50 protein-coding genes and 1 pseudogene (1 of these 51 only partly in view) are annotated in these 57,671 nt (G+C 41.3%); 31 read left to right on the top strand and 20 right to left on the bottom strand.

Features of this window, described 5'->3' with window-relative positions; genetic code table 11:
* The first annotated feature begins 218 nt into the window (after positions 1-218).
* The 3 genes from MHB41_RS18345 to MHB41_RS18335 are packed head-to-tail and all read left to right on the top strand — an operon-like array spanning position 219 to position 4,428.
* Complete coding sequence (locus MHB41_RS18345; RefSeq protein ID WP_034281422.1) at positions 219-2,078, top strand: beta-glucoside-specific PTS transporter subunit IIABC; 1,860 nt, start codon at positions 219-221, stop codon at positions 2,076-2,078.
* A gap of 4 nt (positions 2,079-2,082) precedes the next feature.
* Entirely contained in the window at positions 2,083-3,549 is a 1,467-nt protein-coding gene (locus tag MHB41_RS18340; protein WP_061110311.1) for a glycoside hydrolase family 1 protein, read from the top strand.
* 30 nt (positions 3,550-3,579) lie between these two features.
* Positions 3,580-4,428 (top strand): PRD domain-containing protein, encoded by an 849-nt coding sequence (locus MHB41_RS18335; RefSeq protein ID WP_034281420.1) that lies wholly within the window; start codon positions 3,580-3,582, stop codon positions 4,426-4,428.
* Positions 4,429-4,525: 97 nt separating this feature from the next.
* Here the strand turns inward: MHB41_RS18335 and MHB41_RS18330 are convergent, their stop codons facing one another.
* From MHB41_RS18330 to MHB41_RS18310, 5 genes are all read right to left on the bottom strand, one after another.
* Positions 4,526-5,704 (bottom strand): Rap family tetratricopeptide repeat protein, encoded by a 1,179-nt coding sequence (locus MHB41_RS18330; protein ID WP_101676617.1) that lies wholly within the window; start codon positions 5,702-5,704, stop codon positions 4,526-4,528.
* 665 nt (positions 5,705-6,369) lie between these two features.
* Entirely contained in the window at positions 6,370-7,131 is a 762-nt protein-coding gene (locus MHB41_RS18325) for an ABC transporter ATP-binding protein (protein WP_034281417.1), read from the bottom strand.
* Positions 7,132-7,144: 13 nt separating this feature from the next.
* Positions 7,145-9,472, bottom strand: a complete 2,328-nt coding sequence (locus MHB41_RS18320) for an ABC transporter permease (protein ID WP_268481252.1) — start codon at positions 9,470-9,472, stop codon at positions 7,145-7,147.
* Positions 9,469-10,722: an MFS transporter gene (locus MHB41_RS18315; protein WP_268456230.1), complete on the bottom strand. Its 1,254-nt coding sequence runs from the start codon at positions 10,720-10,722 to the stop codon at positions 9,469-9,471. Before MHB41_RS18315 ends, MHB41_RS18320 begins: the two co-directional genes overlap by 4 nt.
* A 69-nt stretch (positions 10,723-10,791) precedes the next feature.
* Entirely contained in the window at positions 10,792-11,442 is a 651-nt protein-coding gene (locus MHB41_RS18310) for a TetR/AcrR family transcriptional regulator (protein WP_061110305.1), read from the bottom strand.
* 160 nt (positions 11,443-11,602) lie between these two features.
* Here MHB41_RS18310 and MHB41_RS18305 point away from each other — a divergent pair, with 160 nt between their 5' ends.
* The 8 genes from MHB41_RS18305 to MHB41_RS18270 all read left to right on the top strand — a co-directional run bounded on the left by MHB41_RS18305 (position 11,603) and on the right by MHB41_RS18270 (position 19,063).
* On the top strand, positions 11,603-12,715 hold the full coding sequence (locus MHB41_RS18305; protein ID WP_268456229.1) for a sugar diacid recognition domain-containing protein: 1,113 nt from the start codon (positions 11,603-11,605) through the stop codon (positions 12,713-12,715).
* A gap of 118 nt (positions 12,716-12,833) precedes the next feature.
* A complete protein-coding gene (locus tag MHB41_RS18300) occupies positions 12,834-14,105 on the top strand; it encodes a GntP family permease (RefSeq protein ID WP_081125160.1) in 1,272 nt (423 codons plus the stop codon).
* Between the two features lie 29 nt (positions 14,106-14,134).
* Positions 14,135-15,274 carry a glycerate kinase gene (locus MHB41_RS18295; protein WP_340899652.1) on the top strand — a complete coding sequence of 380 codons (1,140 nt, stop codon included), beginning with the start codon at positions 14,135-14,137 and terminating at the stop codon, positions 15,272-15,274.
* A 93-nt stretch (positions 15,275-15,367) separates the two neighbouring features.
* A complete protein-coding gene (locus MHB41_RS18290; RefSeq protein WP_034281410.1) occupies positions 15,368-15,706 on the top strand; it encodes a zinc ribbon domain-containing protein YjdM in 339 nt (112 codons plus the stop codon).
* Between the two features lie 262 nt (positions 15,707-15,968).
* Positions 15,969-16,238 carry a hypothetical protein gene (locus tag MHB41_RS18285; RefSeq protein WP_254001501.1) on the top strand — a complete coding sequence of 90 codons (270 nt, stop codon included), beginning with the start codon at positions 15,969-15,971 and terminating at the stop codon, positions 16,236-16,238.
* Between the two features lie 495 nt (positions 16,239-16,733).
* A complete protein-coding gene (locus tag MHB41_RS18280) occupies positions 16,734-17,663 on the top strand; it encodes an ABC transporter ATP-binding protein (protein ID WP_034281408.1) in 930 nt (309 codons plus the stop codon).
* Positions 17,660-18,610: an ABC transporter permease gene (locus MHB41_RS18275; protein ID WP_254001500.1), complete on the top strand. Its 951-nt coding sequence runs from the start codon at positions 17,660-17,662 to the stop codon at positions 18,608-18,610. Before MHB41_RS18280 ends, MHB41_RS18275 begins: the two co-directional genes overlap by 4 nt.
* 24 nt (positions 18,611-18,634) lie before the next feature.
* On the top strand, positions 18,635-19,063 hold the full coding sequence (locus MHB41_RS18270) for a DUF4064 domain-containing protein (protein WP_034281406.1): 429 nt from the start codon (positions 18,635-18,637) through the stop codon (positions 19,061-19,063).
* A 41-nt stretch (positions 19,064-19,104) separates the two neighbouring features.
* Here MHB41_RS18270 and MHB41_RS18265 read toward each other — a convergent pair whose 3' ends face one another.
* The 7 genes from MHB41_RS18265 to MHB41_RS18235 all read right to left on the bottom strand — a co-directional run bounded on the left by MHB41_RS18265 (position 19,105) and on the right by MHB41_RS18235 (position 28,689).
* Complete coding sequence (locus tag MHB41_RS18265; RefSeq protein ID WP_024427570.1) at positions 19,105-20,433, bottom strand: citrate:proton symporter; 1,329 nt, start codon at positions 20,431-20,433, stop codon at positions 19,105-19,107.
* 283 nt (positions 20,434-20,716) lie between these two features.
* Positions 20,717-22,783 (bottom strand): beta-galactosidase, encoded by a 2,067-nt coding sequence (locus MHB41_RS18260; RefSeq protein WP_268481250.1) that lies wholly within the window; start codon positions 22,781-22,783, stop codon positions 20,717-20,719.
* A gap of 23 nt (positions 22,784-22,806) precedes the next feature.
* Positions 22,807-24,015 (bottom strand): glycosyl hydrolase 53 family protein, encoded by a 1,209-nt coding sequence (locus MHB41_RS18255; RefSeq protein ID WP_268481248.1) that lies wholly within the window; start codon positions 24,013-24,015, stop codon positions 22,807-22,809.
* An 11-nt stretch (positions 24,016-24,026) separates the two neighbouring features.
* Positions 24,027-24,869, bottom strand: coding sequence for a sugar ABC transporter permease (locus MHB41_RS18250; protein ID WP_024423962.1), 843 nt, complete (start codon positions 24,867-24,869; stop codon positions 24,027-24,029).
* Between the two features lies 1 nt (position 24,870).
* Positions 24,871-26,088: a sugar ABC transporter permease gene (locus MHB41_RS18245; protein WP_285854721.1), complete on the bottom strand. Its 1,218-nt coding sequence runs from the start codon at positions 26,086-26,088 to the stop codon at positions 24,871-24,873.
* Between the two features lie 167 nt (positions 26,089-26,255).
* Entirely contained in the window at positions 26,256-27,521 is a 1,266-nt protein-coding gene (locus tag MHB41_RS18240; RefSeq protein WP_268481247.1) for an extracellular solute-binding protein, read from the bottom strand.
* 172 nt (positions 27,522-27,693) lie between these two features.
* On the bottom strand, positions 27,694-28,689 hold the full coding sequence (locus tag MHB41_RS18235; RefSeq protein ID WP_044334886.1) for a LacI family DNA-binding transcriptional regulator: 996 nt from the start codon (positions 28,687-28,689) through the stop codon (positions 27,694-27,696).
* A 172-nt stretch (positions 28,690-28,861) separates the two neighbouring features.
* Between MHB41_RS18235 and MHB41_RS18230 the strand changes: the two genes are divergently transcribed.
* Positions 28,862-29,761, top strand: coding sequence for a LysR family transcriptional regulator (locus MHB41_RS18230; RefSeq protein WP_034281399.1), 900 nt, complete (start codon positions 28,862-28,864; stop codon positions 29,759-29,761).
* A 15-nt stretch (positions 29,762-29,776) separates the two neighbouring features.
* On the opposite strand, the gene MHB41_RS18225 is transcribed toward MHB41_RS18230, so the two are convergent.
* The 3 genes from MHB41_RS18225 to MHB41_RS18215 all read right to left on the bottom strand — a co-directional run bounded on the left by MHB41_RS18225 (position 29,777) and on the right by MHB41_RS18215 (position 33,443).
* Positions 29,777-31,453, bottom strand: a complete 1,677-nt coding sequence (locus MHB41_RS18225) for a hypothetical protein (protein WP_268481246.1) — start codon at positions 31,451-31,453, stop codon at positions 29,777-29,779.
* 82 nt (positions 31,454-31,535) lie between these two features.
* Entirely contained in the window at positions 31,536-31,946 is a 411-nt protein-coding gene (locus MHB41_RS18220; RefSeq protein WP_061110298.1) for a hypothetical protein, read from the bottom strand.
* Between the two features lie 12 nt (positions 31,947-31,958).
* Positions 31,959-33,443, bottom strand: coding sequence for a lipase (locus tag MHB41_RS18215; protein WP_326847871.1), 1,485 nt, complete (start codon positions 33,441-33,443; stop codon positions 31,959-31,961).
* Positions 33,444-33,577: 134 nt separating this feature from the next.
* Here MHB41_RS18215 and MHB41_RS18210 point away from each other — a divergent pair, with 134 nt between their 5' ends.
* The 8 genes and pseudogenes from MHB41_RS18210 (at position 33,578) to MHB41_RS18175 (ending at position 41,446) form a co-directional block, all read left to right on the top strand.
* Positions 33,578-34,084: a DUF1433 domain-containing protein gene (locus tag MHB41_RS18210; RefSeq protein WP_070326284.1), complete on the top strand. Its 507-nt coding sequence runs from the start codon at positions 33,578-33,580 to the stop codon at positions 34,082-34,084.
* 82 nt (positions 34,085-34,166) lie between these two features.
* Positions 34,167-34,643 carry a DUF1433 domain-containing protein gene (locus tag MHB41_RS18205; protein WP_070326210.1) on the top strand — a complete coding sequence of 159 codons (477 nt, stop codon included), beginning with the start codon at positions 34,167-34,169 and terminating at the stop codon, positions 34,641-34,643.
* A 58-nt stretch (positions 34,644-34,701) separates the two neighbouring features.
* Positions 34,702-35,186: pseudogene (locus MHB41_RS18200) on the top strand (DUF1433 domain-containing protein).
* Between the two features lie 91 nt (positions 35,187-35,277).
* The gene (locus tag MHB41_RS18195; RefSeq protein WP_268481244.1) at positions 35,278-36,213 is read left to right on the top strand and encodes a nucleoside hydrolase; all 936 of its coding nucleotides are present in this window, start codon (positions 35,278-35,280) and stop codon (positions 36,211-36,213) included.
* A 93-nt stretch (positions 36,214-36,306) separates the two neighbouring features.
* Positions 36,307-37,164, top strand: a complete 858-nt coding sequence (locus MHB41_RS18190) for a MurR/RpiR family transcriptional regulator (protein ID WP_120207986.1) — start codon at positions 36,307-36,309, stop codon at positions 37,162-37,164.
* Between the two features lie 185 nt (positions 37,165-37,349).
* Positions 37,350-38,894: a gluconokinase gene (gene gntK / locus MHB41_RS18185; RefSeq protein ID WP_024423954.1), complete on the top strand. Its 1,545-nt coding sequence runs from the start codon at positions 37,350-37,352 to the stop codon at positions 38,892-38,894.
* A gap of 24 nt (positions 38,895-38,918) precedes the next feature.
* On the top strand, positions 38,919-40,247 hold the full coding sequence (locus MHB41_RS18180; protein WP_034281397.1) for a GntP family permease: 1,329 nt from the start codon (positions 38,919-38,921) through the stop codon (positions 40,245-40,247).
* A gap of 215 nt (positions 40,248-40,462) precedes the next feature.
* Positions 40,463-41,446, top strand: a complete 984-nt coding sequence (locus tag MHB41_RS18175) for a hypothetical protein (protein ID WP_254001497.1) — start codon at positions 40,463-40,465, stop codon at positions 41,444-41,446.
* 31 nt (positions 41,447-41,477) lie between these two features.
* On the opposite strand, the gene MHB41_RS18170 is transcribed toward MHB41_RS18175, so the two are convergent.
* Complete coding sequence (locus MHB41_RS18170) at positions 41,478-42,815, bottom strand: amino acid permease (protein WP_065214981.1); 1,338 nt, start codon at positions 42,813-42,815, stop codon at positions 41,478-41,480.
* Between the two features lie 314 nt (positions 42,816-43,129).
* Here MHB41_RS18170 and MHB41_RS18165 point away from each other — a divergent pair, with 314 nt between their 5' ends.
* Complete coding sequence (locus tag MHB41_RS18165; RefSeq protein WP_041118306.1) at positions 43,130-44,644, top strand: PAS domain-containing protein; 1,515 nt, start codon at positions 43,130-43,132, stop codon at positions 44,642-44,644.
* 40 nt (positions 44,645-44,684) lie between these two features.
* Here the strand turns inward: MHB41_RS18165 and MHB41_RS18160 are convergent, their stop codons facing one another.
* Both MHB41_RS18160 and MHB41_RS18155 read right to left on the bottom strand, forming a co-directional pair.
* On the bottom strand, positions 44,685-45,668 hold the full coding sequence (locus MHB41_RS18160) for a Gfo/Idh/MocA family oxidoreductase (protein ID WP_098677073.1): 984 nt from the start codon (positions 45,666-45,668) through the stop codon (positions 44,685-44,687).
* A gap of 129 nt (positions 45,669-45,797) precedes the next feature.
* The gene (locus tag MHB41_RS18155; protein ID WP_024423948.1) at positions 45,798-46,157 is read right to left on the bottom strand and encodes a MerR family transcriptional regulator; all 360 of its coding nucleotides are present in this window, start codon (positions 46,155-46,157) and stop codon (positions 45,798-45,800) included.
* Positions 46,158-46,458: 301 nt separating this feature from the next.
* Here MHB41_RS18155 and yidA point away from each other — a divergent pair, with 301 nt between their 5' ends.
* Positions 46,459-47,271, top strand: a complete 813-nt coding sequence (gene yidA, locus MHB41_RS18150; protein ID WP_046312710.1) for a sugar-phosphatase — start codon at positions 46,459-46,461, stop codon at positions 47,269-47,271.
* Positions 47,272-47,306: 35 nt separating this feature from the next.
* On the opposite strand, the gene MHB41_RS18145 is transcribed toward yidA, so the two are convergent.
* A complete protein-coding gene (locus MHB41_RS18145; RefSeq protein WP_098677075.1) occupies positions 47,307-48,314 on the bottom strand; it encodes a helix-turn-helix transcriptional regulator in 1,008 nt (335 codons plus the stop codon).
* Positions 48,315-48,443: 129 nt separating this feature from the next.
* On the opposite strand from MHB41_RS18145, the gene MHB41_RS18140 reads away from it, so the two are divergent.
* Together MHB41_RS18140 and MHB41_RS18135 are read left to right on the top strand one after the other, a co-directional pair.
* Positions 48,444-49,151, top strand: a complete 708-nt coding sequence (locus tag MHB41_RS18140; protein WP_098677076.1) for a class I SAM-dependent methyltransferase — start codon at positions 48,444-48,446, stop codon at positions 49,149-49,151.
* Entirely contained in the window at positions 49,148-50,245 is a 1,098-nt protein-coding gene (locus tag MHB41_RS18135; RefSeq protein WP_098677077.1) for a saccharopine dehydrogenase NADP-binding domain-containing protein, read from the top strand. The genes MHB41_RS18140 and MHB41_RS18135 overlap by 4 nt, the downstream gene beginning before the upstream one ends.
* 27 nt (positions 50,246-50,272) lie before the next feature.
* Here MHB41_RS18135 and MHB41_RS18130 read toward each other — a convergent pair whose 3' ends face one another.
* The gene (locus MHB41_RS18130; protein ID WP_081125306.1) at positions 50,273-52,096 is read right to left on the bottom strand and encodes an acyltransferase family protein; all 1,824 of its coding nucleotides are present in this window, start codon (positions 52,094-52,096) and stop codon (positions 50,273-50,275) included.
* A gap of 225 nt (positions 52,097-52,321) precedes the next feature.
* On the opposite strand from MHB41_RS18130, the gene MHB41_RS18125 reads away from it, so the two are divergent.
* The 7 genes from MHB41_RS18125 to MHB41_RS18095 all read left to right on the top strand — a co-directional run.
* On the top strand, positions 52,322-53,185 hold the full coding sequence (locus MHB41_RS18125) for a S8 family peptidase (RefSeq protein WP_176544447.1): 864 nt from the start codon (positions 52,322-52,324) through the stop codon (positions 53,183-53,185).
* Between the two features lie 56 nt (positions 53,186-53,241).
* The gene (locus MHB41_RS18120; protein ID WP_140352791.1) at positions 53,242-54,033 is read left to right on the top strand and encodes an SAR2788 family putative toxin; all 792 of its coding nucleotides are present in this window, start codon (positions 53,242-53,244) and stop codon (positions 54,031-54,033) included.
* Between the two features lie 25 nt (positions 54,034-54,058).
* A complete protein-coding gene (locus tag MHB41_RS18115) occupies positions 54,059-54,520 on the top strand; it encodes a stage III sporulation protein AH (RefSeq protein ID WP_098677079.1) in 462 nt (153 codons plus the stop codon).
* A 117-nt stretch (positions 54,521-54,637) separates the two neighbouring features.
* On the top strand, positions 54,638-55,513 hold the full coding sequence (locus MHB41_RS18110; RefSeq protein ID WP_340899674.1) for an aldose 1-epimerase family protein: 876 nt from the start codon (positions 54,638-54,640) through the stop codon (positions 55,511-55,513).
* 59 nt (positions 55,514-55,572) lie between these two features.
* The gene (locus tag MHB41_RS18105) at positions 55,573-56,517 is read left to right on the top strand and encodes a sugar-binding transcriptional regulator (RefSeq protein ID WP_041118292.1); all 945 of its coding nucleotides are present in this window, start codon (positions 55,573-55,575) and stop codon (positions 56,515-56,517) included.
* An 84-nt stretch (positions 56,518-56,601) separates the two neighbouring features.
* The gene (gene deoC / locus MHB41_RS18100) at positions 56,602-57,273 is read left to right on the top strand and encodes a deoxyribose-phosphate aldolase (RefSeq protein ID WP_034281386.1); all 672 of its coding nucleotides are present in this window, start codon (positions 56,602-56,604) and stop codon (positions 57,271-57,273) included.
* A gap of 166 nt (positions 57,274-57,439) precedes the next feature.
* Positions 57,440-57,671: the 5' end (the start) of a NupC/NupG family nucleoside CNT transporter gene (locus tag MHB41_RS18095; RefSeq protein WP_041118288.1), read on the top strand. It continues 950 nt past the right edge of the window; 232 of the gene's 1,182 nt are visible here — the first part of the coding sequence; its start codon is at positions 57,440-57,442; the stop codon falls past the right edge of the window.

The raw sequence follows: 57,671 nt of genomic DNA, 5'->3' as shown, positions 1-57,671 counted from the left end.
ATTTGGGTCTATAGACCTTAATAATTTTTAGAAAAATAAATGTTGACGCTTTCATATAATCAATATATACTAAAAACAAATCCAATATGAATAAATTAGACATGTGACTGGTCATGCAGGCAGGATCTAAAAACGATGAATTTCTTTTATTTGTCGTTTTAGGTCCTTTTTTTATTGCCAAAATATAGGTCTCGTGTATGAGAAAAGGGGGAGAAAAAATGGATTACACACAAGTTGCCAAAGACGTTTTACAGCATATAGGCGGCAAAGAAAACATTGCGCACCTTGAGCACTGTTCAACAAGACTTCGCTTCACGCTAATTGATCAGAAAAAAGCAGATGTACCAGCACTAGAAAAAACACCCGGTGTCATAGCTGTCAGAATGTCAGGACAATGCCAAGTGGTGATTGGGAATGACGTCATTGAAGTGTATCAAAAGGTAACAAGTTTAATAGGCAGCAGCTCATCAAGCCAAGACGTGCCATCCAATCAGCCAAAAGAAAAGAGAAAAGCAGGCACAGTCCTGTTAGATTTTATTGTCGGTGTCTTCCAGCCTCTTGTACCAGCTATCGCAGGCGGAGGAATTTTAAAATCATTTCTTCTCCTTTTCTCTTTATTAGGCTGGATGGATGCAAAGGGACAAACCTATCAAATACTGAACATGGTAGGTGATGCACCACTTTACTTTCTGCCTTTATTAGTTGCTGTAACGACGGCGAATAAACTAAAAGTAAACCCACTGGTCGCATTATCAGCAGTCGGTGCGCTCCTTCTGCCGAACATGACAGCAATGCTTACAGAAGGTGCACAATTACTGTCATTCGATGTAAAAAATATAGCTTATGCGTATCAAGTGTTTCCGGCAATCCTTTCTGTATTGCTTTACGCGCAAATGGAAAAATTCTTTACGCGGTTTTCACCAAAACCAATTCGGATTTTCTTCGTTCCGATGATGTCATTGGTCATTACTGTACCAGTTACGTTACTTCTGTTAGGACCGATTGGTTTTACAGCGGGGCAAGGCTTTTCATCTATTATTCTTGCGATGTTTAATACGGTAGGCTGGGTAGCTGTCGCAATTTTAGCAGCGGTCCTCCCATTCATGGTTGCTTCAGGCATGCACAAAGCAATGGTCCCTTATGCAGTCACAACGATGGGAACCCTTGGGAAAGAAGCGCTTTATTTACCGGCATCACTTGCGCATAATATTGCGGAAAGTGGAGCGTGTTTTGCTGTGGCACTACGCACAAAAGACAAGGTACTCAGATCAACAGCCATTTCGGCAGGGATTTCAGCCTTTTTTGGTATCACAGAGCCGGCGTTATATGGTGTGACACTTCAAAATAAGCGAGTCCTTGGAAGTGTTATGATTGGTTCGTTTGTTGGCGGAATTTTCATTGGTTTAGTTGGAATACAAGCCTTTGTGCTTGTTGGCCCAGGATTAGCAAGCATGTCGATGTTTATATCAGATGAACTTCCGCGAAATCTGATGTTTGCTATCATTGGAGCAGTCATTTCATTTATTGTCGCATTTATCGCTGCTTTTGTATTAGGTAAAGATCGAACAGTAGAAGAAAAGACAAAGGACCAAGCTGCATTTGCTGAACAAATTGGAGCAGGAGAAACTTTCAAAAGCCCTGTGATTGGTCAAATGATCTCTCTATCTGAAGTAAAAGATGATATTTTTTCTTCAAAGGTCATGGGGGACGGAATTGCCATTGTACCTTCAAAAGGAGCACTTTATGCACCAGTAGATGGTGAGGTGACCTTGCTGTTCGAAACAAACCATGCGCTTGGTATGAAAACGGACCAAGGGGTTGAAGTATTATTCCACATCGGCATTGACACTGTTCAGTTGGAAGGACAGTATTTCTATCCAAAAGTGCAGGCAGGAGATCGTGTTCAAGCAGGTGATTTATTGATTGAATTTGATCTAGAAAAAATCATGGAAGCAGGATATGATCCAGTAACACTTGCTGTAATCACAAATACAGATCAATATGATATTAAGGTACAGCCATTACAAGAGGTCAATCGTCAAGATACATTGATGGTTGTTACACAATTAGGAGGCTAATCATATGACAAAAATCAAAGGTTTTCCAAAAGGATTTTTATGGGGCGGTGCCATTGCGGCTAACCAGGCAGAAGGCGCCTGGAATATAGATGGAAAGGGACCGTCTGTTGCAGATATTGCAATGTACCGTTCCAACTTGAGTGTAGAAGATTATGAAGGTCATCTTGCTGTTACCACTGAAAATATAGATCGTGCAATGAAAGATCCAGACGATAAAAAATATCCAAAACGCAGAGGTATCGATTTCTATCATCACTATAAAGAGGATTTGGCTCTCTTTGCAGAAATGGGATTTCAAACACTTCGGATTTCTATTGCATGGAGTCGTATCTTCCCTACTGGAGAAGAAGCGGAACCGAATGAAAAAGGGCTGCAATTTTATGATCGTGTCTTTGCAGAAATGAAAAAACACAACATAGAACCGATCGTGACTCTCTCTCATTATGAAATGCCTTTAGCGCTTAGTGTGAAATATAATGGCTGGGTTGAAAGAAAAGTCGTTGATCTCTTTGTGAAGTTCGCCAATGTATGTTTTGAACGATATAAACATGATGTGAAATATTGGCTCACCTTTAATGAAATTGATAGTATTCACCGCCACTCTTTCATTACAGCAGGAATTATTCCTGATCGCTGCCCAGAAGGAAAAGTGGAAGAAACGGTGTACCAAGCACTTCATCATCAATTTGTCGCATCTGCTCTCGTAACAGCAGATTGCCATCGCATCATCCCAGGCAGCCAGGTAGGATGTATGCTGACAAAATTGACAACGTATCCGCATACGTGCCACCCGAATGATGTGGAACAAGCTTTGAAACAAAACTTAGAAAACTATTTCTATGCAGATGTTCAGGTGTTTGGCGAGTATCCGCCACTGATCAAGCGCATGCTTGAGAGAAAAGATATTCATATTCAAATGGAAGCAGATGACCTTACCATTTTAAAAGAAAACACAGTAGATTTTATCTCATTTAGCTACTATATGTCTTTAACGGAGTCAGCCCAAGAAGGATTAGAAGAGACAGAAGGGAACACAATTCGCGGGGTTAAAAACCCTTATCTTCCTTCAACTGACTGGGGCTGGCAAATTGATCCGGTTGGTCTGAAAATTTCTTTGATCGAATTGTATGATCGTTATCAAAAACCTCTTATCATTGTCGAGAACGGCATGGGTGCAAAGGATGTAGTTGAAAGTGATGGCTCTATCCATGACGACTATCGTATTAACTATTTTAAAGAGCATTTCCGTCAAATGAGAGAAGCGATTGAAGAAGGCGTCGATCTCTTTGGATATACGAGCTGGGGCTCGATTGATATTATTAGTGCAGGTACATCACAAATGTCAAAACGCTATGGCTTCATTCACGTCGATCAAGATGATGACGGGAACGGGACATTAAAACGATCTCGAAAAGATTCATTTTATTGGTACCAAAAAGTCATTGAGACAAATGGTGAATCGCTTGATTGAACACCACAATCATGAAAACAGGTGATGACGATGTTTAAAATCAAAAAAGTTTTAAACTCGAGTGTGGTCCTGGCTGAAGATCAGAACCAACAGGAGATGGTATTGTTCGGCCGAGGAATTGGCTATGGACAGAAACCAGGTCAAATGATAGAAGAGAAAAAAGCGGACCAAGTCTTTATGTCAGTTGATAACATGAGAGCAAAAGAATTTCTTCAACTGTTAGATTCAATGCCTCAGGAGTTTATCGATTTAACTCAGCACATCGTCCAATACGCAGAAAAACGTTTAAACTCAACTTTAAATTCAGGTGTTTATTTTACCTTAATGGATCATTTGAATTTTGCAGTGGAACGTCATAAAAAGAATATTAATATTACGAATCGCGTGTATTGGGAAATCAAAAACTACTATACGGAAGAATTTGAAGTAGGGAATTACGCACTTGAGTTAGTCAATGACACATTGGGCATACAATTACCAAAAGAAGAAGCTGCTAATATCGCCTTTCACTTAATTAATGCATTAGGTGAAAAATCCGATTCGAAAGATGGTATGAAATATGCCAAGATGATCGGGAGTATTGTCAATCTTGTGCGCTATACATTGAATATGAAAATGGATCAAGAGAATATTCATTACAGCCGGTTCATTACACATGTGAAATTCTTTGTAGAAAGATTTTATGCTGATAAATTATTATCAGATCAAGAAAATGAGTTGTTTGAACAAATTGCACACTTATATCCTCAAGCGATGGATGTTGCTTTTAAGATCAAAGACTATATTAAACAGGTGCATAGTATCGTCATTCCTAATGATGAGCTTACTTATCTTGCGGTACATATACACCGCCTCATATCTTATCAGCAACTAAAATAAATGTTGAACCACTTGCCTTGATGAGGCGAGTGGTTCTTTGTATGACCAATGTTTATATTAAGTTCCGATAGGTCGTTCTGTTGTATCAGGATTTTCATCATTTAATGAATTGAAAGCCCCTGTTTGTCCTAAAACAACGATGGTCAAAGCGATAATCAATAAACTCATTTTTTTCATTAGAATTCCCCCAGTCAATGATAGGATGTTTCATGCGATCAGCTTCCTTTAAGAAGAGATAGGCTTGATGAATTGCTCCCAGCTCTTCAAAGTGTTTTGCAGCTAATGCACTTAATTCACAGGCTCCTTCAGCATCCTTTAATTTTTTAAGAATGCTGATTTCATCGAAACAGGCTTGAGCTTTTTGAGCCATATCTTCAGTGAAATATAGATGGTAAAGCAAATTCATTTTTGCTGTATAGATGGGACACTTCTCTGATTCATGTTTTTGATTCACCAATTCGAAGTAATAGAGAGCTTGTGTCCTTTCATCGATAGAAAGCAGCTCTTTCATTAACATGTACATGGAGTGATGAAAGTAACACGAAGAGAGATAGTCTTCATCACTAAGAGCCTTTTCTAGGGCATCGATACATTTTTTTGATTCGCCAGCTTCGGCGTACAAAATGCTGATATTATGATAAAGCTGTGATGTTAGAAAATGATCGTTGAGACTGTCTGCGATGTGTAATGCTTTTTTGTAGTAGTCTTCTGCTCTTATAAAGTCACCAATGTCCATATAATTAGCAGCGGCGATGACAAAGGCTGCAGCTAGTCTTCTCTCATATCCTTCATGACTTTTGAAAATATCAATAGCATTCTGAATGTAGTGTAGAGAAATCAGGCTTTGACGAAGCAGCATATATAAGTTGGCGATTTTCGTATGGAATTCTGCTACTTCTATTTCGTCAGGAATGTGTTGTAGTTTTTTCTCGGCAATTTTAAACAGTCCAATGGCTGATGCATAGTCTCTTTTATATGAAGCGTAAAGGGCTTTGTATAGGTAAAAATAGTATTCAATTAAGTCGTTTGTTTTAGAGGGGCAATCTGGTTCTGTCTGTTCCTTCAGTTTTGTACCTCTTCGTTCATATAACATGAGCTTATACTTGCCTTCTAGCAATGAGTAATAGGTCAAGACCTCCTGATTCTCTTCCATTTTTTGAAGTAATTCTTTTAATTCTGTATACATTGCTTTTGCAATGTGTACATCATGCTTGCGAATTGCAATTCTCCAATCATTTAATCGATTCCCCACCTGTTCAGCAGAAATGATAGCCATGGAAATTTCACCTCTTTAAGATCCTTTCACCTGTTTCATAAAAAACGATATCACAATTTTTGGAAAAATATAATCGTTTCTGTGAAGTGATTGACAAGAGGTAATAAAAGGGACCTAAGGTCATGTGATGTACGATATTGTAAGGGTAATTGCTTGTTAGCACAAATGAATAAAATCTCTTTTTGGAAGTCTAAAAAAGGAATATATACAATGGATTTTATGATAATGAACGAAAATATCACTCGTATATTTGGAATAAAGAGGTTTTAGCTATTTCAGAGGGAAAATGGAAGGTCGATCTAGGAAAGAAAATCATGTATGATGTTGCTAGATCTTGAGATAAGAAACTGATAGTTTCAGCCAAAAGTAAGTATTAAACACAAACTTAGACCTTTAGAAAGGATGTTGAAATGAAAAAAAGATTTCCAAGTTTAAATAGACAAATCACAGTCATTATCGCGACTCTGTTACTTGTTTTAGTGACTGTTTATATGTCAAAGAGATACTTTTATAGCAAAGAAATTGAGCTGCTGACAGAATCTTGTCAACAAGCTGGCGGCAAAATCATCTTAGAAACAAATAGTTTGTCTATGGATTACTCGTTTGAGTGCCAAAAAAAATAGAACAGGCAGTTTCCTGCCTGTTTGTTCAAATTTGTTCTCAAATTAAAAACCTAAATCTTGCAGCCATTGATTTAATCTCATTTCTCGGTTCTCGGCAGTTGAGTGATCATATCTTCCTAGTTGTAAACTGGCTACAATTTCCCCGTCATTCATAAACATAATTCTTTCAGAACGAAGAGCCACCTTGGGGTCATGTGTGACAAGCAGCAGTGTTGCTCCTTCAGCGTGGATTCTTGAAAAAATATTCATCACTTCTTTTGTTGTACTGGAATTAAGAGCACCTGTTGGTTCATCAGCGAAAAGTATGTCTGGTTCATTCATGAGCGCTCGGCAGATAGCGGCTCTTTGAAGCTGTCCTCCCGATACTTCTGTCAAATATCTATTTGCCAAATGATCAATATCGAGTTTTTTCATTAAATATTGAGCTCGTTCATTCAATTCTTGTCTTGGCTTTTTCTTTGCTAAATAAGCTGCAGCTATGATGTTGTCAAATAAATTAAGATTTTTTAATAAGTGGCTGTGCTGAAAGACAAACCCCATCTCTGTTAAGCGCAGAGCAGTTAACTGTTTGTCTGTCATTTCTGATAGTGATCGGCCTTTATATTCGATCTCTCCTGTTGAAGCTGTTTCTATGCCGCTAAGCTGATAAAGTAATGATGTTTTCCCGCATCCAGAAGGTCCCATAATGGTCACGAATTCCCCATGCTTTATCGATAAATGAATATCCTTAAGAATGGTTTGTTTTTGTCCTTTTAATGAATTGATATGCAAAGACAATCGCTTCGTTTCAATCAAGTGTTCCATGTGAAACATCTCCTTATAAAAGTGTTTGCCTTGTCGTTTGACTAGAAAAAAACGTCTTCAATAACCAGGTGGTCAAAGCTAAATTGACAATAAATAGTGTAACGGGGTACACAACTGACACCCATTGTGGTGACAGCCACTGGAGGCTCGACGCCCCTAATGTTGCTCCTCCTATACTCATCAAAGCAGGACCAATGGTATTGACCGCGATTGTTCCAATAAAGGCGCCAAAAGAAAGAACAGCGATAAAACTCGTTATATATTGTACTGTTATATCTGTTATAGAAAATCCAATTGTTCTTAGCATGTGGTTTCGGCTTAAATCTTTCGCCTTTAACATGTGCAGAAACATGAATAGCATTAAGCTGGCGGTTCCAAAGGCAGCTAATGCAGAAAAAAATGCAATAACTTTTACAATAGCTGCTGTGCTGCCGATCGTTTGATGAACGTATTCTTTCATATCTGTCACTTTTGCAGGAGATACCTTCTTTTCAAATACTTTCTTTTTCTCTGCGATATTTACTCCTGGTTTTAGTTGGATTTGAACGGTTTGCCAAAGAGCTGTTTGAGGAAATGGCTGTGATATTGCTTTTGCTGTTTTGCCTCCATTGGTCACGTCCTGATAAATACCTGTTACCGTTCTTTGGATTTCATGCCCATTAGTTACGAGAGTGATTCTTTCTCCTATCTTTTTCTGAAGTGAATCTGCATTTAATACGGATAAGGCAATTTCTTCATTCTTTAAAGGCTGTCGTCCTTGTAAATAGTTGAGGGGAAATGCTGAGAGCTCACCTGTTTCTAAGTAGAGCGTTTCTAATGTGTTCTCCTTTGATTTCACCTGAAGAGAAGTAGTTTTATAGATGGCTGCTGTTTGTATGCTCTGATCTTCACGAATCATTGATTCTATTTCGTTTGTATTTTTCGCTAGATGATTCCCTTGGCGTATATCCATTCGAAGGTCACTTTTACCAGAGCCAAGGTATGTGATGAAATCCGGTGATTGTAAGGTATGCCATAGCTGAATAGGCATGAGCATTAAAAATGGACAGAGTGCAATAATACAAGAAATCGTTGTGTACAGCTTCTTTCGTGATATCAGATCTTTTAAACCCAGCCAAATATTGATTGGTATGAACCTGCTTTTCTTGAGGTGCATAGGTATTTTTTTCTTATGATTCGGTGAATTGATAACGCCTTGAAGTGCTTGAGCAGCTGATATTTGACCAAACTTTCTTAGGACAGCATAGCTGCAAGAGATGACGATCATTGCCGTCGCAATAGAAACAAAAAGCGGGATTAACCAATGAGCAAAAGAAGGCTGATTCCCCATGTAACGGTGGATATTGGTTGTAAACATATCACCAAATATAAGCGTTAACACATATCCTGCTATACACCCTGCACAAGCAAGCACGGCATACTTTCCAACGTATAATTGCTTGATTTTTGTTAAAGGGATCCCAAGCACCTTCAGTATGCCAATTTCACGTTCATCCTCTTCTATTGAAGCCGTCATAGCAAGATGGAGTGAGAGAAGGGCTATACTGATGAGCAGCAGGCAAACAAGCAGGAGAATGGCAATGACCATTCCATCTGTCAATGCATTCAGCATACGCAGTAAAGGTAGTGTGACAGATGGACCTTGTTGTGGCAGTTGTGATGATTGATAGATGGCTTGAAAGGTATCTGTCTGAGCGACATCATGTAGTAAAAATTCGATTAAGTACTCTTTGTGATGAAACACTTGATTTATTGCATCCCAATCCTCGTTATGAAGAAGAAATCTTTTTGAACTGACAAGACTGGGGTTCATTTGTGCATCTCGCAAGAACGCTTTGATGCGAAAGGTGAATTGATTAGCTCCTTTCTCAATCAGTAACGTTTCACCTATGTTGAGCTGATACTTTTGTTGAAAATAAATTGGGACAGCCACTTCTCCTTTATTGACAGTGAGCTTTTCGTTTTGTTCATTTAAAAGAAAATCAAAGTTGCGATTTTGCTTCACAAATAAATGATCCATCACACCTGCTTTGGCAGGCTCATGTCCGAACCTGATGTTTGCATGTTCAATTGGTATCATTGGGACGATTTGATGGGCTTTTACCATGGACTGCTTGCTTGAAAATGCTTCAATGTCTTTTTCATTTATGCCGCCGTCATGCATTTGGACAAAGTCTGGCGCTTTGGCAGAATGGAGCATGTTAGAAATGGAACCATTCAGCTGTACGATCATTTGAGCTGCACTTGTTGCGAGAAATGAAGTCATCATGATGCAAATGGTTAAGCCGATTGAAATAAGACGGTGACGGGTTAAGTCTTTCTTTATAAACGCTAATCTCATGAGGCTGATTCTCCTTCATGCTGAAGCATATTTTTTGTTAAGCAGGCTAGTGCAAACATGAAAGTACTGACGATGAGCACCGTCACATACATGGTGGCTGAAAACGTATTGAACAAGAATCCATACATCATTTGGCCAAGCGGAGCAGCACATTGAGAAACCATTGTCAGATTGGCCATCACTTTTCCCAACTGATGATTTGGTGTTTTCTTTTGAACATGTGAAATCACAACGATTGAGATCATAGTCAGCAGCATAGCAATTGGAAGGCATCCTGCTAAAAAGAGAAAATAAGCTGGATAAGTGCCAAATTGAAGAGCTGTTTTGGATGTTGAGAACGCCACAGGCAGCAAGATGACTGCGATGACAAGAAGCCAGCGATATAAAGTAGGAATGCGCCATCGCTTCGCTACAAGTCCAACTAGCAGAGCCCCTGCGATGACAGCGAACTCAATCAAGCCCATGCCTATTCCATACATGATGTCACTGCTCTTCATTGTGACCCTTAAAATGATTGGTCCCCCAACAATAAAAAATGGTGTAAGGATGAAATTTAACATTGCGGCAAGCAGCATGGCCCTTTTTAAAAATGGCCGTCTGCCAATATAAGGAAATCCTTGTTTCATATCTTTTATGAGCACTTTGCCCATAGACTCTGTCAGCGGACTAGGGGAGAAGGAAATGTTTAACCTTAAAAGCATGCAGGCTGATAGAAAAAATACGATGGCACTTGCACCGATGATGGATTGGCTTCCAATCATTCCGTATAGAACTCCTCCGATAATAGGTGCGAGAACACCTGAAAGTGCCTGAACGCCATTGACAATGCCGTTTGCTTGTTCTAATTGCTCTTGTTTCACTAGCTGTGGAATGCTGGACATGACAGCGGGAGCATAGAACGTACTCATCACGCCAAGCAGTATCATGACAGCTCCGATCATATAGAGTGAATCATTTCCCGAAAATAACCAAAAATAAAAGGCAAGAATCATCATGCCGGTGAGGACATCAAATAAAATCATTAAGTTCCTTCTGTTAAACCGGTCAGCGATTGCACCAGCTAACGGGGAGAGAAGGAGCGGGATATTGGATAAAGCGAAAAGTAAGGCATATAAATCAACTCGGTGCGTCATATCCAGTACGTGTAAAGATAGAACAAACCGAATGAGAGAAGATCCGAAAACGGAAATAATCTGTCCGAGAACGAGGTAGATAAAGTGGGATGACCCTCTTTTGGATAACAAAGACATGAATATCACACTCCTTTTAGACCGACCGTCAGTCTATAATGTATGCAGGATTGGTATTGAAGTGACCAATCACTGATTATTTTCATCCAGCTCTCCAGATAATCGCTTGAGCAGGAAGGAAAAACTTCCCTTTTTTGCATGCAATGAGGATTCGAGTATTTCGATAAAAGCTAAAGCGCGTTGTAGACTTTCTTCGGCTGTCCATTGAAAAAGGCCTTCATCAAATATGACCTGCGCAGAAGCAAGAAGGAATTCAACCGTCTCTTGCGGATACTTCGTTTTGAATGTCCCTTCCTCTACACCTTGCTGAATAACATCTGCCAACACTGGTGATAGTTCTTTAATGGCTTTGATTAAGCTTTTTTGATGCATTTCTGCATTAGAAGGCTGATGGAACTGATCGATCATGCCCTGTTTATGGCTTCCTTGCTGAGGTGATTGCGCCATGATGATACGAAATAGTTTGTCAACGACTGGAAGGTCTGGGTCAGCTGCAATCCGCTTTGCCACGATGATATCTTCTTTGATGATCCTGTCAATAATGGCATCCATTACTTCTTCTTTGGATGCAAAGTAGTAGTAAAAGGTGCCTTTTGCAATGCCAACGGCTTTTAATATGTCAATAATTGTTGTTTTCTGATAGCCTTTGGTTGAAAAAAGCGCTTCTGCTGCGTTTAATATGTCATTTTTACGTTCCTCAGGATGTTTAACGGTTCTCATAAAGCCATCCTTTCTTTTAACTAGACTGTCGGTCGGTCCTTGAATTGATTAAACACTTTTCAGGGTGTCTTTGTCAATGGCTGGTTTTTAAACACTTTGCATTTATTGTTCAAAGACACTATGATACATTGAATGAAAAAACCTTCAGGGGAGATGGAAAATGCAATTTTTGACCAGTGAATTGGCTCAAGAAATGGTTGAACGTACGATGCATATTTTACATAAAAACATCAATGTGATGAATGCAGATGGTGTCATTATTGGTTCTGGTGAACGAAACAGGATTGGCCAGAAACATGATGGTGCACGACTTGTGCTGACAAGCGGGAATAGTGTGGAAATTGACCAGGAGACCTCTTTGCGCTTAGAAGGAGTGAGACCCGGGATTAACTTGCCTATTTGCTTCCATGAACAAGTAGTTGGTGTGATTGGGATTACTGGTGAGCCAGAGGACATTCGGCATCATGCCGAGCTGGTGAAGATGGCAGCTGAACTGGTGTTAGAGCAATCTTTTCTGCTTGAGCGGGTTCAATGGCGTCATCGAATAGAAAGTGAAATTGTCAATCAGTTGATTTCATATTCTGATGCTGGGGATCATCAGCTGAAAAATCGAGCTGCTTGGCTGGGGATGGATTTAGACAAGCGCCGAATGGCTATTGTTTTTCAGCCAGTTCCCTCCTCAGAGGATGCTGTTCATAAATTGATGCATGCGATTCAATATGATAAGAAGGCAGATGATTTACTTGGCATGACCTTTTGTCATGAATTGATTCTTTTAAGTCAGCCCATACCTGACCATCGAGTAAAGCAGGTGGCAGGTCATCTGCAAAGAACAATGCAAAGAGCAGTTGGAGGCCAAGTGTTAGTGGGGATAGGGACTGTCGCTGACGACATCAGCCAGCTGCCCATTTCTTTTCAGCATGCGAGAGATGCCCTGAGGTTAGGAAGGGCTCTTGATCCGGAGGAAAGTATGTATTTCTTTGAGTCTTATCAGCTGGAAAGCTTATTCATGATGGCGGGAATTGCTGAAAAGAACAGTCGATGGACTGACTTTTACAAGCCTTTGACACAAGAAGCAGAGCTCGCCCATACATTAAGGGTTTACATTGAAGAGGGCGGTGATTTGCAAAGAATTGTTGATCGTTTATTTATTCATCGAAATACATTGCGTTATCGTTTAGACAAAATTCAAGGATTGACCGGAAAAGACCCTCGTCATGTAAAACAGTTAATCGAGCTTTATATGGCGCAGCTAATGACTCAATTTTCTTGATTGTGCAAATGCACAATTCGGTAGAGTGGTCAGTTAAAAAAGTTCATCCAGATTCACAACACAATCCCTTTGGGTAAACGCTTACAATTGGAGAAAGATATTTTTAGGGGGATTGAGAATGGGTGGAGATGTGACGGTAAGTACTCTGGGAGCCATGGCGGCGCTTGTGATCGCGATTGTTCTCATTCTAAAAAAAGTATCACCTGCTTATGGCATGCTGGCAGGTGCATTTATAGGCGGATTGGTTGGCGGTGTAGACATTGTTCAGACCGTCAACGTTATGATGGAAGGTGCTAAGGACATGATTCCGGCTGTCCTTAGAATTATGGCCGCAGGTGTACTGGCTGGTGTTCTCATTGAATCAGGTGCAGCGTTATCTATCGCTGAGGCCATCGTGAGAAGGCTTGGTGAGGCGAGGGCACTATTAGCACTCGCTCTTGCAACGATGATTTTAACAACAGTAGGCGTTTTTGTAGATGTTGCGGTTATTACGGTAGCGCCAATCGCACTTGCTATTGCCAAACGCGCAAAGCTCTCAAAAACGGGAATTCTCCTTGCTATGATTGGAGGAGGGAAGGCAGGAAATATCATGTCCCCGAATCCGAATGCTATTGCCGCTTCAGACGCTTTTGGTGTACCTCTGACTTCAATGATGGCTGCAGGAATCATTCCGGCTGTGTTCGGGTTGGCGGTTACATATGTATTAGCTAAAAAGCTTGCAAACAAAGGGACACCCGTTCTTGAAGAGGAAACTGGGCAAAATAAAGTTCAAATACCTGCCTTTTTTCAAGCACTGGCTGGTCCGCTGGTTACCATTTTATTGTTGGCTTTAAGACCGCTTTTTCAAATCAATATAGACCCAATGATCGCCTTACCGATTGGAGGGATTGTAGGTGCTCTTTTCATGAAAAAAGGGAAATTTCTCAATGATTATGCGATGTCGGGGCTCCATAAAATGTCAGGTGTCGCGATCATGTTATTAGGGACAGGTACACTAGCAGGAATCGTATCGAATTCTTCCTTAAAAGATGTGTTTATTCAAGCACTGGATGCATCGGGTTTACCTCCATATTTACTTGCTCCAACTTCAGGGATATTTATGTCAGCCGCGACCGCTTCGACAACAGCAGGAACAGCGGTCGCGAGTGGTGTGTTTAGCGGAACGCTGATTGGGCTTGGTGTATCTGCTCTTTCAGGGGCAGCCATGATTCATGCTGGCGCAACAGTGCTTGACCATATGCCGCACGGGAGCTTTTTCCATGCAACAGCAGGAAGTGTTCAAATGGATATCAAAGAGCGTTTGAAGCTCATGCCTTTTGAATCGTTAATCGGTTTGACGTTAACTGTTGTATCAACCATTATTTTTGGCGTTTTCCAGCTGTTTGGCTGAGGACATGACAAGAAAAGAGGGGCTTTAGGATGAAAATTGTGATCGCACCAGATTCATTTAAAGAAAGTTTATCTGCTTATGAGACAGCATGTGCCATTGAACGAGGATTTCGTTCTGTTTTGCCAAACGCAGAGTATATCAAACTGCCAATGGCAGATGGAGGAGAGGGGACCGTTCAATCGTTGGTTGATGCGACGGGCGGACACATTGTTCATCAAGTGGTCACGGGCCCGCTTGGTGAGCCAGTGAATGCTTTTTTTGGCATGTTAGGAGACGGTCAGACTGCTGTCATAGAGATGGCTGCAGCCTCTGGTTTACATCTTGTACCCCGAGAAAAACGTAATCCGTTATGGACGACATCGAGAGGAACGGGTGAATTAATACTTGCAGCGCTCGATATAGGAGCGAAGCATGTGATCATTGGGCTTGGAGGAAGTGCAACAAATGATGGCGGTGTTGGGATGATGCAAGGATTAGGTGCAGCTTTCCTTGATAACACAGGACATTCCCTGACGTCAGGCGGCGGGGCACTTCATCAATTAGCTTCAATTGATTTATCTGGACTCGATCCAAGACTGCAATCCGTCCGTCTGGAGGCGGCTTGTGATGTGGATAATCCTTTAACGGGTGAGAGAGGAGCGTCTGCTGTTTTCGGTCCTCAAAAGGGAGCAGATGAAGAAATGGTTCAAGTGTTAGACAAGAATCTGGCTCAATTTGCACAAGTAGCTGAAAAGCAGTTCAATATCTCTTTTGGAGATGCAGCAGGGGCAGGAGCGGCAGGAGGGCTTGGTGCGAGTTTATTAGGCTTTTTACAAGCCGATTTGCAAAGAGGAATCGATATTGTGCTGAAGGCTGTTCATTTTGATGACGTCATCAAGGAGGCAGACCTTGTCATTACGGGAGAAGGCCGAATTGACCGGCAGACCATTTTTGGAAAAACACCAATCGGCGTAGCCAAAGCAGCGAAGCAGTATCATCTGCCTGTGATTGGCATCGCAGGCTCTCTTGCAAAAGACAGTGCAGTCGTACACGATCATGGAATTGATGCACTGTTTAGTATCGTTCCAGGTATTACCTCTCTTTCTGAGGCGATACAAGATGCGAATCTTCATGTAGAGAGAACGGCTCGGAATATCGCGGCAGCGTTAGAAATTGGAAGAAATAAGTAAACGATGAAAAATGTTTCCTTTTCTATCACATTCCTTCTATAAGAAATGTGGTAAAATCGATATAAATGATGTAGAAAGTTGGAGGAAACAAAAATGTCTAATCTACCGAATTGTCCTTCGTGCAGCTCACCTTATACATACGAGGACGGCAGTTTGCTGATTTGTCCTGAATGTGCGCATGAATGGTCACTTGAACAAGAACAAGCGGCAGAGGAACAGCTTGTGGTCAAAGATGCGAATGGGAACCTGTTAAGTGATGGGGACACGGTCTCTGTCATTAAAGACCTAAAAGTAAAAGGTTCATCATCCGTTTTGAAAATAGGAACGAAGGTCAAAGGCATTCGTTTAGTTGAAGGCGATCATAACATTGATTGTAAAATTCCTAGCTTCGGCGCAATGAAATTAAAATCAGAGTTTGTGAAGAAGATATAAACAAAAAAAGCTATACTATTAGAACTTGCCGATGAAGGCTAAATCTGAGCAAGAAATAAGTATAAGAATGTTATAGTTGTACAAAAAACACCTAAATTGTTAAAGGAAACATATCCCTTAATAAATTAGGTGTTTTATATTTTTATACAGTTTTTAAAATGATGAGGAACTATTCAAAGGAATATCCGTATACATTATTGGAATAATTTAAGCTTATCATTTCATAAATTAATTGAGTCCAAAAAATAAATGGGAGATAAAAATGGAGTTTGGATATTTTAAGAAGCCTGTAATCAAAAAAACGACCAAATGTATACCAATTATTAATAAAGATGGTGTTAACATTGGATTTATAAAAAGATTTTATACAAATAAAGTGGAAAAGTTGATTGATTACATATTTGATGAGTTTTATGTGAATGTTGAGGTAATGGATTCGAATTCTAATATGGTTGTAACAGCTATTGAAAATAAATCCCTCCAATCCATGTTTCGTTCAAACTGGGTGATAGAATGTAAAGATAAAAGATAAAGGAAAGTTAATATTAGAAGATAGAACTAAAATCAAAATAAATCCAATGATGAAATTAGTAATAGATGATACTACATATTATCTAAAGAAGGGTTTTGCAAATAATCGTGTAAGATTAGAAAGCTCAGAGCAGACGATAGCTGAAATTACATACGATAAAATAATACCTCCTGCAACAGTGAGTATTGAAAAAACAGGGGGACTTATCTTTACATCTTATTGCATGCCTCTATTATATATTTATGTTACGAGAGTAAGGCGGGAGCGCATTTTGAATCCCACAGTCTTTAAGTAATATAGAATTAGAGTTTTTTAAATCATTACCTTAACTCTACCTTAAAAAAGGCAGATGATTCGCTAAATTTCGGCTAATCCCCTTCACAACTTTTGGGCATTGCTGTACCATATGGAAGTGTTCTTCTATTTTTGACGGATCATGGAGTTTATCAGGAAATAGAATGATAGATGATACTTAGACACAGAAGGAGAGGTAACGTGACGAACGTTTTAGAACTGCATAATGTATCTAGGCATATTCACGGGAAAAAGATTGTTCAAGACTTGAGCTTTTCTGTCCAAGCGGGCGAAGTCTTTGGCTTCTTAGGACCAAATGGTGCAGGGAAAACAACAACCATTCGTATGATGGTCGGTCTTTCTCCCATTACATCTGGTGACATTCTGATTAATGGTCATAGTATTCAAACCTCCTATCAGCATGCCATCCAACATGTCGGTGCGATTATTGAAAATCCAGAAATGTATAATCATTTAACGGCAAGACAAAATCTTGTTCACTTTGCCAGGATGAATGGGAAAGTGGATGAAGCGCGAATTGATGAGCTGTTAGAGCTAGTCAGCTTACAGCATGTGAAACATAAACGTGTGCGTACATTTTCATTAGGGATGAAACAGCGATTGGGCATTGCGCAGGCACTCATACATAGACCGAAACTGCTAATCTTAGATGAGCCGACCAATGGACTTGATCCTGAGGGAATTCGAATGATACGAGATTACTTGAGAAGGCTTGCGAAGGAAGAAGGGCTTGCTGTAATTGTTTCAAGTCACCTCATGTCAGAGATGGAATTGATGTGTGATCGCTTTGCAATTATCCAAACAGGAAAGCTGATTGCGATTGAGGATCAGCGTGCTGAGACGAAGCAGGATGATTTGGTTAATTATCGAATGAAGGTGGCAGCAGGGGAGCTTGAAGAAGCACAGAAGCTCATTGGTGCATTTGAGGAAGGCGTCACTGTAAGAGAAGAGGAGCAGTACTTATTTTTCTCTATGCCAGAACAAAAAATGCCAGAATTAATCCGTCATTTGAGCAGCGCGTCTATTCATTTGTACGAGATCAAAATTGAAAAACAAACCTTAGAAGATAAGTTCTTAAGCTTAACAGGTAAAAAGGAGGCAGACGTATGATTCGCCTCATTCAAAACGAGTGGATGAAAATCAGTTATCGTGTTGGAACTTGGATTATGGTTGGGCTTCTTGTATTAGGTATGGTTGCCACGCTGATCTTTGTAGTGAAAACAAATGACAAAGATCAAGCTTCAGGTGATTGGAAAACCCAGCTAGAAATGATGAATAAGGAAAACAAGAAGGAGCTCAAAGAGACAGAGAATGGTTTCTTTAAAAGAGAGCTTGAAAAAGAGATCACTATTAATGATTATCGAATCAAGCATAACTTGCCGCCGGCTGATCAGTTTAGCGACAGTGTATGGGACTATGTGAAAACAAACGCCAATTTACTTCAGCTAGTCGGTGTGTTTGTGATCATTATTGCTTCCACCATTGTATCGGCTGAATACAAGCATGGTACAATTAAATTATTATTGATTCGTCCACCATCAAGGCTAAAGATCCTAATATCTAAATATATTACGGTGCAGCTGTATGCTCTTTTACTTGTTGTGGTGCTATTTATCTTGTCATTCATATTGGGTGCTATTTTCTTTGGACTTAACACTGATTATGTGAATTTGGTGTATCAAAATGGTGAAGTGATTGAACGTTCACAGTTTGCCAATATGGTCTATTATTATCTCGCTCATTGTGCAATGTTTGTCGTTTTGGGAACCCTTTCGTTCGCCATTTCTACAGTGTTTAGAAGTGAGGCTATCTCCATTGCCATTAGTGTGTTAGCGTATATTGTGGGTGGATCAGTCACAGGTATTTTAATGCTCTTCTTTGATTGGTCAAAATATCTGTTATTTGCAAACGATCCATCCCAATACTTTATGGAACAGGTTACTGTTATCGAAGGTATGTCCCTAGGATTCTCACTAATCGTCCTAGTCATCTATTGGGCTATTTTCTTAGCCATTGCCTTAATCGTCTTTCAAAAGCGAGAAGTGAAAACAGGTTAATTTAACTTTTTAGGAGGTTTACACATGATTAAACGTAAAGGTGAAAAAATTATGGGGATTATTAGTATTGTCCTCAATGCCATTGGTGTCGGGTTTGGGGCATTAATCCTTTCTGTGGGTCCATCATTTTATGATGAAATCAATGAAGTGTTAAAAGAGGAAGGGGAAACATTGCCGATTGAAACACTTCAAGCTTCTGTCAATGCATTTGGTACTCAGTTTATGGTCGTTTCCGCAATTGCGGCTGTGCTGTCGATTGTAGGTGTGATTTTCTTGAAAACTGACCGTCGTGCCGTGCTTTCAGGTATTCTTTTCTTGGTTTCTGCTGTGACTCTTTTAATTGGAACAGTTGGCCTTGCATTCGCTCCAATGGTTCTATTGTTTATCATTGGATTAATGTCTCTTATTAGAAAGCCGAATTCAGACATTCACACAAGTGAATATCCTTCATAATGAAAGAAAAGACATGCGCATATCCGCGCATGTCTTTCTTTTTAAATGATGCCAATCAGCATCGCCACAAACAGAAGGATAATACTGAATCCCCACATCCAAAAGAAGGAGTAGCGGATGTGTTTCCCCATATCAACCCCTGCAAGACCTACCGCGAGCCAAACAGCGGGAGCAAGCGGGCTGACAAAGGTTCCGATGATGTTCCCAATCATCATGGCATATGCCGCAGAAGTGCCTGGTACGCCAACTTCAGATGTAATGGATTCAACAATTGGCAGAAGGGCGTAATAATAGGCGTCTGTACTTGTCAGCATATCAAGCGGTACTCCAAGCATACCGACAATAATATGTAAAAACGGCAGCAAGAAGGCTGGTAAAATGTGAATACTGTCAACAGCAATGGCTTTCAGCATCCCTGTGCCTTCAAGAATTCCTAAAAATGACCCTGCGGAGAAAATGACAGCCGCCATCATCAGCGCACTAGGTGCGTGGGCCTTGATCCTTTCCATTTGTAGATTCACATTCGGAAAGTTAATCAACAGTGCAAGTGACAGGCCAATCATAAACATAAAACTAGCAGGCATCACGTTCAATACGAGAAGTACCACAACACACAAAAACAGAACAAGGTTCACCCAAATGAGATGATAACGCTTTAAAGAGGCGTCTCCCGTTTCACTAATAGACTGAATGGCACGATCCCAATCTGCACCTTCTAGTTGAACCGCAGCTATTTCATTTGCAGCAATTTTCACCCGAATTCGCTTTTCTTCCCTCTTTCCTAAAATGAATGCCATTCCTAACACGAGCACAACGCCAATGAGCTGAATTGGTATGAGTGGCACCCAAAGCTCAGAGGGGTCCATATTCAGGACACTGGCTGCCCGTCCAGTCGGTCCGGCCCATGGAATCATATTGGTTAATCCGGCGCTTGTCCCGATTAATAACAGCAGTAAATAAGGGCTCATATGTAATTTTTTATAAAGTGGAAGCAGTGCAGGTACAGTTAATAAAAAGGTCGTAGCCCCTGCTCCGTCTAAGTGTGCGATCACCCCAATCAAAGCAGTTCCCATTGCAACTGTGACAACATTTCCTTTTGTCAGCTTGATTAAAGTTTTTATTACAGGTTCAAAGAACCCTGTATCTTGCAAAATGCCAAAAAATAAAATGGCGAAGATAAACATGGTCGCCACCGGCAATACTTTGATAATCCCTTCCTCAAAGAAGGTTTGAATGTCATTGATCCCAAATCCCGCAATGAGTGCCCCTATTAAAGGCACCATGACCATGGCGACAATTGGACTTGCTTTCCCCCAAATCAGCAGCACAACAATCGTTAAAATAATCATCAATCCAACAAACGTTAACATAAGCCCCTCCCCCTACAAATAAACCGTTTACATTTGTCTATACTTTTCATCCAATGCATTCCCACAGCTGCATTGAAAAAAAAGGGTATCAAATTTATGAGTATGAAGCAACCGCTTTCATACCTATACAATGGTAAAAAAGGATGGAGAGACCAGTCGTGTCGCGGCATCAAATATTGTAAAAAAATTTAGATAAAAATAACGATTAAAGTTCACAATGATTAATATGGGTATTTAGACTTATTAAATCAAAAAGCGCCCAATAAATGGACGCTTCTTTCAACTATTTTTTCAAGATGACATACTCGTAAGGATCAAGTTGAAGCTGCTCAGACACTTGCTGTCCAGTCAGCATATTCTCATAACTTGCCTCTGAATCTAGTGACATGTTCTGCTGCTCTTCTGTGAAATTCATCAAAAACACATAGTCCTGCGTACCGTCTGTTCGTTTTTGTACACTGACTCCTTCTGGAATTGCAGTGGATAGGACGGGCTGTATGCCAATTCCTGCGATAAGGTCTTCGTAAAACTCATCATAAAAAGCCTGCTCATTTTCTGAGGCCATATAGTATGCTTTCCCTCTTTCTAATGAACGGACAGTCAGGGCCGGCTGTCCTTCGTAGCAGCCATTCTCAAAATGCCCTAGCACAGAGGCCGTCTCAGGGTGTATGGATTCGCAGTATTGTCCGACATGATACGTGCGTCCATTCCCTGTGGTCATTAACACATGTTCATCAGGCATCAATGTGTTGATTTCCTCTGCCCAGATGCCAAGTACATGGCGGAGAGGACCAGGGAAACCGCCGAGGAAACAGAGATCATTTTCATCGACTATGCCGCTCCAGTAAGTCGCGATAAAAATGCCGCCCTCTTTGACAAAGGCTTCAATTTTTTCTGCAACGCCTGGTTTGATCATGTAGAGCATTGGCCCAATGAGCACACGATAGGATGAGAAATCTTTTTCCATTCCGACAATGTCAACAGGGATGCCTTTTTTCCAAAAGCTTCGATAGTGAGTTTGACAAGCCTCTACATAGCGTTTGTTTGTGTTATTTAAGCCTTGCGCATCATCAATGGCCCAGTGATTTTCCCAATCATAAATGATGGCGACCTCTGGCTGAACGGATGTGCCCGCAATTGGGCCCAGCTGCTCCAGTTGTTTCCCTAGATCAGCTACCTCTTGAAACACGCGCGTATGTTCATGACCAGAATGATCGACAACGGCACCGTGGAATTTCTCAGAGGCGCCTCGGCCTTGCCGCCACTGGAAATAAAGCACGGAGTCTGATCCGTGAGCAATTGCCTGCATGGCAGAAAGGTGTGCCATGCCTTTATGTTTGACCTTGTTCACTTCATGCCAGTTTACAAGGCTAGGCGTACTCTCCATGACGAGAAACGGCTGTCCGTCCTTTAAGGAACGATACAAATCATGTACAAAGGCAACGTTTGATGCTAATTCGGCCGTTGTTTCTCTGCCGCTATGCCAAGCAGGATAGCTATCCCATGAGATCACATCGACCTCTTTTGCAAATTGATGATAATCCAGCCCAAGGAATGGACGCATATGCGGATAGTCGCCCATAAAGTTCGTGGTTACTGGAATATGAGGCGTCAATTCCCGCAGCGGCTTAATTTCATTTTGATAAAAATTGATCGTTTGTGCTGTGACAAAGCGCTTCCAATCCAGGTTCATGCCGTGAATCATGTGCTCCCCATGCGGTGCAGGTGACTCGATTTGTGACCAATCACTATACGTATGGCTCCAAAATCCTGTCCACCATGCTTGATTCAAAGCCTCAAGATCATGATTGTATTTGTCCTTCAAATAGTCTCGAAATGCTTCCTGGCACAGGTCGCAATGACACTCGCCGCCGTACTCATTCGAAATGTGCCACATGATCAGTGCGGGATGATCCTTGTAGCGTTCCGCCAGCAGCCGGTTGAGTGCGTTCGTTTTTTCTCGATAAACCGGAGAGGTGAAGCAATGATTGTGGCGCAGTCCATGTAAGTTACGCTGACGATTCGCTTCGACGCGCAATACTTCTGGATATGTTTGTGACAGCCAAGCAGGTCTTGCTCCGCTTGGCGTTGCGAGAATGGCGTGTGCCCCCTGCGCTGCTAAGCGGTCCATGATGTCATCCAGCCATGCAAAGTCATACTGACCTTCTTTTGGCTCTAGCTTACTCCATGCGAAAATGTTGATGGAGAATGTTTGACAGTGTGCAAGCTTCATTAATCGAAAATCTTCGTCTATGATCTCTGGCATATGGAGCCATTGATCTGGATTGTAATCGCCACCATGCAAAAAGCCTTTCACATTTGGGTGAACGAGTGGGTAACGCTTTCCCATTTTGTCACGTCCTATCCTTTTAGTTACGGTGTCATTTGTTTAAATACATCAAGAGATGGCAGTGCTTTTCCGTTGAAATCAAACATCGCTTGATTTTCCCACGCATTTCCGACAGTACCGGTTGTTTGAATGTAAGCCAGCCCGTATTGACTAGACCACGGAGCACCTTTCGCTGGAATCCAAAGCGGCTCCCAATAAAAGAACCCCTTCCCGCGGTTGTTGTTTACTTGTGAAATTTTTTCGGATAGATCTCGTATAAAAGATGCCTGGCCTTGAGGTGAGGCTGGATAACCGGCTGTATTGACAGAGTCTTGGTTAAATGAGTTATCTAGGTTGTCACCGTTTGCTGTCGTAAAGCCGTAAGCAGTTTCTACCACGATGACGTCTTTGTTATAGCGGGCACTAATATCATTCATATTGGACGTAAGACCGCTAAAACCGCCGTCCCAATACGGGTAATAAGATAAACCGATCGTATCGAAGGAGACGCCTCGTTTTGTGATTTCATCAAACCACCAGCGGGATGCACCATTGTCTCCGCCATGTGCAAGGTGAAGCATGATTTTGATGTTTGAATCGACAGAGCGGACGGCATTTGTGCCAGCTTTTAGCAAAGCAGCGAGCCGGTCAAATTCACCACCGCCTTCACCCCAGCTTTTTCCGTTTGGCCACAGCATACCTGAGTTCAACTCATTTCCGACCTGAACCATGTTCGGCAAGGCATTTTGCGCTCTCATCGCTTTGAGCACATCGCCTGTGTATGTGCCGACCGCTTTTTCTAAATCGCTTTGTGAGAGGGATGCCCACGCTTTCGGTTTGAATTGTTTACCGGGGTCAGTCCAGAAATCACTGTAGTGAAAATCAAGCAGCACTTTCATGTTTTGTGCTTTTGCACGTTTCGATAAAGCGATGGCTGTATTGAGATCATTTGTGCCGCCGTTATAGGCCCGCCCTTGATTGTCATATGGATGGTTCCACAGTCTGATACGCACATAGTTGACGCCTTTATCCTTTAATAGCTTGAGCGGATCAACCTGCTGTCCGTTCTGGTTGTAGTATTTGCCGCCGCTTTTCTCTACTTCTGCAAGCATAGAGATATCGGCTCCCTTGATGAAATCACCTTGCAGGCCATTGACCGGTTTCACAGAAATCGTATCGGCCCTTGCTTCAGGCAGAATACCTAATCCCATCAGAAAGAAAACGACAACAGTGACAAGCAACCATTTCTTCATCAAATCTCCCCTTATCCTTTTGTCCCGCCTTGTGTAAGGCCGGATACAAATTGTTTTTGTAAAACAAGAAACAATAAAGCAACTGGAATCGCAATGAGTAAAGCCCCGGCTGCAAAGGTCGTGTAGCTGGCACCCATTTTATCTGACACAAGATTGTACAGACCGATTGGGAGCGTATACATTTCGGGTGAGCGGACAATGACACTGGAGATGATGAAATCACCCAGTGGTCCTGTAAATGAGTTGATGGCAACAACGGCTAAAATCGGCTTGGCAAGCGGCATAATAATTTGGATGAAAATCCGGAAATGCCCTGCGCCATCCATTCTGGCTGATTCATCGAGATCCTTTGGAATCGCATCAAGATAGCCTTTCATTAAATACGTATTCATCGGAATTTGTCCGCCTGCATAAATCAAAATCAATGCGAGGTGGCTGTTAATGAGTCCAAGCATTTGAGCGAGAACAAAAATCGCAATCAGCGCTGAAAATTGAGGAATCATTTGCAGCAGCAAAAAGAGCATCAGCCCATTTTTTCGTCCTTTGAAGCGGAATCTGGAAAAGGCATAGCCTGTAAAACTGACAAGAACCAGCGTTAAAACCATTGTGGCAATGCTGATCTTCATTGAGTTCCAATACCATTTTGCATAAAGTGCCCCCTGACCGAAGAAGAGTTCTGTGAAGTGGCTGAACGTTGGATTCTTCGGAAACATGCTTGTACTCATGAGGCTGTTCCCAGGGTTAAAGGAAGCACCGATCGTCCAAAGCAGTGGATATAGAATACAAATGGAGGCAATGAAAAGGATAAAATATGTGATGCTCAGGCGAATGAGCTTGTTTTGTTTTGATCCCATATCACATCATGTCCTCCTCTTTGAATGAATTCGTTCTCTTAAACTGCCAGAGTGCAATGGCGATGACAAAGATTGAAAGTAAGATCGTGACAGCGGCAGCGAGTGCATATTGAGAAGACTGCATCGTGAGTTTGTAAATCCAAGAAACCAAGATGTCCGTTCCCCCAGCAGTTGAGCCAGCCACAGGCGGTCCTCCGCCATTAAATAAGTAGATGATATTAAAGTTGTTAAAGTTAAACGTATATTGCGTGATTAATATAGGCGCAATGGAATAAAGGACAAGCGGTAACGTGATGGACCGGAATTTCTGAAAGAAGTTTGCCCCATCAATGGTCGCAGCTTCGTATAGATCCTCTGGAATCGCCTGCAGAACACCGGTTGTCATAATGAAAACAAAAGGAAATCCAAGCCAAGTCTGCATCGCAATGAGGGCAATTTTGCTCCAAAATGGATCTGTCAGCCATGGTTTTGGATCAATTCCAATCGATGCAAAAAGTGTGTTGTTAATGGCTCCAAATGTATCGTTGAACAGTCCGGCAAACACCAAAATGGTCACAAAACCCGGAACAGCCCAAGGGAGAATCAAAATGGTTCTAAAAAACCGTTTTCCTTTTAAATCCTTCTGATTGAGCAGAACCGCTAGAAAGATGCCGACAGCACATTGAAGGGTCGAAGCAGCCAGCGTCCATACGACGGTCCAGCCAAGTACATCAATGAAAGTGTCTCTCCAAATATCAATTGAAAAGATATTTTGAAAGTTCTTGATCCCTACCCAATCGATCAGATTGGCAGGAGGCGAGTGGTATAAATCGTAGTTCGTAAAGGCAAGCGCAAAGCTGAACATAATAGGAAAGACAACAGAAAAAAGAAGTAAAAAGAAAGCAGGAGTGCTCATTAAGTAAGGAAAGCCTTGGTCGATCAGCTGATGATATTGAGCTCGGATGGAATGGAGCGGAACCCCTTGATCACGTTTCTTTCCGTTCATAAAAGCATCACGCATCATGAGTACGTAAAAGCCGATACCAAAACCAGCTGTTAACAGCGCAATAATCCCTTTTGCCAAAAGAAAAACAGAGTTGTCACGAGGCAGCATCGTCCCAAGTGTGAACAGCCCCCAGAAGCCAATATTGAATAAATCATAAAATACGATGAAAAAAGAAACACCGAACAGGAAAAAAAGTGCCCCTTTGCCGTACTGCTTGTTGTACATCTGCCCCATCCCGGGTATAAGAGAGAACATTAGCGCCCGTCTCCGGTGTGTCTTTGATTCCACTATGTGTGTGCGGTCTAGTTCAAGGTTACCCGTCACGTCTAACACCTACTTCATATGAAATTAGCTCAAATACGGGCAGCTTGATAGACTTAAAGGCTACCCGTGTTTGATGATTATTTAGAATGGTTTGCTTTAATTTGAGAGTCGATTTGATTGACGGCATCATCAAATGCCTTTTTCACATCTGTCCGGCCGGTTGCAATGAGACCTAATGCGCTGTCAATCGGCTTCCACACCTCTGCCATTTCAGGGGTATTCGGTGTCAGCGTGGCATATTTCGTTTGTTTTGAAACAGCATCCGCATTGGCGTTTCCAGTAATAATTGGATCCTTCATCAGCTTTTTCACTGGTGGAATTTCCTCTGTCACTTCGAATCGCTTCTTCGAATTTTTTTCATTCGTGATAAACTCAACAAATTTCTCAGCAAGTTCTTTATTTTTAGAATAAGAGGAGACGTTGTAGCTCTTTACACCTAAGAATGAGCTCATATGCTTTCCGTTAGGGAGTGTTGGCAGCTCTGTTACGCCATAGTCAATTCCTGCTTCTTTATATGGACCAAATGACCATGGACCAGAAATGACAGCTGCTGCCTTTTTCTCTGTGAATAAGGAGTTGAGGACATTGATTCCTTGTTCACCAATGATGCCTTTCGGGAAAAGTCCTTCGCTAAAGAATTTTTGAATGTATGCTCCGCCTTTGATGGCGCCATCGTTATTAAGACCAATATCATTGACATCATAGGAGCCATCGCTTTTCTGTTTGAAAATATAGCCTCCTGATCCGCCTAACACACTTTGTGCATAGTAAATTTCATCCCATTTCGCTACAAAACCGTATTTCCCGTCTTTTGTTAGCTTTTTCGAAAGGTCATACCAGCCATCAAGTGTAGTTGGTGCCTTTTTGACAAGGTCTTTGTTATAGAAAAGCACTGTCGTTTCAACGGATTTAGGAAGGCCATACAGCTTGCCGTCTACCGTTTGTGATTGAATGGATTCGTCTGTAAAGGAATCGATCACTTTTTGATCAGGCTTGATTTCCTGTAACAGCCCCTCAGTGACGGCTGATCCAATTTGATCGTGAGGCATCGTGATGACGTCTGGGCCTGTCCCAGCTGCTCCATCAAGGCGGAGAGCTTCGATTTGGTCGGCATACGCTTTTTCGACCACTTTGATTTTCACATCGTTTTGTTTTTCAAATTCTTTTACAGCGTCTTGAATCCCATCAGACTTTTTGACATCCTCCCATACTAGCAAGGTCTTTGTACCTGTAGATGCTGGCTGTGTCCCGCTTGAATTGTCATCTCCTGGCCCGCATGCTGAAAGCAGAAGCACAGCAGTACCAACGACTGCTGATAATGTCGCCCATTTTCCCTTTTTCATTGGTAATCCCCTCTCGTTCTTTTTTCACAGATGATAAGAAAACGCTTTCTTAATGTGAGAATATCAACTTAAGTAAAAAAAGTAAACATATTTTATTAAATTTATTAAGTAAAATTTTTTACTCATATAGAGAGAAAAGAAGCCCTCCACTTTGGCAGGACTTCCAGTTTGTTTATATGGTGCTTTTTCGAAAGACAGGCTCTGAGGCAATCAGAACAGTCTTAGGCAATGTTCTGCCGTCCACAAGTCTTTCTAAAAGTAAATCGATCGCTGTCTCACAAAGTAATGACGTATGGATGTGATACGTGGTGAGCGGCGGCGACACATATTGAGACACATGAATATCGTTGATACTAAAGACGCTGACGCGATTCGGCAGAGAAAATCCGCGCTCATTTAATGCTTGTAAGCAGCCGATGGCAAGAGGGTCACTAGCGACACAAAAAGCGGTGGGCAGATCATCACCAAGCTCGTCGATCGCCTTCATCATCAGCGAGTAGCCTTCATCTACTGAGAAATGGTGGCCGATATAGACCAATCGCTCATCAAGCATATGGCGGGCCAGCATGTATTCACGGAAAGTCGTTTCACGAATATCTGGAATGTGCACGTTCGTATTGAGATCAAGGTCTGTACCGCCAATGAATCCAATGGATTGGTGCTCTTTTTCGATAAAGGAATCGATGATCTTTTCAACAATTCGTTTCAGGTTCGGCTTTACAGAATCAAAACGGTCTTCATCTGGCGTTGTATCAATAAAGACAATATGCGGAGTGATCGCATATAATTGGTCAAGCTCTGACGTTTTAAAGCGGCCGATGGCGATGATTCCTTCTGTAGCAGAATCAATGGAATGAAGCCCATCAGACGGATTGTAAGCGGTGACATTTAAGCTCCGAGTATTGGTGAGTTCCTCAATGCCGAGTCGAATGGATTTAAAATAAATATCTTCAAGCTCTTCCTTTTCGGTCATCCAATAGAGAAAGGCGATTTTTTTTAATGAATGTTTGAATGTCTTCTTTTGGTAGGACAAAGCTTCTGCGGCGGCATATACTTTTTCGCGTGTTTGATCGGTGACAGATAGGTTGGGATCTTGGTTCAGTACGCGAGATACCGTTGCAATGGATAAGCCTGCTTTTTCTGCAATGTCCTTTATTTTAGCTGCCAAATCAGCACCTCCTATAGAAAATATCTCCTCTTAGTATAGAGTCTTTAAAAAAATTAGTAAATATTTTTATTAAATTATTTTCGTTTAGGCGGTTCTTTACGTGCTGGAGAGGAATTAGTAAGATATATATAGGTAAGGTGTTGGATTAAGATTTCTGATAGGAGAGGGACCGATGTATTACGATGCACTGAAGACATTTGTGACAGTGGTGGAGGAGAAGAACTTTACAAAAGCAGCCCAAAAGCTGCGAATTTCTCAGCCGAGTGTCAGTCTTCATATTAAGAACTTGGAGCAGGAATTCCAGACCGTTCTGCTGAATCGTTCACCAAAGCAATTAACCGTTACACCAACTGGGGATATGCTGTACCATCGATCAAAACAAATCATTCGTCTCTATGAACAGGCGAAGCAGGACATTTATGAGCATCATCATTTGGCAAGAGGAAAGCTGACCATCGGAGCGAGCTTCACAATTGGTGAGTATGTGCTGCCGCAAATATTGGCAGAGTTTCATCAGCTCTATCCGCATGTTGATATTGAGGTGGTCATTGATAATACAGAGGCGATCGCCAGACATGTCCGTTTATTCCATGTCGACATCGGTTTGATCGAGGGACAGACCAATGACAAGGAGCTTTCTGTAGAAACTTTTCTAGAGGACGAACTTTATATTGTGGCGCCATTAGATCATCCTTTTGCCAAGAAAAAAGATGTCACCATTGATCAATTACAGAACGAAACATGGATTACGAGAGAAGAGGGATCAGGGACAGGAGAATATTTACAGCATGTCCTGAAATCAAATGGACTGAAAGCGCGAACCTTTGTGACCTTTAGCAGCAATCAAGCGATTAAAGAAGCTGTGATCCATGGAATGGGTCTTTCTGTTTTATCTAAATATGTCCTCCAGCGAGGCAGCATTGGCGGTGAATTGGCTGTTATTTCTGTGAGAGGCATGGATTTCAAACGAAAATTCTCCTATGTCGAGTCACCGATGACCGGGGGAAATAAAAATAAGGAATTGCTCGTTGAATTGTTAAGGAAAGAGAAAAAGGACGCTTCTCCTCAGTAGGAGAAACGTCTTTTTTTATAACCCTTTAATTTTGATTTCATAGACTGGAAGGAAAATCTCACCTGTATCTGTATATTTCATGGTGACCTGATCGCCTTCTTTTAAATAAATGACGAGAGGTTCCTTTTCAGATGACATAGTGTAGCTTTTTCCATCGTCTAGCAGGAAGGTGACGGTTGTATAATCACCGGTCTTTTCTTTGTAGACTCGTTTGACCTTCCCTGCCGCTTCTTTCTTTTCCTGCTTAGAGGAACTGTTAACGGTACCGCCGCCTTTTTGAAGAGCTGTCTTATAGGCTCTCAGTGCTTCGTTTGGTGTAGAAGCATACGCAGCGATTTCTGGATTGGCTGCAGAAACGATAAAGTAGTTTTGCAGGAATCCATTTGAATCGAGAACCGGTGTGAGCCAGCTGGCTTCTCCATAGAAATTATAGAGAATCGGCATGCGCCCTTTCCATTTCTTCTCGATGAATCGTTTCTCAATAATTTGCAGAGCGCCCTGAGAATCCATATAGGATTCTTCAAGATTTCCGGTATAATAAGTCGCTTTTCCTGTTCGGGCATTGGTCAGGGCATATCCGAGCATGGAATCAACGCCCTCTTTCGGACTTGTGAAATCTGTGAAGTAATACATATCTCCTTTTGAATCAAATACCGGGCTCACATTGGCTTCCGTTCCTTCATCTGAAGGCAGCTTTACATCTGACTTTCCAAACATACTATTCCAGAACCCGTGAATATAGTTTCCGAAATAGCTGTTTTGCAGACTGACTGCCTCTGGTGAAACAGCACCGTCGATAAAGGCAGGTACTTGATCTAGAGCATATTTCTTCGTTGCACCCGTTTTGGCATCAACAACGACGACACCGGAAGCTTTAAAGCCGTTTCGGGCAGAGATGAAATCGCCATACGTTTGAATGTAATAAGGCTTGCCGTCATCATTGATTTCCAGCTGTGTACCGCCGTAGAAAATCAAATCTGGGTACTGGAGACGGATATGCCGCTCAATTTCTTTGTTGAAATAGGAGGAAGGCGTATAGACCATCTCCGTTTTCACGAACTTTGGATTAGCAGAGGAGTCGGTCGCACTTAATGTGAAGTAACCCGGCGTGCTGCCTGCACGAATCCATTTAAAGAAGTCCGAGAACTCCACTGGAGCGATGTATACATACTCACCGTTGACCTTCTGAATTTGCAAGCTGCCAAGCTCATAGTAGCTTGTGTTTGGCACCTGTCCGAACGATTTCTTCATTTTGTTCCGGGCAAATTGAGGCGGCACACTCGCAGGTGTTTCTTTTTCATCAAATGCTTTGATTTCTACTTTTTGCTCCATTTTGGAGACATCGAATTTCTCATTCGCATTGAATAGAAAAGCTGTCGCCATGTAAACACCGAGCAGCAATAAAATAAGAAACAGCACTCCTTTGATTTTACGCTCCAATCCAACCGACAAAAAGGCGCCTGCTGCTGTCACAACAAGTCCAATCAGCCATAGAGATGAAGGGTTACGGTCTAAATTGGTGATGTAATAGAAAACAAAAATACCGATCATGAACAGCAAAGCAAGGCCAGCAATCCACATGAGCGGCACCTGCTGCTCTGTCCCTTTCTTTCTAACGATCAACCTGAGCGGTGTGAGCAAAAGGGTCAAGACAAGACCGATCACAACCGAAAATAACAAAATATATCCCACAAACAGATCTCCTTTCAAATCAATCACTCTTTTAGTATATACGAGTGAGGTAGGGAAAAGATTCATCGGATGGAAGGTTCATCTAAATACCAATCGAGTTGATAGCAGATTGAACATCTTCTTTTAGTTCGTAAAATTTGAGTCTTTGTTCAATTTTTTCTATTAAGGCGTCTATGGCTTCACCTGACATGTGCGTATGGATGCGCTGTTGCTGTTTATACACTTTGACCAGAAGGTCGTCAATTAGATCTAAAATTTTTTCGGCTTCTTGGCGATCTTCTGCAAATTCATTTTGAAGCTGATGCCGGATGGCTCTGATAAGTGCTGTTTTCTGTTCTTCTTTGATCTTTGCTTTCAAAGCTGCCAGCTCTGCTGGTGTCATGTCTTCCGTGTCAAAGTTTGCTTTTGAGAAGATGGAGCTTGCTGTATGCGTATCTGTCATTCTTTGCAAAAAACGATCTGCATCTGTTGGTTGTTTCTTTGAAAATTCCATTTGTCGTTCTCCTTAAGAAATACCCATGTTCTTTGCCAGGGTCGTATCTGCATCGTGGTATTGTTTTCCTAGCTCGCTCATATCATCTGATATTGAGTCCAGCCATCTTTTTAAATTCATAGCGTTATCAATCGCTGTATCATACTTTTTGACCGAATAGAACTCATTCTCAAGACCCTCTGTTTTTAAGTGGCGAATCACAGCATCCACATCTGAAGCCGTCAGCTGATCATATGAACCAAAGCCAACAATTTGTTTATACCTTGAGCGTACCCGTTCCACAGATTGATCCACTTTGTCATCGAGTTTCTCGATTTTGCGAATGATTTGCTGCATATGGTGATCGGCATATGTCGAGAATTTACGCCCTGTGTTCATGAGAACGTGGGACTTAATTAAAATCGCCACCACACTATGCGGATCAACATTTGATTGGCTCAACTGCTGTAACATGGCCGTGGTAAGTGAAGGGTTTTTTCTCAACATATCATCAATGGTTTGAACGGAGCCGTCTGCCGAAAAGGTATAACGATCTAAGCCATGGCTGCCAGCGATTGCTTCAAGGAATAAATTCGCATCCAGTGAAGGATTCACACTCATTGCCCGATTGAGGAGGTCTTTCATGAATTGAACGGCTTTTGAGGAGTCCTCGGAGTAATCGACGCCTTCGGGGAGAGCGGCATCATACATCACTTTCACTCGACCAATTTCTGTCGTATGCCGATTTAAAAGAGAAAGCCCGTCATTGAGATTGATATATTCTGTTAATCTACTGCGGTAATCGCCTTTTAATGCTTTAGCCTGTAGGCCATCCGATAGATTTGGATAAATATTCGGATTCTCAAATGTGACCCCGCTTTGAATAAAGTCGTTTTTGACAAGAACATAGGACGCATTTGACCCGCCGAGTGAATGACCTGTCACATACATTTTGGCATTCGGCATTTTCTGATGTATTTCTTTCGCATATCGATCCGCTTGAACCATTTGATTCTCTGCACCATGCTCAAAAGGGATATTTTTAATCAAATACTTTGTATCTGAAACCATCCAATCTTGAACAATTTCATTTGTATAGGTGGTTGTGCCTGTAGTCAACTTAGTCGTCACTTCCTGTGAACCCTTCGTTCTACTAAAAGGAGGCAGCTTCGTCAAAATGGTAGAAAGAAGATCATCTGACTCTTTTTTTCCATGTTTTTTAATGGTATCTTTATATTGGCCTGCACCAATCGGTTCAGAACCACGGTATGCGATGACGGCGTTTTTGATTTTGGTGAGGTCTTTGCCTCCATTAGATCGAGTGAAATCCTCTTCAGAAACAAGAGTTAAGGCATTGAGCCCTTTTTCCGTCTCTTTATAATCAATGACGTACATGTTGTTACCATTACTTATTTTTATCATGTTTGAATCACTATAATTTTCTATTTTATAGGATTCGTCCGAAATTTTATTGTAGTCTTCGTCGCTAAGCATAATTCTTGATATCTTTTTAGACAAAACTGTCACTCCTGTAATATTTATCATAATAATTATATTATATAGTTTATTAAATATCTATTAAGGTCTGGGATTTAAAGAGCATAAAGTTTAAAAATATATTTTAAATTTTTAAAAGGTGGATATAGTTGCTAATGAAAAATACATTAAAGGTTTTATTTGCTCTAATTGTAATAATAATCATATCGGTGGCAGTGCTTTTAATCCAACATGATAAGCAAAATAAAACTAGCGATTCAGGAGGAAAGAATACTGTGCAAGAAAAAGAGAAAAATGATCAACAAAAGGCAGAAGAACTAGCTGAAAAAATGAAACCGAAAATAGAAGAAGACCTTCATGAAATGGACATCCATCGATTTATCAAAGATATAACTTTTAAAAAGGGAGTTACCATTAGTCCTATGGGCTATATTATTGTTAAAGGATACGTTAACGATGAACCTGAGAAGTTCAATTTTTCTGCATCTTTAAAGTATAGAACTAATGAAATTAGTTCAATGAGTTATTCATACGAGTTATCAATTCGATTCAGGGATTGGGAAAAATATAAAGATGAACCGGAATTAAAAGAGAATTTCCTAAAAAGCCTCCCCAAAAAAGAACGTGAACAATATCTTAAAGACATTGGAGAAAAAGAGTAAAACAGGTACATGCCTACCTGTTTTTATTTTGTCAATTTCATTAGTCGATGGATTAAAAATCCATTAAGGAGTTTTGCTTTTTATGAGAAATACAATGAAATTTTCTATTATAATTGTGGCCGTCATCATTTCAGTAACTGTGTTTATTGTAGAATACATTAATAAGAGTCTGTCAGATGATGTAGTGGAAGAGAAAAGTGATCAGGAAAAAGCAGAAGATTTTGCAAAGAAGATGAAACCTAAGGTTGAAGAGCACTTACACAAAAGAGATATTCATCACTTTATCAAAACCATAACGTTTGAAAAAGAAGTGACTATCAATCCTATGGGGGATATTACAATCGATGGCTATATAAATAATGAACCGGAGAAGTACGGATTTTCAGCTTCTTTACAATATAGAGCTAAAAAAATAGGTTCAATGAGTTATGATCCTGATTTATCAGATCGTTTTGAGAACTGGGATGACTTTGATCCTCAAGTAAAAGAAGATTTTCTAAATAGTCTTTCTAAAAAAGAACGCGAACAGTATCTCAAAGACATTGGGGAAAAAGAGTAAAACAGGTATTAATCTCCCTGTTTTATGTTTCATTCATAAAAAGGTGGCAGTGTTAGACATGAAATATACAATAAAACTTGTATCTGTATTAGTTGTGATCATTCTTGTCTCAGTAATTTCGCTAATCGTTCAGCACAATAAGCAAGGTCAATCAAATGTAAATGTAGAGGTGAAAGAAAAAAGCAATCAAGAAAAAGTGGAAGAATTTGCTGAAAAGATGAAACCAAAAATTGAAGAACGTTTACATGAAAAAGATATTCACACTTTTATCAAAACCATCACCTTTAAAAAAATGTATCTATAAGCCCTATGGGTTATGTCACAGTTGATGGATATATAAATAATGAGCCTGATAAATACCATTTTTCAGCATCATTAATATACAAATCTAATGAAATAGGTTCGATGAGTCATTCCCCTGATTTATCAGATCACTTTGAAAACTGGGATGACTTTGATCCTCAAGTAAAAGGAGATTTTCTAAATAGTCTTTCAGAAAAAGAACGTGAACAGTATCTGAAAGATATTGGAGAAAAAGAGTAATAAATCAACCTGCTAATATTCCCCAAATAGTTGAAACAGGCATATGCTATCATTCACCTAACAACACTATTAAAAGGGAGAGATTTCAGCTATGGCAAATACAAAGAAATTGATCTTAGATGTAGATACTGGAATCGATGATGCGATTGGGATTTTGCTGGCAGTGAAAAGTAAGCAGTTTGATATTTTGGGGATTACAACTGTATGCGGGAATGTGTCTGTTGATGCGGCTACATTGAATACGTGTAAAGTGCTTGAGCTGGTTGAAGCAGATAACATTCCTGTCATTAAAGGTTCAGCAACCCCTCTTTTAAGAGTGCCTCATTATGAACATCGGGTACACGGAGAGGATGGAATTGGCGGGGCTTTAAAGGATGCCCGGCCAAAGAAAACAGCAGATGCTGGTTTTGCGCCTGATTTTATCATTGAACAAGTGCTGCAGTATTCGAAGCAGGTCACGCTTGTGTTGACAGGGCCTTTAACGAATTTAGCCCTTGCGGTAAAAAAATGCCCTGAGCTGAATCATCATGTGAAAGAGGTCATTTTTATGGGTGGTGTCGTGAAGGGGCAGGGTAACGTCACACCAGTTGCGGAATTCAATACATATGCAGACCCAGAAGCAGCGAAATTGGTGCTGGATGCTGGATTCCCTTTATTGACTCAAGTGGGGTTAGATGTCACGAGACAGGTCTTGTTAACGGATGAGAGAATCGATGCCATTCAAAATGAAACGTTGGCAGCTTATATCAGAGAGAGTACAAGCATTTACCGACAGCGCTATTTTGAGCGCAATGGTGTGTGGGCGTGTGCCATGCATGATCCGCTTGCTGTAAGTCTCGCCATTAACAAGCAGCTTGTAAGCACACAGGCTTTTCATGTAGAAGTGGAGACGAAGAGTGAGTTTTGTGACGGTCAAATGATCTGTGATTTCCAGCACCAATGGGAGAAAGAGCGCAATGTCCAAGTGTGTACAGATGTAGATGCTGAAGCTTTTTTTGATCTATTGATCAAAACGATGAATTCATAAAAAAAGAAGTCTGTGCAAACAGGCTTCTTTTTTATAAGATGGGAACATGAGGAAATGTATGCGTTCACATGAATAAGGAAGGAGTGAAGTCAATTGGCTTCTGTCAGTTTAAGTAGTATTGAAAAAATACGAGCAGCAAGCAGAGGATTGCCGCCAAAGCTGAAAGGAATTGCAGAACATATTACAAGTGAACCTGGCGACATTATTCATTTATCAATTGTCGAGCTTGCCAAAAAAACAGCGAGTTCAGAGGCAACGATTTTTCGTCTTTGTAAAAGGCTTGGATTTGAGGGCTTTCAAGATTTGAAGATTGCAATTGCCCAGGAAATAGATCAAACAAAGCCTGATTATGTAGATGAAGAAATGAGTCTTGATGATGATACGGCCATTTTTATGCAAAAGGTTTTTCAGGCGAATATAACCGCATTAAAGGATAGCTTTCAATTGTTGAATCCAGAAGATGTAGAAAAAGCCATACAAATCATTCATGAAGCAAAGCGCTTAGAGTTTTATGGGAGTGGCGGGTCCGGACTCATTGCAACAGATGCTTTTCATAAATTTATGAGGACAGGCATCAACTGCATTGTTCACACCGATTCTCATTTTCAAGCGATGTCTGCCGGTCTTCTCGACCAGCACAGTACAGTGATTGGTATATCTCATTCTGGCCGTAATAAAGATTTACTCGATGCAATGAAAACAGCAAAGGAAAAAGGAGCGAAAACCATCGGTATTACAAGTTATCAGCGCTCCCCATTGAGCCAGCTTGCTGATGTCACGTTGTATACTTCGACGCAAGAAACGGCTTTTCGAACAGAAGCGATGTCTGCAAGACTTGCTCAGCTCACTGTCATTGACGTACTATACTTTGCACTTGCTCACTTAAGACAGCAGGAAACTTTAACAAATTTAAAACAAATGAGAGAAACCATTTCACAAAAAAGGGTGTAATGGTTTCAAAAATAAATTTTTCTATTAGTGAAAAATGCCGTTGTGGTAACGATTTTGAGCTTTTAAGTGAAAATAATTTTCTTTTTAGTCGTTGAATGTCGAAAAAATTATTCCTATAATGGGATTTAACAGCTATATCAAAACAATAAAATATGATTTCAAATCAATGATTGGGCGTGATACAGATGAAGGGAAACCAGGCGGTAATTGGTTTGGATATTGGAACAACAAGTACAAAGGCGGTTCTGTTTGGACCACAGGGGAAAGTGATAGCAAAGCATTCGGTTCCTTATGATCTCATTCAGCCCCAGCCAGCATGGGTTGAACAGGACCCTGAACATATATTAGAAGCCGTCATTGCAAGTGTAAGAGGTGCGTTGACAAAAGCAGCATTTGATGCAAAACATCTCATAGGCGTCGGGATTAGTACAGCGATGCATTCCTTGATTGTGATGGATAAGGATGGCAAGGCGTTAACGAACAGTATCATTTGGGCAGATAACAGAAGTGCAGAACAAGCGAAGCGAATCACTTCAGACATGGACGGCTTCCAAGTGTATAAAAGAACCGGCACGCCGATCCATCCAATGTCACCGCTTTCAAAAATACGGTGGATCAAGGAAATGGCACCTGATGTCTTCAAGAAGGCAGCGAAATTCATTTCCATCAAAGAATATATTCTTTATCATTTCTTCGGTCAGTATGTCGTCGATTATTCAATCGCTTCAGCAACGGGCCTGTTCCGTTTGGAAACGCTTCAATGGGATGAGCAGGCGCTGCGAATTGCTGGAATCGAGGCTGATCAATTGTCTGAACTTGTTCCCACGACGTATCAGCTGAGAGGGCTTCAGCCAGAGATCGCCCTGCGAATGGGCATTGCGGAAGATACACCATTTGTTGTTGGTGCGAATGATGGGGTTCTAGCGAACTTAGGTGTGGGAGCGATTGGAAAAGGTGAGGTGGCTGTCACGATTGGGACAAGCGGTGCAGTCCGTACGGTCGTGGACAAACCAATAACAGATGAACAATCAAGAACGTTCTGCTATGCGCTGACTGATAAGCATTGGGTGGTTGGAGGACCGACGAATAATGGCGGGATCATGCTGAGATGGCTGAAGGATGAATTTGGATCCTCGGAGGTAGAGGTAGCAAAGCGCCTTGGAGTGGACCCTTACGACCTGATGATTGACATTGCGAAAAAAGTTCCAGCCGGCTCAGAGGGGCTGCTGTTTCTGCCATTTTTAACAGGTGAGCGAGCACCTTATTGGAATCCAAATGCGAGAGGCACTTTCTTTGGGATTGGTCTTCAGCATAAGCGGGAGCATTTTATCAGAGCTGTGTTAGAAGGCGTCATTATGAGTGTTTTCTCAATCGGTGTGGCCTTAAGGGATTTAACCGGTTCAGCTAAGGATGTCAGGGCGTCGGGCGGATTTGCGCGATCTCCGCTGTGGCGGCAAATTTTAGCGGATACGATGGGCAGGGAAGTACTTGTTCCAGAAAGCTACGAGGCATCAGCACTTGGGGCGGCTGTCCTCGCACTTCATAGTTTAGGTTATATGGAAGAGATAGAAGAGGTTCAAGATTGGATTCGAATCTCTGCCCGTCATGAACCCAATATGGAGAACAATGAAACATACATAGAACTGTTTTACTTATATGAGCGTCTCTATGACAAACTCAAGGATGAATTTGATGTCATTAGTGCGCTTCAATTAAAACAAAATCATTAAACAACAGGGAAAAGGTGGGAGAGCATGCTTTTATTCATCGTGATTGCCGCAATTGTCCTTTTACTCATCCTCATAACAGTTGCTAAGTTGAATCCGTTTGTGAGTTTAATTATTACCTCTATGTTAGTCGGCTTTGCCACAGGGATGGACCTGCAGGAAATCATTCAATCCATCAAAACGGGGTTAGGCAATACGTTATCATTGCTCGCCATAGTTCTAGCGCTTGGAACCATGCTCGGGAAAATGATGGCTGAATCAGGTGGAGCTGAGCGGATTGCTCACACATTAATCGGCCGGTTTGGAACGAAAAATGTGCATTGGGCGATGATGTTTGTTGCCTTTATTGTGGGAATACCTGTCTTTTTTCAGGTCGGATTCGTTCTTCTCATTCCTTTATTGTTTACGATTGCGATTGAAACGGGCATCTCGCTCGTGACAATTGGGATTTCGCTCATTGCTGGATTGTCTGTCGTTCATGGTCTTGTGCCGCCTCATCCAGCTGCCATGGCAGCTGTCGGCATCTATCATGCCAACGTGGGGAAAACCATTTTCTTTTCCATTATTGTCGGTTTGCCGACAGCTATTATTGCTGGGCCGCTGTATGGAAAGTGGATTGGAAAGCGGATTCATAAACCAGTTCCAGAGCTGCTGAGAAAGCAATTTACTGAACGCAATGAAGATCGAAAACTTCCCGGCTTTGCAAATACGATGTTTACGATTTTGGTGCCAGTGATTTTAATGCTTCTTGCCACACTGGCGGATATTATTTTACCAGAGGACAATATTTGGTATCAGGTATTTAAGTACATTGGAGATCCAATTACAGCACTGCTGATTGCAACGGTGTATTCTTTCTTCAGTCTTGGCTTTGTGCAAGGAATGAGCCGTGACCGGGTGCTTTCCTTTAGTAATGAGTGTTTAGGACCGATTGCTTCCATTTTGCTTGTCATTGGAGCAGGCGGGGCTTTCAATAATGTGCTCATCGATTCGGGTGTTGGTGAATATATTGCGGATTTAGCCAAGCATTCGCCAATCTCGCCAATTTTGCTTAGCTGGCTGATTGCTGCGGTTATTCGTGTGGCAACAGGTTCTGCTACGGTCTCCATGATGACGGCAGCAGGTATTGTCGCACCGATTGCTGCAACTATGCCGGATGTGAGCAGAGAGCTTCTAGTGTTAGCAACAGGGGCGGGTTCGTTGATTTTGTCTCACGTCAATGACTCTGGTTTTTGGCTGATCAAAGAGTATTTTGGTATGACCATTAAAGAAACGTTTTTGACATGGACGGCTATGGAGACGATCATTTCTGTTAGTGCTATTGCATTTATTATGATCATTAATATGTTTATATAGTGAAACGCAACAGCCTGATTCTTCGGAATTGGGCTGTTTTTGCTTTTGGCAATACCACCTTTGTCAGATTGGGGTAAAATAAAGATATTGAGAAGCGGGAGGCGGACACGATCGAACCATTAAAACACGTTTATCATGAATTATTTATTGAAGAAATAGCGGAGAAACTTGCACAAGCGTCGACTGGGTTTGATGCTGAAGAATTCCAGCGGCTTGTGTTTCAAAAGGATTGGCAGCAGCTTGAGTTAAAAGGCAGAATGAAAAGAGTCACTGAATCAATGCATGCCTGTCTGCCTAAGGATTATGAGCAGGCGATTGAGGTGCTACGTCAGACAGCCCCGCATTTTTCAGGACTTAGTGCGCTTGTATTTCCAGACTACGTCGAAACATATGGCCTAGCACATTGGGATATCTCGATCAAGGCGCTCGAATTCTTTACGCCTTTTTCCACTTCTGAATTTGCCGTTCGGCCTTTTCTGATTCAGGATCAAGACAAAATGCTGGCGCAAATGCTTGTATGGTCACAGAATCAAAATGAGCATATTCGGCGGCTGGCTAGTGAAGGATGCAGACCACGTTTGCCATGGGGATTAACTGTTCCTGCGCTTAAAAAGAATCCTTCGGTTACGCTGCCTATTTTAGAAAACTTGAAGTCGGACCCAGCGCGCTATGTGCAAAAAAGTGTAGCGAACCACCTAAATGATATTTCTGCAATTCAGCCTGATTTGATGAAGAAAACGGCTAAAAGCTGGTATGGAACGAATGAACATACGAACTGGATCATCAAACATGCATCTCGTACCTTACTAAAAAAAGGCGATCCAGATATCATGGCTTTGTTTGGCTATGGGGATGATCCATCTGTTCAAGTAACAGATTTGAAGGTAGTGCAGGACCCTATTCGTATTGGAGAGAAAATGACCTTTCAATTTACACTTCAGGCCGCTAAGCCACTAAAGCTGCGTGTAGAGTATGCCATAGACTATGTCAAAGCTCGGGGTACCCGCAATCAAAAGGTATTTAAAATCACAGAGTTTGAAACAAGTTCAGCGTTACATAGAGAATTTATCAGGTCTCAGTCCTTTCAAAATATGACGACGAGAAAACACTATGAGGGAACCCATACTTTAACGATTATCATCAACGGCATTCCAAAAGCGTCGGTTGATTTTGAGGTAACAGAAGATAGCAGCTCATAAAAAAACCCGCCAATTCGGCGGGTTTTGGCGTTTAAGCCTTCTTTTTCATTAAGAATGAAGCGATGATGGCAGCGACTAAGAAACCAATGCTGATAATGGAGCTAGGCAGGTTTTCTTGTCTGAATAGGAACAAAACAAAGCTCAAACTGAGTACAAGACCTGCAAATAAAGTTAGATACGGAAACAGCCACACCTTGAAATACGGCTCCTGTGGATATTTTGGACGCAGTTTCAGATGTGCCAGACAAATGCTGATCCAAATGAGTGAAACAGCAAAACCAGGAATAGCCAGCATATAGCTGAAAATTTGGTCCGGATATAAGTAAGCAAAAAATGTTCCGATAAGAAGAAATAGAACGGTAACCCATAAACTTAAAATGGGTACGCCTCTTTTGTTGACCTGTGCCAGTTTTTTCGGACCGCCGTCTGATTTAGCCAGAGAATGAATCATTCTCGTCGTTCCATAAATTCCGGAATTCGCCGCAGATAGAACGGCTGTAATCAAGACGAAATTAATAAAGTGAGAGGCGCCTTGCATACCAGCAGCAGAGAAGACTTGGACAAAAGGACTGTTATTTGGGTCAATTTGATTCCAAGGAATAAGGCCGCAGATGATCAAAATCGGCAATGTGTAAAATAAGATAATCCGCCACATCATACTTTTGACTACTCCAGGCAGGACCTTCTCCGCATCCTTTGTTTCAGTAATGGTCAGCCCGATCAATTCAGAGCCTCCATAAGAGAAAATAACCACTAAAAGTGATGCAAAGATCGCACCCCATCCGTTCGGGACGAAATTTTGATAGTTGGTAAAGGCTGGTGTGCTTTGTTCGTTTGGAATGATCCCAAATAATAATGCTGCACCAAGAATAATAAAGACAATAATAACGAAAATCTTCATTCCAGCGAACCAAAACTCAATTTCACCAAAGTATTTTACATTATTTAAGTTAATTCCGATGACTAAGAGTGAACAAAGTAAACATAGTGACCATAGCGGCACGTTCGGCAGCCAGTATTGAAGCAGACTGCCAGCTGCAATAATCTCAATGACACATACAGTGAGCCACATAAAACAGTAAACCCAGCCGACGACAAATGAAAAACGTTGACCAAGCGCAATTTGTATAAGGTCGCGAAGATTATTTCCCGGATACACAATGGCCATTTCGGCTAATGCTGCCATCACAATGAGGAGCAGCAATCCAGCAAATACATAGGAAAAAATGACCCCAGGGCCTGCTAAACCAATTGTATCGGCACTTCCTTTAAAGATTCCTGTACCAATGACCCCGCCCATCGCAATCATGCGAATGTGACGCGGTGATAAAAGCTTTTTTAATTCTTGTTGCTCCTGATTCGCGCTCATGACGTTCTCCTTTTTTAAAAATGCTTATGTTCCATTTTCTTTTTTCAAGACGTCAGTGTCAATATAAAAAAAGAGATTTTTCAGACAAAAATAGTGGTTGATTCTATCAAAACATATACTTATATCCATAATTCCCTTATTTCATCCATATTCTAAAAATGAAACTTCAAATAAATGAACATTTGCCTTATTTATGACATAAACAATTTTCAGTTTTTGTCGATATATCTTTTGTATTACTAAAGTCCTAATAAAGAATTGTTTATAACTGTAAAATATTTCAAAAATGTAAGAGTTGAAAGGAGTTATGAAAGATGTTTATGAAAAAAGCAAATGATTCATCGGCTGGAATCCTTCTGAGTGAAAGCAGCCAATTAATAGAACGAATCGAAAAGGGAGACCTTTCAGCAAGATTAGATACTGCTGCATTTTCTTCTAGCCAAACAATAGAAGCAGTGGCACAAATGAATGAAGCGCTGCAAAAGATGCAGGAAGCACATGAAAATATTCAAATGCGGGTGGAATTAGTGACAAAAGCCATTCAAGTTGGCTTATGGGATATGGTCGTCATCGCTGGAGACCCGGTCAATCCAAAAAATGAATTCACATGGACGGATGAATTCCGCAGAATGCTCGGCTTTCAAAATGAGCACGATTTTCCAAATCTATTAGACAGCTGGGCATCTCGAATACATCCGGATGAACAAGAATATACATTAGATGCATTTTCTTCGCATTTATTGGATCATTCAGGGCGTACGCCATATGATATCGAATATCGCTTAAAGTTAAAAAATGGAGATTATCGCTGGTTCAAAGCAACTGGAACGACCGTTCGTGATCGAAATGGTGTCCCTCTTCGTGTGGCGGGAGCTCTTTTTGATATCCATGATCAGAAATTGAAAGAAGAAGAGCTGCAAGCATTCGTCACAAGATATGACTTAATCAACCGTGCGCTTGTCGAAGCTCCTTGGGACATGGTGGTAGAGGCCGGTGATCCAGTCAATCCAAATAACGAATTTTGGTGGTCTCCGCAGTTCAGAAAAACGCTTGGTTTTACAGACGAAAAAGATTTCCCGAACGTGTTAAGCAGCTGGAGCGACCGTCTGCATCCTGAAGATCAAGAAATGGCTCTTCAAGCCTTTGAAGATCATTTAAATGACCACTCTGGACGCACACCGTTTGATATTGATTACAGATTGCAGCGCAAAAATGGGGAGTACCGCTGGTATCATGCGGGTGGTGAAACCATTCGTGATGAAAAAGGTGTTCCTCTTCGTGTAGCAGGAACCATTCGTGACATCACGTTAGAAAAAAACAAAGAGAAAACAGCGAATGAAATGGCTTCACAAGTAGAACAGCTTTCAAGTTCTATTAGCGAGATGGTATCGGGCATTAGCTCTGTGACAAATCAAGCACAGGAGCTTGCTGTTGCTCAAGAGCAGTCAACGTCTGCCGCAAATCTAGCAAAAAATAGTGCAGATGAGACGAAAAACATTTCTGACTTAATCAAAGAAGTGGCGAACCAAACGAACCTGCTTGGTCTGAATGCTGCAATCGAAGCAGCTAGAGCTGGTGAACAGGGCCGCGGATTCTCTGTTGTTGCAGATGAAGTACGGAAGCTGGCGCTGCATAGTGCCAATGCAACGGAAAATATCGAATCTAGTTTAACGGAAATGAAAACACAAATTGATGAAATTCTTGAAAATATCTCGAATATGACAGCTCTTACGCAAACACAGGCTGCTTTAACAGAGCAAGTGAATGCTGCAGTCGATGAAGTGAATCACATGTCTCAGCGTCTTGTGGCGTATTCAAAGAGTATTTAATCGTGAAAAACCGCCCTCTCATAGAAGGCGGTTTTTTTCATTAAATTTGATCTGCTGGGAAAACAATACCTGCATCTTTTCTTGCGGCATCAAGAACTTTCATCACGGAGAGACTTTCATCAAGCCATGCATAGCACTGTGCATGATTTTTTGTTTCAATGATCTGCTGGAAAGCTTCTGCTTCATAAAACAGCCGATTTGGATTCGTTTGTGCATTGAGTGAGATGACCCTGTCATCAACATGCAGCAGCACTTCCTCGCACCCATTCGCCCCATTTTTCACATGAATGAAGCCTTTTTCTCCTTGAATCAATGCAAAGTTCATGCTGCTTGTATCCTTACTGCCGACACTTGTCGCAATAAAATCATTGTAAGTGAACGTCAAAACACCAGATGTGTCAATACCGTTTGGATGGCGGTTTGCCTGATATCGGACTTGCTCTGGTGATCCAAAGAGGTTCATGATGAAATGGACATTATAGATGTTAATATCCATCAGCGCTCCTCCAGAGAACTCAGGGTTAAAGACATTTGGCGTTTCGCCGGCTAGCAGCTGATTATATTTGCTTGAATATTGACTATAGTTGCATTGAACCAGTTTGATTTTACCTAATTGATGAAGGTGCTTTTTGATCAAATGATAGTTTGGCATATGAACGGTCGTAATGGCTTCAAATAGGAGAAGCTGCTTTTCCTTTGCGAGAGCGATTAAGGCTTCCAGCTCTTTCACATTAGAGGTGAAAGGCTTTTCGCATATCACATGTTTTCCGTGTTTCAATGCTTTCGTTGCATGCTCGCTATGTAAACGATTCGGTGATGCGATGTAAACGGCTTCTACGTGGGGATCTTCTAGCATAGCAGTTAGATCCGTATAAGTTGTCTGCACCCCAAATTTGTCTGCGAGCTTCTTTGCCGTTGCTTCCTTTCTTGAATAGACAGCGTGACAAGAAGCACCGTCGAGCTGTTCAACCGCTTGCAGGAAGCCTTCCACAATGATACCTGTTCCGATGGTTGCGATGTTCATTCTCAAAACCCCTTCCACTCGTTTAAGCTGACTCTAGTATAACCGATGTTTTCATTGAACGTGTACTGAGATACCTGAGCGAAGGTGTGCCAGTGATCAACACCGGCACACCTTTGGCAGCCCTTACAATCAGCTGATATTTGCTAATGTTTGCTTTGTTAACAATTGAATAGCTGCCTTCCTTTTTTTTAACTCTTGAATAGAGTGCTGGATATCTTCGACTTTTTGCTCGAGCAGCTGTTCAGCTTCTGTTTTTGACTTTTTTTCGAAAAGTGATTTGATAATTTCACGAATTTCTTTAAGCGAGAAATCTAGCTTTCTCGCTTCCGTGATAAATGACAGCATGAGTACATATTTTTTATCATATAGACGATAGCCGTTATGTGCTCTCTTTGGCTCTGGGAGCACTCCCTCATTTTCGTAAAAACGAATGGTTTCAATATGTACACCAGACATTTTTGACAATTTACCTCTCGTAAACGTAATCATTCCCTGCACCTCCTTTCTTTGCTATCCATCATACAATTAGATTTACTCGTTTCAAAACATTCTATAGTGGTGGACAATTGTTCTGTTTTACTAGTTTCAAATGGGGGATCAGCGCGATGAATAGAATGCGTTATAATAGAGTAGACTCATGTGATATTTGTTACAGATATGAACAAGTAGACAGCGTGAAGAAAAAACGATAGGCTAAAATAGGTAAATAGTAATGAAATAACCTGTCATCATCGTAATGGTGGCTCAAAATAGTGACAGCACGTTTTTGCTGAGAAAAGGGGACCAGTGAATGTATAAATTAGTCGCAATTGATATGGATGGTACGTTATTAAATGATCAACATATGGTGCCGGATGAAGTGTTTGAAGCCATTCAACAGGCTAAGGCAGAAGGAATTAAAATTGTCTTATGTACAGGCCGGCCGATTGGCGGGGTAAATCGCTATTTAGCTGATCTTCAGCTTAATCAAGAGGGAGATTATGTGATCGCGTATAATGGAGCACTCGTTCAAAACAGCCATACAAATGAAGTGGTGTCAGAGCTGACATTATCCTATGATGACTTAGCTTCTTTATATGATTTGAGCCGTCAGCTGGATACACCGATGCATTATTTCGATTCAGCCAATTTATACACACCGAATCGCGATATTAGTGAATACACAGTTCTTGAATCCTATTTAACAAAACTGCCGCTTAAGTATTTACCTGTCGAAGAGGCAGATTCATCTATGAGGCTTCCGAAGATGATGTATATTGATCAGCCAGAACGTTTGGAAAAAACGATACAAGCCATCCCATCTGAAGTGAAGGAAAAGTATATGATGGTGAAAAGTACAGATTTCTTCCTTGAAATCCTGCATCCTGATGTGAGTAAGGGAAATGCCGTGAAGCTTCTAGCGAAGGAGCTGGGAATTCCTCGTGAAGAAGTCATGGCTATTGGTGATAACGGGAACGACGTCTCAATGCTAGAGTTTGCGGGCTGCGGCGTCGCTATGGGAAATGCCATTGATGATGTCAAAGCCGTAGCAGATGTTGTAACAAAATCTAATAATGAAGCCGGAGTAGCACATGTCCTGCATGAGCTGGTTTTAGGAAAATAAGAAAAGAGCGGTCTGCCAGTGCGGTAGCCGCTTTTTTATATATTGGAGAAAAAGTAAACAAGCATACGTCTGCTGCTTAAATTCGTCTTTTGCAGCATCGCTTTCACATGATCATGAACGGTATGGGGTGAAATATATAACGTACTCGCAATTTCCTTTGTCGACTGGCCCTTTAATAAGCAGTCGAGGACGTTCATCTCTCTTTCTGTCAGCCTGTACGTTTTCGCTGCATAAGGAAGAATATCATTTGTTTGGGCTCGTTTGATGTGAATCATGACAGCCTCCTCCTGCCTGTCAGCCTGCGCCAATCGAAAGGCTTGAAGGGAAAGAAAGACCCCCGTAGGCATTCTTGTGATGCTTGCTGCTGTTTGATCGGTACCGCCGTATAAAAGTTTAGCGCCTAATGCTCTGAACGGGCGGGGCATGACAGCTTGGTCATGGATTTGCTCAAAGGTTTGAAATGTACGAAGCCAATGGAGCCCTGTCTCATTTCCATAAAGAAGCTTGTAATGAGTTGTAAGAATGAGAAATCCTTGCTGCTCCGCCGCATCATCATCTTCAGTGGCCCATTTATTGAAAATCTCATCTCTCAGCTTGGCTGCAAGTGACGGTGTTAGATCGATGACTGCTTGTATATCTCGCTTCTGAAAAGGTTCCTTGCCCTGTTGACGATAAAGACTGGCGATACCCCAGCATTCTCCTTGGATCACAAGGGCTGCCCGCAATTCATCAGACCAACCGTTTGGTATTAAAATATGCAGATAGCGCTCGCTGCTCAGATATTCTCCGCTTTGGACGAGACTCGCAGCATGAATAGGGCCTTTGGCTAGAAACTCATGCTGATGCACGTCCTTTTTTAAAAATTCATTTTGAAAGAGCTGGTCATGAATTTCTTCAATCGGTTCATCAGTGTAGGAACCTGTCGAGAGGAGAGTGGCTGGATCGATGGTTGTGATACAGGCGGCATCAAAATCAATGACAGCAGCAAGCTCGTCCCGAATGTGCTGCCTTAGCTGCTGAAAATGAGTGGCTGGATTGACCACAGGATCTCCTCCTCAAAAACCCCCACTTTTAGGGATCGTTTTTTCTGGTGCCTCTTTTTACAATAAAGGTGTCATATCGTTAGTGTACAGGAAACGATGGAAAGCGGAAAGGAACTGGAGGAGAATCATATGAAAGGAAACCAGCATTGGCACGACCCTGTTGCTGAATCATACGCAGCAACGATTTCACATAAAGTACCCGGCTATCACCTTTTGCATGAGTTAACAGTAGATGTATTAGAAACTGAAATAAAGGGAGCGGCCTCTCGTATTCTAACTGTCGGAGCGGGTGGGGGCGAAGAGATCATCAACATGCTTCAGAGAAAAGGAGACTGGCTCATCACAGGAGTCGATCCGTCTGCATCTATGCTGGATATGGCGAAACAGCGGGTTTCAAAGCTCCATATGGAGACGCGTGTCACATGGTATGAGACCGCATTAAACAAGGTGTCTGCTGAAGCTGTTTACGATGCCGCAGTGAGCCTGCTCGTGATTCATTTTGTAGAAAATCGGCTGCCATTTTTACAGGAGATTGCACAAAGGCTTCAACCAGGGGCCCCGTTTGTACTCGCATTTATACAAGGAGAGATGAATTCCAGCGCATTTCAGCAAGAGCTTCATATGCTGTCTCTTTTCATGAAGCGGCAAGGTCTAGGAAAAGAAGTGTTTTCGTCCTTTCATGACAGACTGGGACGTGCAACATATCCTGTGCCTGAGGAGGAAATGAGGGGACATTTAATTGAGGCGGGGTTTCGAGACATCAGACCTTATTTTCAGGCAGGAATGATCAAAGGGCTTGTTTGCAAGCGAGGTCGTAGAAAGGCGGATGAGAGATGAGATCACAGGTAATGGTAATTGGCGGCTATGGACATGTCGGACAGCAAATATGTCTTCAGTTAAGTGAAGTGTATAAAGGGCAAATTGTTGCGGCGGGGAGAAGCTATGAGAAGGCTGAACAATTTTCACAGCAGACCAAAGGCAGAGTCCGTCCTTACAAACTAGATGTTAGAAAGCCATTAGATTCTGACTGGATGAATGAAACAAAGCTGGTGATCATGTGTCTCGATCAAGAAGACACGTCATTTGCTGAAACCGTTCTGCGGGCAGGCATTGATTATATCGATATTTCTGCAAAGGGGGCGTATATGGAGCAAATGGCACAGCTGGATCAGCAGCAAATCAGTGCAACGGCTTTGCTCAGTGTAGGCCTCGCGCCCGGTCTTACAAATTTATTAGCTGCGAAAGCGGCTTCTATGCTTTCATCAGTGGATCAAATAGATATTGGGATTATGCTTGGATTGGGGGATCAGCATGGAAAAGCCGCGATTGAATGGACGATTGATCATGTCCATACTGAATATGAACTCACTGAACATGATCAGCAGAAAAGAGTGAAAAGCTTTACTGGAGGCAGACCGGTCAACTTTGGTGGACAGCTTGGAAAGCGGTATGCCTATCGATTCCCCTTCTCTGATCAACAGACATTGCCTTCCACAATTCATGTGCCATCTGTGACGACAAGGCTTTGTTTTGATTCACGTCTAGCGACGGGTGCATTGGCCTTTACAAGGAGCCTTGGACTGACGTCGTTCCTTACATTACCGAAAATGAAGGATCGAGCCATTTCAATGATACAATCTTCTCAAGTGGGAACAGATCAATATGCGGTCAAAGTGGAAGCGGCAGGGACGGATGGGAAAAAGGTTCATCATGCAGCACTTGGAATAAAAGGACACGACGAGTCTCAAGCAACAGCTCAAGTCGCCTGTGCTGCGGCCCTGCATTTATTGAGCAGGCGGTTTCAGCCAGGGATTTTTCATATTGAAGAATTATTTTCACTAGCATATGAGAACGGGCATTTTGCTTTGGTGGATCAAAAAACAGGGGAAGAGCAGACATTAGCGATAAGGGCCAGCCTTTTGACGGCATAAAAGAAGACTAGCATTCTGCTAGTCTTTTTATGATGACGTTGACACATCCCCTTTTTTCTTAATGCTTGCTGTGATGAGCTGTGTCAGTGTGTCAGAACCTTTTTTTGAAAGGTGGACACCATCGGACTGAAAATAGGATGGCTGTCCAGTAGCGGCTGAATGCCAATCGACCAAGGTGACATTTTGATCTTGATCAGCCACTCGCTGAATGACCGCATTCACATCATTTTCCCATGACCTTGGAACCCTCGTATTCACTAGGAAAATATGTGCCTTAGAAAAGTTTTGAATGAATGCTTTCAGCGTGTCCTCAGTAAAATAACCATTTGTGCCGAGTTCAATGATAACAGCGGCATCAGATTGATTAAATGATTTGTATTGAGGGGCAATGCTGACGGCTTCGTTCATTTGTCTGCCAACTTTCCCATCGATGGTGATTTGTTTATATGCTTTTTCGAGATTCGGCGCAATGTCTAGCATGACAGAATCACCAATGGCAAGAACTTGGTGAAATTGTTTTTGATCAGCTGCTTTTTTCTCGTGCTTTTCTTTCTTTTTCTTCGCTTTTGATTCCGATGGTTCGGCTGTTTTTTTCGGTGCTGTCTTAATTTGCGTCACTTCCTTCACATGTGGGGAGGAAGTGGACGAGTTAGACATGCCAATGATAAATAAGATCAAAAGAGCTGCGGTGATCCCAAGGAACACCTTATTAGATGTAGACCACTGTTTGATTCCTTTTTTCCAAATAGACCAAGAGGAAAAATATTGTCTGAAGCCATGCTGGCGGATCGGCTGTTCGATGAAGCGATAGGAAGCCTCAGCAACTAGTAAAATAGCGATGAGCTGCAATGTGACACGCGCTATGGAAGGCTGTCCAATTTCAATGACCGGTGTGGTCAGTACGATAATGGGATAATGCCACAGATAAATACCATAAGACCGCTTACCAAGCCAGACGAGCGGCTGAAAGGACAGCCATTTCCCTATAAGACTTGCAGGGTGGCAGACGCACCCAATTAAGATGGCCGCATTCAGACAGAATAAAAGCATGCCGCCCTGATAGAGAAAGGCATCGAAATCGTCCACTGCATAAACACAAAAAAGGAAAATCGCAAACGAACCGAAACCGGCAATATGTAAAATACGTCTGCCAACAGGAAGTAATCTTTTGCTGGATAGTCTTTGCATAGGCCACACAAATGCCAGGCTGCATCCAATCAGGAGCGCAAATGCACGAGTATCTGTTCCATAATAAACCCTGCTTGGATCGGTATCTGGTGAATAAAGAATCGCCATCCATAAGGCAGAGACAAGTGCAAGTCCAAAGGTGATCATAGGAAGATGGGATCTGTTTTTTACCCATTTCAGCCCTGCAATCAACAGTACCGGCCAAATGATATAAAATTGCTCTTCTATTGCCAGAGACCACAAATTTTTCAGTGGAGATAGGGCATTGAAGCTATCAAAATATGAAAGCTGGTGAAAAATGTACCACCAGTTACTGACATAAAAAAAGGACGATATGGCATCGCCACGAATGGACAATAATGCATTTGATCCAGCAATCGCGCACCAGCTGACGGTGATAAAAATCATGATGTAAGCGGCTGGAAGAAGCCTCCTGATCCGTCCCATCCAAAATGGCAAAAGCTCTTGATAGCCTAAATCCTGCTTATGTAACAAGATCGTTGTAATCAAGTAACCAGAAATGACAAAAAATAAATCAACGCCAAGAAACCCGCCGCTTGCGGGTCCGATATGTAAGTGATAAGCAATGACTGCCAATACAGCAACGGCTCTTAGTCCATCTAATCCTAAAATATAACGAAAACGATTTTCCTTGCTGTTCATGAAAATGAATCCCCCATCAATTGTAAAAGAACCTTTATTTAATAAAGGTTACTCATATATTGTATATATAATAGACGTCAACGCATAATATTTAGTTTGAATTTATTCAATAAATTTTTATTGTAAACCACCATATATTAATATATAACATTTTTGGTTTTATATTGACTCAAAACCATAATATAGAATAATATATGAAAAAAGGAGTGGTGTTGAATCAATAGTTTGATAAAAAGATTTTTGATAATATTAATAGTTCTTTTAATTTATTTTAAGTGTTTTGAATTGCACTCAAAAAATTTAAACTTCACTAATAATATTCATCAACAGATTCCATGGAGCATAAAGCTAACAAAAAAATATGTGGAAAATAATAGAGGAGGAGAAAGTGTACGAATAGCAATAATTGATAGTGGGATAGATGGGACTCACCCTGATTTGGTAGGTAAAGTTAAAAAAGGACTTAACACAATTGGTACAGGAGGAGAACAAGAGGACAGTTTAGGGCACGGTACTGCTGTAGCTGGAATAATCACAGCTAATGATAATGAAATTGGACTTGTGGGTATAACGCAGAATGTAGAGTTATATCCTGTTAAAATTCTAGATTCAAAAGGCAAGGGTTCAATAAAAAATTTTGTTAAAGCTGTTCAATGGTGTATTGATAATAAAATTGATGTTATCAATGCTAGTTTTGGATTAATGAAAGATGATCCATCTGTTAAGAAAATTATAGACAAAGCAATACAAAAAAACATAATTATAGTAGCTGCTGTTGGTAATAAGTATGGAAGGAAAATGGATTACCCAGCTGCTTATGAGAATGTTTTTTCTGTAACCGCTGTGGATAAGCATAAGAAGGTAGCTGAATTTTCATCTAAAGGAAATTACGATTTTGCTGCCCCTGGTGTGGATATACCAGTTCTAAAGCCTCATAACAACTATGCGATTGAAAGTGGTACCTCTTTAGCGAGTGCCCATATTACAGGTGTAGTAAGCTTAATTTTACAGTACCGGGAACGTTTTAATATTAATTCTGAAGAACGTTTAAACCAACAAATATATAAAGTTTTGAAAAAATGGTATTGATGATTATTTGAATAAAATTGTTTTTTAGAACAAGAAACTCGGAGGTTTAGTTTAGGATGAATAAAATAAGTAAGTTAATCTCAATTGTTATATGTCTATCGCTGGTTATAACTTTGTTTTTCCAATTTCCAAATAAAACAGAGGCTGTTACCACAAAAGATTTTCATGTTTTAGAAGATAGTAATGAAAAATATGTAATTTCACAGGAGCAAGACGGAGTAACTGGTATTCTAACTCTAAATAAAAAAACAACAGAAATCAGTTATCAAACTGAAGAAATTGGTAGTGAAGGTGAAAAGGTTTCAAAGGATTATGAAGTTGACTTGCAGACACTTTTAAATGATAATTTAGATGTTACATTTAAAGATACAAAAGATGATAAGAAATATGAAGTGAATTCTGAAGATATTCAAGCATCTTTTGCATTTGTTATCCCTATTGGTATTGCTATTGGGGCAGTTCTATTAGAACATTTATTAGCTTTGGGACTTGCAGTAACAGTAGTAGGTGTTACCTATATTGCTTATTCTGAATTTATAAAAAGGAAAGACAATAAACATAATCACTTTATTGCTTATCGAGACAAAGATAAACCTCATTTATTTATTGGAAAAGGCGTAAGTCGTGCAAACGCTGTAAAAAGATTAGCTCAGAAAAAAGATACATGGTCTACTTCCAAAAGCAATGCACAATCTATTGCTAAAGCAGCCAGTCCGATTGGAAAAGTAATAGGTGCAGAAATTGACAAAAAAGGAAAAAATAAACATTATCACTATCATCCAGTTTATAAATTAAAAGGTAAATATGAAAGAACAGGAGCACATGCTTTTTTTGGCGCCCCTAGATAAGAAATTGAGATAGAGGAGGTTTTCGATGATTGTTCTTAATCGTGAACCAAGAAAGAAGGAATACAATGCGCTCATCGATTTATGTTGTGAAGTATGTGATGAGTTCCAATTAGTTTTTAGAAAAGATTTTGCTGATTTTGCTGATTATCGTGAAATTCTAGATAAACTTTCACCATCTCTTAAAGAAATGAAGGAAGAGTCTGAATGGGCTACCACGATTCTAGGAGATGGTCAAACAGCATATGTTTATTATTATTATGCCAATGAACACACAAAAAATCTTTTGAAAGAACTTTCGAACTCTCTATACGGGTGGGTTCACCCTAATTTACTGGAGGATTTATCATTCTTCAAAAATGGGAAAGAGTGGATGGTTTCAAGCTCACATGAAGAGGAGAGCTATATTTTTCCTGAAAACGAAGAAGAAATTGAGAGTTTAAAACAAATCAAAGGTCTTAGATGGACTATAGAAGATGATGATGAATAAGTAATTTAAACGGCTTTTCCCTAGAAGGGAGAAGTCTTTTTTATTCTAACTAACTCTTTTATACTCAAAACCAAAATCCCTGTCATAATAAAAGTAGAAGGAAAGGGGATGTGTTGAATGAGAACGATCGAAAATGATCAGTTATTGGTTCAGATTCATGAAAAAGGAGCGGAAGTCAGGGAGGTGCTTGACAAGGAAAGCGGGCGTCACTATATGTGGTCTGGTGATCCAGCTTATTGGGGCAGGGTGTCGCCTGTCTTATTTCCGATTGTTGGGCGATTAATGAATGACCAATACAAGATGGACGATCAAACCTTTGAGCTCACGCAGCATGGTTTTTTACGTGATGTCAATTTTGATTTATATGAAGAAACGAAGCATACGGTGACCTTTCAATATGAATCAAGAGGCCGGCATGTGAAGCAATACCCGTATGAATTTACAGCGCGAATTCGTTATGAACTATTGGAAAATGGACTGAAGATTTCCTGGGAAATTGATCATGACGGAGAGGATACGATGTATTTCTCCATTGGAGGGCACCCAGCATTTCGTATTCCTCTTCTTGAAGGCGAGCAAACAGCAGATTATTCACTCACATTGACACCTTCCACTGAGCATCTCCCTGTGCAATATGAACTGCGGAATTCACTTGTCAGAGAGAAAGAAAAAGGTATTGAACTTGAGTCGATCCAGCTTCGACCGGAGCTTTTTCAGCTTGATGCGATGATCTTTAGCCATATCAATCGAGTGTCATTGACTTCAGGTGCAGGTCACGGAGTTGAGGTCGATCTCACAGGCTTTCCTTTCGTTGGCATTTGGTCGCCTTATGATCAAGAAAAAGGAACGATGGCTCCTTTTGTTTGTATTGAGCCGTGGTATGGCATCGCCGATATGGAAGGGACGAATGGACAGTATAGGGAGAAGTTTGGGATTCAAACATTAGAAAAAAATGAGACCTTTCATGCCGCTTATACGATTTTCTTCAAATGAACATTTGTGCATGATGAGGTGAACAATTTGTTATGATAGAAGAAAAAGGGGGCGTATGAATGGATCGAGAGAAACAACAGCTGAGTATTGAAGCGGCAAGGCTTTACTATTTGTCTGATTACAGCCAGCAGGAAATTGCCAAACAGCTCGACCTGTCGAGACCGACTGTATCTCGGCTGCTTCAATATGCGAAAGAGAAGGGGTACGTCCAGATTACGGTGATGGATCCGTTTGAAGATTTAAATGAGCTTTCTTCATTGCTCAAGGAAAAATATGACCTGCTCGAAGCTCATGTGGTGTTTTCGCCGAAGGACGACTATCCAACCATCACCGATTATTTGAGCCGATTTGGTGCAGATTACTTGCAAGAAACGGTGAAAGACGGTGATATCGTTGGCGTGAGCTGGGGAACGACTATGTATCAAATTGCACAAAAGATGCAACCTAAACAGGTAAAAGGTGTAGAGGTTGTCCAGCTCAAGGGTGGAATCAGCCATTCTCATGTGAATACATATTCTGCGGAAACCATCCAGCTGTTTGCTGAGGCCTTTCAAACAGCACCGCGTTATTTGCCGCTTCCTGTAGTATTTGATAGTGCTGCCGTCAAAGAGATGGTTGAGCAGGACAGACATATTCAGCGAATTATTGAAATGGGCAAGCAGGCGAATATCGCTGTGTTTACTGTTGGAACGGTCAGAGATGAAGCACTTTTGTTTAGACTAGGTTATTTCCGTGAAGAAGAAAAAGCGCTCCTCAAGCAATCCAGTGTCGGAGACATTTGCTCGCGCTTTTATGATCAAGATGGACGCATTTGCAGTGAAGCCATTAACAATCGCACAATTGGCGTGGAGTTAGATGATTTAAGGACAAAAGAACGATCCATTCTTGTCGCTGGCGGTCATCGAAAGGTGGCTTCTATACACGGCGCACTAAGAGGAAAATATGCGAATGTATTGATCATCGATCAGCACACAGCGAGGGCTCTTTTAAATGTCACAAAATAGATGAACAAAATTTCATAACTATGTTTACAATTGTTCATCTGTCATATATGATGAAAGTATCATAATTAAAAGGAAGTGTGAAGCATGACGATAGCGAAGCTCATTGATCATACAGCACTAAAACCAGATACAACTAGAGCTGCAATTATGCAGTTACTTGAAGAAGCAAAGACTCATCAATTTGCATCTGTTTGCGTAAACCCAACTTGGGTATCTCTAGCGTCGAAAGAACTAGCAGGAACAGGTGTAGATGTATGTACAGTCATCGGTTTCCCGTTAGGCGCAAACACAACAGCGGTAAAAGCATTCGAAACAAAGGATGCCATTGAAAACGGTGCCACAGAAGTGGACATGGTCATCAATGTTGCGGCATTGAAAGACGGCGAATATGATGTGGTTGAACAAGATATTCGTGCAGTTGTAGACGTAGCAAAAGGCAAAGCATTAGTGAAAGTCATTATTGAAACATGTTTACTTACTGATGAAGAGAAAGTCAAAGCTTGTGAGCTTTCAGTGAAAGCCGGCGCTGATTTTGTGAAAACATCGACTGGATTTAGTACAGGCGGTGCGACTGCTGAGGACATCGCATTAATGCGTAAAACAGTAGGACCTGACATCGGTGTGAAAGCATCAGGCGGCGTGAGAACAAAAGAAGACGTTGAGGCAATGACAGCAGCAGGTGCTACCCGTATTGGCGCTAGTGCAGGCGTTTCCATTATCAAAGGGGATCAATCAGCTCCTTCGAAAGACTATTAATTCATACGATCCTATGGTAGGATAACATTCATGACTCATAAATGATGAAAAAGTCATATGCGGAAGGATCTCACTTCTGGGAATTTCTTCCGCGTTTTGTTTGCAAAATAGGGTTTGTTCTATACAAGCGCATTAATGTAAACGAATTCATTCAAGGAGGAAAAACATGAAATACGTGATTGGTATCATCGGTTTGCTAGTGATTCTTGCCATTGCATGGCTGGCTAGTAATGGGAAAAAACGAGTGAAATTCCGTCCAGTAATTGTCATGATTGTACTGCAATTTATTTTAGGTTATATTCTGCTCAATACAGGTGTTGGAAACTTCCTAGTCGGAGGTTTTGCAAAAGGATTCCAAATGCTTCTAGGCTATGCCGGTGAAGGAATCAACTTCGTAT

The sequence above is a fragment of the Bacillus sp. FSL H7-0578 genome (assembly GCF_038630855.1).
Classification (GTDB): Bacteria; Bacillota; Bacilli; order Bacillales; family Bacillaceae; genus Bacillus; species Bacillus safensis.
The sequence above is the reverse complement of the archived record's forward strand: the minus strand, read 5'-3'. Positions and strand labels throughout refer to the sequence as shown.

Bases quoted from the DNA above. Each gene is read 5' to 3' on its own strand.
- MHB41_RS18345 (WP_034281422.1), top strand. From the start codon at position 219: ATGGATTACACACAAGTTGCCAAAGACGTTTTACAGCATATAGGCGGC.
- MHB41_RS18340 (WP_061110311.1), top strand. From the start codon at position 2,083: ATGACAAAAATCAAAGGTTTTCCAAAAGGATTTTTATGGGGCGGTGCC.
- MHB41_RS18335 (WP_034281420.1), top strand. From the start codon at position 3,580: ATGTTTAAAATCAAAAAAGTTTTAAACTCGAGTGTGGTCCTGGCTGAA.
- MHB41_RS18330 (WP_101676617.1), bottom strand. From the start codon at position 5,704: ATGGCTATCATTTCTGCTGAACAGGTGGGGAATCGATTAAATGATTGG.
- MHB41_RS18325 (WP_034281417.1), bottom strand. From the start codon at position 7,131: ATGGAACACTTGATTGAAACGAAGCGATTGTCTTTGCATATCAATTCA.
- MHB41_RS18320 (WP_268481252.1), bottom strand. From the start codon at position 9,472: ATGAGATTAGCGTTTATAAAGAAAGACTTAACCCGTCACCGTCTTATT.
- MHB41_RS18315 (WP_268456230.1), bottom strand. From the start codon at position 10,722: ATGTCTTTGTTATCCAAAAGAGGGTCATCCCACTTTATCTACCTCGTT.
- MHB41_RS18310 (WP_061110305.1), bottom strand. From the start codon at position 11,442: ATGAGAACCGTTAAACATCCTGAGGAACGTAAAAATGACATATTAAAC.
- MHB41_RS18305 (WP_268456229.1), top strand. From the start codon at position 11,603: ATGCAATTTTTGACCAGTGAATTGGCTCAAGAAATGGTTGAACGTACG.
- MHB41_RS18300 (WP_081125160.1), top strand. From the start codon at position 12,834: ATGGGTGGAGATGTGACGGTAAGTACTCTGGGAGCCATGGCGGCGCTT.
- MHB41_RS18295 (WP_340899652.1), top strand. From the start codon at position 14,135: ATGAAAATTGTGATCGCACCAGATTCATTTAAAGAAAGTTTATCTGCT.
- MHB41_RS18290 (WP_034281410.1), top strand. From the start codon at position 15,368: ATGTCTAATCTACCGAATTGTCCTTCGTGCAGCTCACCTTATACATAC.
- MHB41_RS18285 (WP_254001501.1), top strand. From the start codon at position 15,969: ATGGAGTTTGGATATTTTAAGAAGCCTGTAATCAAAAAAACGACCAAA.
- MHB41_RS18275 (WP_254001500.1), top strand. From the start codon at position 17,660: ATGATTCGCCTCATTCAAAACGAGTGGATGAAAATCAGTTATCGTGTT.
- MHB41_RS18270 (WP_034281406.1), top strand. From the start codon at position 18,635: ATGATTAAACGTAAAGGTGAAAAAATTATGGGGATTATTAGTATTGTC.
- MHB41_RS18265 (WP_024427570.1), bottom strand. From the start codon at position 20,433: ATGTTAACGTTTGTTGGATTGATGATTATTTTAACGATTGTTGTGCTG.
- MHB41_RS18260 (WP_268481250.1), bottom strand. From the start codon at position 22,783: ATGGGAAAGCGTTACCCACTCGTTCACCCAAATGTGAAAGGCTTTTTG.
- MHB41_RS18255 (WP_268481248.1), bottom strand. From the start codon at position 24,015: ATGAAGAAATGGTTGCTTGTCACTGTTGTCGTTTTCTTTCTGATGGGA.
- MHB41_RS18250 (WP_024423962.1), bottom strand. From the start codon at position 24,869: ATGGGATCAAAACAAAACAAGCTCATTCGCCTGAGCATCACATATTTT.
- MHB41_RS18245 (WP_285854721.1), bottom strand. From the start codon at position 26,088: ATGGGGCAGATGTACAACAAGCAGTACGGCAAAGGGGCACTTTTTTTC.
- MHB41_RS18240 (WP_268481247.1), bottom strand. From the start codon at position 27,521: ATGAAAAAGGGAAAATGGGCGACATTATCAGCAGTCGTTGGTACTGCT.
- MHB41_RS18230 (WP_034281399.1), top strand. From the start codon at position 28,862: ATGTATTACGATGCACTGAAGACATTTGTGACAGTGGTGGAGGAGAAG.
- MHB41_RS18220 (WP_061110298.1), bottom strand. From the start codon at position 31,946: ATGGAATTTTCAAAGAAACAACCAACAGATGCAGATCGTTTTTTGCAA.
- MHB41_RS18210 (WP_070326284.1), top strand. From the start codon at position 33,578: ATGAAAAATACATTAAAGGTTTTATTTGCTCTAATTGTAATAATAATC.
- MHB41_RS18205 (WP_070326210.1), top strand. From the start codon at position 34,167: ATGAGAAATACAATGAAATTTTCTATTATAATTGTGGCCGTCATCATT.
- MHB41_RS18195 (WP_268481244.1), top strand. From the start codon at position 35,278: ATGGCAAATACAAAGAAATTGATCTTAGATGTAGATACTGGAATCGAT.
- gntK (WP_024423954.1), top strand. From the start codon at position 37,350: ATGAAGGGAAACCAGGCGGTAATTGGTTTGGATATTGGAACAACAAGT.
- MHB41_RS18180 (WP_034281397.1), top strand. From the start codon at position 38,919: ATGCTTTTATTCATCGTGATTGCCGCAATTGTCCTTTTACTCATCCTC.
- MHB41_RS18170 (WP_065214981.1), bottom strand. From the start codon at position 42,815: ATGAGCGCGAATCAGGAGCAACAAGAATTAAAAAAGCTTTTATCACCG.
- MHB41_RS18165 (WP_041118306.1), top strand. From the start codon at position 43,130: ATGTTTATGAAAAAAGCAAATGATTCATCGGCTGGAATCCTTCTGAGT.
- MHB41_RS18160 (WP_098677073.1), bottom strand. From the start codon at position 45,668: ATGAACATCGCAACCATCGGAACAGGTATCATTGTGGAAGGCTTCCTG.
- MHB41_RS18155 (WP_024423948.1), bottom strand. From the start codon at position 46,157: ATGATTACGTTTACGAGAGGTAAATTGTCAAAAATGTCTGGTGTACAT.
- yidA (WP_046312710.1), top strand. From the start codon at position 46,459: ATGTATAAATTAGTCGCAATTGATATGGATGGTACGTTATTAAATGAT.
- MHB41_RS18140 (WP_098677076.1), top strand. From the start codon at position 48,444: ATGAAAGGAAACCAGCATTGGCACGACCCTGTTGCTGAATCATACGCA.
- MHB41_RS18135 (WP_098677077.1), top strand. From the start codon at position 49,148: ATGAGATCACAGGTAATGGTAATTGGCGGCTATGGACATGTCGGACAG.
- MHB41_RS18130 (WP_081125306.1), bottom strand. From the start codon at position 52,096: ATGAACAGCAAGGAAAATCGTTTTCGTTATATTTTAGGATTAGATGGA.
- MHB41_RS18120 (WP_140352791.1), top strand. From the start codon at position 53,242: ATGAATAAAATAAGTAAGTTAATCTCAATTGTTATATGTCTATCGCTG.
- MHB41_RS18115 (WP_098677079.1), top strand. From the start codon at position 54,059: ATGATTGTTCTTAATCGTGAACCAAGAAAGAAGGAATACAATGCGCTC.
- MHB41_RS18110 (WP_340899674.1), top strand. From the start codon at position 54,638: ATGAGAACGATCGAAAATGATCAGTTATTGGTTCAGATTCATGAAAAA.
- MHB41_RS18105 (WP_041118292.1), top strand. From the start codon at position 55,573: ATGGATCGAGAGAAACAACAGCTGAGTATTGAAGCGGCAAGGCTTTAC.
- deoC (WP_034281386.1), top strand. From the start codon at position 56,602: ATGACGATAGCGAAGCTCATTGATCATACAGCACTAAAACCAGATACA.